Raw genomic sequence first — 55,802 nt, 5'->3', positions numbered from 1 at the left:
GGGACATCAGACATGCGCAATTCCATTCAGGCCGACAAGATCAGAACCGGACAGGGTTTCATCGCGGCGCTCGACCAGTCGGGCGGCTCCACCCCCAAGGCGTTGCGGCTCTACGGCATCACCGAGGATCAATACACCTCCGAGGCCGAGATGTTCGACCTGATCCACGCCATGCGCGCCCGCATCGCGCAGGCCCCGGCCTTTACCGGCGACAAGGTGCTGGGCGCGATCCTCTTCGAGATGACCATGGACCGCGAGATCGGCGGCAAGCCCTCGGCGCAGTTCCTCTGGCAGGAACGCGGCGTCGTTCCGTTCCTCAAGGTCGACAAGGGCCTCGCAGAGCCCGGCAGTGGCGTCCGGCTGATGAAGCCGATCACGGGTCTCGACGCCCTGCTCGACCGCGCCGGGGCGGCAGGCATCTTCGGCACCAAGATGCGCTCGGTCATCGACGCTGCCGATCCGGCGGGAATCGACGCCGTGGTCGCCCAGCAATTCGACGTGGGCCGCCAGATCCTCGGCCACGGCCTCGTGCCGATCATCGAACCAGAGGTGACGATCTCCATTCCCGACAAGGCCGCCGCCGAGGAACTGCTGCGCGGCGCCATCCTCGCGCATCTCGACGCGCTGCCCGCGGATCAGGAGGTCATGCTCAAGCTCACCCTGCCCGAGGCCCCGAACCTCTATGAGGCATTGGTCAACCACCCCCGCGTCCTGCGTGTCGTGGCGCTCTCGGGCGGCTACACCCGGCAAGAGGCCAACGCCCGGCTTGCGCAGAACCGCGGTGTCATCGCCAGCTTCAGCCGGGCGCTGACCGAGGGGCTCTCGGCACAGCAATCGGATGCGGAATTCGACACTGCCCTCGCCGCCGCCATCCACGACATTCAAAGGGCCTCCGTCGCCGGCTGAGGCCCTTCCCGCTCGTTTTCAGCCCGGTTTGCCATGCCCCGCTACGCCCTCAAAGTCGAATATCACGGCGCGCCCTTCGCGGGCTGGCAGCGGCAGGCCGACCAGACATCGGTGCAGGGCGCCATCGAGGCGGCGCTTGGCAACCTCGAACCCGGCCCCCATACCATCGCCGCCGCGGGCCGCACCGATGCGGGCGTGCATGCGCTGGCGCAGGTGGCGCATTGCGATCTGGCGCGCATCTGGGATCCCTTTCGCCTCTCCGAGGCGCTGAATTACCATCTCAAGCCGCTGCCCGTCGCGGTCACCGCCTGCGCACCCGTCGCCGATGACTGGCACGCGCGCTTTTCCGCGACCGGGCGGCGCTATCTCTTTCGCCTGCTGATGCGCCGCGCGCCCGCCACGCTTGATGCAGGACTGGTCTGGCAGGTGCCGCACCGGCTCGATGCGGCGGCGATGCGCGCCGGGGCGGTGCATCTGATCGGGCGGCATGATTTCACCACCTTCCGCTCGTCGATCTGTCAGGCCGCAAGCCCGGTCAAGACGCTGGATGCGCTCGACATCGAGGAACTCGATGCCCCGACCGGCCCGGAAATCCGCTTTCACCTGCGCGCGCGCTCGTTCCTGCACAACCAGGTGCGCAGCCTTGTCGGCACGCTCGAACGGGTCGGCGCGGGCGCATGGCCCCCCGATCAGGTGCGCGCGGCACTGGACGCGCGCGACCGCGCCGCCTGCGGCCCGGTCTGCCCGCCACAGGGCCTCTATCTTGCCGGTGTCGGCTATGACAACGATCCCTTCGGCCCGCGCGATTAGCCTTTGATCTCACGCCCCGCCCGCGTTATGAGCCTGACCAGCGGTCCCGTAGCTCAACTGGATAGAGCACCTGACTTCTAATCAGGATGTTGGGGGTTCGAGTCCTCCCGGGATCGCCAGACGCTCAAAACGTGATTCCCCACCCGCCCGAAAGGTTTGATTTTCCCGCGCGCCCTTGCCACTACTGGGCAACCGACGAAGGGGAGAACCGACGATCATGCGCCACACCCTGCTGGCCGCCCTGTGCATGCTGGCCCCGGCGCTGGCGCTTGCCGCGCCCTCGGGCACCTTTCGCCACGCCCATAACGTCGGCTTCGGCGCGCAGTCCAGCCTCGATCCCGCCTCCAAGGGGCGCGTCCTGCAGATCATCGAGAAAATCCAGAGCCGCCTCGTGCGCCCCGGCCCCGGCGGTAAGCCCGCGCCGGATCTCGCGACCGCATGGGAACCCAATGCCGATGGCACGGTCTGGACCTTTCATATCCGCGAAGGCGTGCGGTTTCACGATGGCAGCACGCTGGATGCACATGATGTGGTCTATTCGATCAAGCGCGTGATCGACCCCGACTATGGCAGCCCGGCGCGCGCCGCCGTCCGCATGATCGAGAGCATCGAGGCGACGGGGCCGTTCACCGTGCGCATGACGCTGGCCTCGACCTTTGCCGACCTGCCGCTGCAACTGATGGATCCCCGCCTGCGCATCATCCCCGAGGGGTCGGGCGACACGATCGACCAGACCGGCATCGGCACCGGCCCTTTCAGGGTCCAGAAATTCGACCCCGACGGAATCACTGTTCTGATCGCCAACGAGGACTATTGGGAAGGCCCCCCCGGCCTCGCCCGGATCGAGGTGATCGGCGTGCCCGATGCGCAGGCCCGCCTGCAGGCGTTCCTGAGCGGCCAGCTGGACATGGAGCGCGGTATCGTGCCGCTCCTGCGGCGCGCCCTCGACAAATCCCTGCGCTATCAGCTTCTGGAGATCCCCACCGGCAACTGGATGGGCCTCGCCTTTCGCACCGATGTGCCGCCCTATGACGATCCCCGCGTGCGCCGGGCGCTGCGCCTCGTGGTGGACCGGGACGAGATGCTGCAACTGGCGCTCGATGGCGGCGGGGTGGTCTCCTGCGACACGCCGGTCGCGCCCAACGACCAGTACCGCGCCGAAATGGACTGCCCCCCCGACCCCGACCGCGCCCGCGAGCTTCTTGCCGAGGCGGGCTATCCCGACGGCATCGACATCGACCTGCATGTCTCGGTGCTCGATCAGAGCTGGCCGGTCATCGGCGTCGCCTTTCAGGAACAGGCCGCGCGTGCGGGCATCCGCGTCAACCTGATCAACGCCGCCGCCGATGGTTACTGGTCGAATGTCTGGATGAAAAAGGACGCCTTCACCACCAGCTGGGGCGACCGTCCCGCCGATCAGGCGCTGAACGAGGCGTTTCATTCCACCGCCAAATGGAATGAAACCTATTACGCAAACTCCGATTTCGACCGCCTGCTCGAGGCCGCGCGCGCCGAGCTGGATTTCAACAAGCGCCGCGCCCTCTATATCGAGGCACAGAAATACCTGGCCAAGAACTCCGGCACACTGATCCCGTTCCACGTCACCCAGCTTGTCGTGCTCTCCAACCGCGTGACGCATTTCGACCCGGTACCGAATGACGCCCTGCGCTGGCATCTGGTCACGGTGGTGGATTGAGGGGGAAAGGGTTTGGCCTAGATCAGACATTCGCCCCAATCACCCATGCGCGGAATCAAGGCGCCGCAGGCGCCGCCGCGCAGCGCCCGTCCGCCCCCTCGGGCGGGCGCTTTTGCAACGTCGCAACGCGTCGAGAGCGCGGAAGTATCTGGCAGGCATAAACTGCCAGCCACCTCCGTTGCAGCGCCCACCCGGCGGACGGGCACCGCGCGGCTCATTGCTCGGGCTCAACGTCCCCTTCAGACCAACACCCCCACCCGCCTCAATACGTCCCCGCGACGTATTTCGCGATGGCACCGCCGCGTGAATTGACCTCCAGCTTCTGATAGATCGCCTTGAGGTAATATTTCACCGTGTTCTCCGACAGGCCCAGCCGCGCCGAGATCTGGAAATTCGTCAAACCGTCGACCAGCAGCCCCAGGATCTCGTGCTCGCGCCGGGTCAGCGCATCGTTCTGCTCGCCGGTCAGCCGCTTGAGCACCTCGATGGGCAGGATGCTGTGCCCCTCGACCAGATGTCCCAGAATGCGCGGCAGACATGTCAGCACCTGCCCCATCATGCAGACCGAATGCACCCCCGCCTTGATCGCCGTGCGGATAAAGGCAAACTCGGCCTCCTCGGCCACCACCACCACCATGACGCGCGGATAATCGCGGCGCAGCATCTCCAGCACCCGCGCCAGATCGGCATCCGCCAGCCGCACCCCCAGAACCACGATCGCCGGTCCCTGCCGCGCGTTCAGCGCCTTGCGCAGGCTCGCCTTGTCGGTGGCAAACGGACCCAGCCGCACCGCATCCATCTGCGCCACCAGCGATCCCAGCCCCTGGCAGACAATCGCCTGCCGGTCCGCCACGATCACCTCGGGCACAGCCTGATCTGCCTCTTGCAAGATCGCCTGAACCATGTCGCGCATCATCTCCTCCTCAGGATCATATCAGATAAGCCAAAGGAAATCTCTGAAATCAAACGATTTTTTTGCATGCAACCGCATGCAGACAGCGGCAGCGCGGGTAGTGCCCCCCTACCCGCCGGAGGGCAAAGCCGCCCGGCGGGTCGCGCTTTCCATGCGCGCGGGCGTTACGCTACGGCCCCGGACCGGCGCATGATGAGGCGCCAACAGGAGGACAGACATGAACGGCATCAGACATCTATTCATCCCCGGACCGACCAATGTGCCCGAGGAAATCCGCCGCGCGATGAACATTCCCATGGAGGACATGCGCGCCCCCGACTTTGCCGATTTCGTCCTCCCGATCCTGGCGGATCTCAAGGAGGTGTTGCGCCTGACCCATGGCCGCGTCTTCGTCTATCCGACCTCCGGCACCGGTGCCTGGGAGGCGGCCATCACCAATACCCTCAACACCGGCGACCGGGTGCTGATGTCCCGTTTCGGCCAGTTTTCAACGCTTTGGGTCGATATGGCCACGCGGCTTGGCCTCGATGTCGAAGTGGTCGACGTGGACTGGGGCCAGGGCGTGCCGGTCGCGGACTACGCCGCCCGCCTTGAGGCGGACAAGAAACACCGTATCAAGGCGGTCTTTGCCACCCATAACGAAACGGCAACCGGCGTGACCTCGAACATCGCCGCCCTTCGCGCGGCGCTCGACGCCGCCAATCACCCGGCGCTGCTCTTCGTCGATGGCGTCAGTTCGATCGGCGCAATCGAATTCGAGATGCAGGACTGGGGCGTCGATCTTGCCGTCGCCGGTTCGCAAAAGGGTTTCATGCTGCCCGCCGGCCTCGGCATTCTGGGCGTCAGCGACAAGGCGCTGGCCGCCCACGAACGCGCCACAATGCCGCGCTGCTATTTCAGCTTTGACGACATGATCCGCTTCAACGACACCGGCTATTTCCCCTACACCCCCGCAACGCAACTTCTGCGCGGGCTGCGCTGTTCGCTCGACATGCTGCTTGACGCAGGCATGGAGCGCGTCTGGGACCGCCACCACCGCCTCGCCTCGGGCGTGCGCGCGGCCATAGCCGAATGGCGGGGATGTTCTCTGGTCGCACAGGGACCGCAATGGCATTCCGATACCGTCTCGGCGATCCGCACGCCCGCTGACATCGACGCTCGCGAGGTGATCGCGACCGCCTACAGCAAATACCAGACCTCGCTCGGCTCGGGCCTTGCGCAACTGGCGGGGCGCGCATTCCGCATCGGACATCTGGGCTCGCTCAATCCGGTGATGCTCTGCGGCGCGCTGTCGGCTGCCGAAATGGCGCTGCGCGACGCAGGCGCCGCGATCGTCCCCGGCGCAGGTGTCGCCGCCGCCCAGGAACATTTCCGCGCCACCACCGCCCCGGTGCAATCCCGTCCCGCAGCGGCCCGCGCCGCCTGACCCATAGGACCAACAGACATGAGCTACACCCTTCACCCGCTGAAAAAACAGCGCCTGCAACGCTCGGAACTCGCCGTGCCAGGCTCGAACCCCGCGATGATCGACAAGGCCGCCGACTCGGATGTCGATTACATCTTCCTCGATCTGGAGGATGCCGTCGCCCCCCCCGACAAGGTGCAGGCCCGCGCCAATATCATCCAGGCCCTGAACGACATCGACTGGAAGGCCAAGGGCAAGACCATGTCGATCCGCATCAACGGTCTCGACACCCATTACATGTATCGCGACGTGGTCGAGATCGTCGAACAGGCGGGCCAGCATCTCGATACGATCCTTGTCCCCAAGGTTGGCGTGCCCGCCGACCTCTACACCGTCGAAACCATGATCAGCCAGATCGAGACGGCGATGGGATTCACTCACCGGATCGGCCTTGAGGCGCTGATTGAGACCGCCCTTGGCATGGCCAATGTCGAGGCGATTGCCGCCGCCCCCGGCCGCCTTGAGGCGCTGCATTTCGGGGTCGCGGATTACGCCGCCTCGAACCGGGCGCGCACCGTGGTCATCGGCGGGCTCAACCCCGATTATCCCGGCGATCAGTGGCATTTCGCCCTCTCGCGCATGACCGTGGCCTGCCGCGCCTATGGCCTGCGCGCCATCGACGGGCCCTTCGGCGACTTCTCGGACCCCGACGGCTATGTCCTCTCGGCCAAACGCGCCGCCACCCTCGGGATCGAGGGCAAATGGGCCATCCATCCCAGCCAGATCGCGCTCGCCAACGATGTCTTTTCGCCCCCCGAGGCCGAAGTGACCCGCGCCCGCCGCATCATCGAGGAGCTGCGCAAGGCCGAGGCCCAGGGCAAGGGCGCCGCCAGCCTCGACGGCAAGATGATCGACGCCGCGAGTGAACGCATGGCCAACAACGTGCTGACCGTCACCGACGCCATCGCCGCCAAAGGATAACGGAGGGAGATCACATGGACATCCACGAATACCAGGCCAAGGAACTCCTGAAACGCTTTGGCGTGCAGGTGCCGCGCGGCGGCATCGCCTACAGCCCCGAACAAGCGGTCTATCGCGCCAGCGAACTCTCCGGTGACAAATGGGTGGTCAAGGCCCAGATCCATTCCGGCGCGCGCGGCAAGGCGGGCGGCGTGCGGATCTGCGCCAATGAGAAAGAGATCGCCGAGGCCGCGCAATGGATGCTGGGGCGCGTGCTGGTCACCCATCAGACCGGCCCGCAGGGCAAACTCGTCAGCCGTCTCTATGTCGAGGAGGCGACAAAAATCGCGCAGGAAATCTATCTCGCCTTCGTCATGGACCGCAAGGAAGAGCGCGTCGTCGTCGTGGCCTCCGGCCAGGGCGGCATGGAGATCGAGGAAATCTCGGCCAATGAGCCCGAATCGATCATCCGCTCGGTGGTCGATCCGGCGGTCGGCATGCAGGCGTTTCAGGCGCGCGAAATCGCCTTTTCGCTCGGGCTCGACGCGGCCCTGATCCCGCAGGCGGTCAAGACCATCACCGGCTGTTACCGGATGATGGAGGACACCGATGCCAACATGGTCGAGATCAATCCGCTTGTCGTCACCCAGTCGGGCGAGATCATGGCGCTCGACGCCAAGGTCAGCTTTGACGACAACGCCCTCTTTCGCCGCCCCGAGATCATGGAAATGCGCGACAAGAGCCAGGAGGACACGCGCGAGACCTTCGCCTCGGATCGCGGCCTCAACTATATCGGTCTCGACGGGCAGATCGGCTGTATCGTCAACGGCGCGGGCCTCGCCATGGCCACGCTTGACATGATCAAGATGGCCGGCGGCGAGCCCGCCAACTTTCTCGATGTCGGCGGCGGGGCCAGCCCCGAACGGGTGCTGATGTCGTTCCAGGCGGTGCTCAACGATCCCGATGTCGAGGCGATCCTCGTCAACATCTTCGCGGGCATCAACCGCTGCGACTGGATCGCCGAGGGCGTGATCCGCGCGGTGCGCGAACTCGACCTCAAACTGCCCATCGTGGTGCGCCTGTCGGGCACCAATGTCGAGGAGGGCCGCAAGCTCATCGCCGAGAGCGGCCTGCCCATCCTGACCGCCGAAACCCTTGCCGAGGCCGCCGAGAAAGCGGTCGTCGCCTGGAAGGCCGCAACCCTCAAGGAGGCCGTGTAATGGCCATTCTCATCAACCGGAATTCCCGCGTTCTGGTGACCGGCCTCACCGGCCGCATCGGCAGCTTTCACGCGCAGGACATGATCAACCACGGCACCAATGTCGTGGGCGGTGTGACACCCGGCAAGGGCGGCACCAAGCATAACGGCCTGCCCGTGTTCAATACCGTCAAGGGGGCCGTGGCCGAAACCGGCGCCGATCTGGCGATCTGCTTCGTGCCCCCACCCTTTGCCGCCGATGCGATCATGGAGGCCGCGGATGCCGGCATCCAGACCTGCGTCTGCATTGCGGACGGCATCCCGGCGCAGGACATGATCAAGGTCAAACGCTACATGCGCCGCTACAAGGCGGAAAAACGGATGCGCCTCATCGGCCCGAACTGTGCGGGCATCATCACCCCCGGCCAGGCCTTTGCCGGACTGATGCCGCCGCATATCTACCTGCCCGGTCGGGTCGGGATCATCGGCCGTTCCGGCACGCTCGGCTACGAGGCCGCCAGCCAGATGAAGGAACGCGGCATCGGCGTCTCGACCTCGGTCGGCATCGGCGGCGATCCGATCAACGGCTCCTCCTTCCGCGACATTCTCGAACTCTTCGAGAACGACCCCGACACCGACGCCGTGGTCATGGTGGGCGAGATCGGCGGCCCGCAAGAGGCCGAGGCCGCCGCCTATATCCGCGACCACATGACCAAGCCCGTCGCCGCCTATATCGCCGGTCTCTCGGCCCCCAAGGGGCGGCGCATGGGTCATGCCGGGGCCATCGTTTCGGCCTTTGGCGAATCGGCCCAGGAAAAGGTCGAGATCCTGTCCGAGGCGGGCGTCACCATCGTGCCCACCCCCTCTTCCTTTGGCGAGGTGGTTCAGCGCATGGTCGCCTGACCGCATGACATCCGGGGTCGTCCGCGCCGTCGGTCGGCCCCCTTTGGCTCTGCGTACGAAACCCGCGTGCGCGATGTATACCGTGTACCCGCTTGCCTCGCCCGACACCCGGTCCTAGGCTGTACAGAACTCCAGCCAAAGGTGTCCCATGCGTGCAGCCCTCCTGTCCCGTTACAACACCCCCACCGAGATCACCGAAGTGCCCGACCCCGCCTGCCCCCGCGACGGCGCGGTGATCGCGGTGCGCGCCTGCGGTGTCTGCCGGTCTGACCATCATGCGTGGAAAGGGGCCGATCCCGATGTCATCCTGCCGCATGTCATGGGCCATGAATTTGCAGGCGAAGTTATTGAAATCGGGGCGGAATGTCGCGCCTTCGCCGTAGGCGACCGGGTCACAGCACCGTTCATTCTGGGCTGCGGCGCCTGTCCCGATTGCCGGGGCGGAGAGCCGACGATCTGCAACCATCAGCAGGTGATCGGCTTTACCGGCTGGGGTGCATTCGCCGAACGCCTCGCCATCCCGCGCGCCGATTTCAACCTCGTGCGCCTGCCCGATACGATGGATTACGCCGCCGCCGCCGGCATGGGCTGCCGCGTCACCACCTCGTTTCGGGCTGTTGTGGATCGGGCTAAAATTCAACCTGGTGAATGGCTTAGCGTGCATGGCTGCGGCGGCGTCGGGCTCTCGGCCATCATGATCGGAGCGGCCCTTGGTGCCCGTGTGCTGGCAGTGGACGTCAACCCCGAGGCGCTGAAAATCGCGCAATCGCTCGGTGCGAACGCCACCCTTGATGCCAGCCAGATCGAAAATGTGGGCGAGGCCGTGCGTGATCTCACCAATGGCGGTGCGCATGTCTCGCTCGACGCCCTCGGGATCACCGATACCTTCCACAACTCACTGAAAAGCCTTCGCAAAATGGGACGCCATGTGCAGATTGGCATGCCGCTTGGCCGCCACGCCACGCCCGAATTGCCACTTCTGGAACTGGTCTATTCCCGGCAGATCACCCTGCATGGTACCCGCGGGATCGGCGCGGACCGCTTTGCCGCGCTTTTCGCGATGATCAGCGCCGGCCGCCTCGCCCCGGAACGTCTGGTGACGAAACGCATCGGCCTGTCCGGGCTGAATGCCGCGCTGAGCGCGATGGACGGCTACACCGGCGCAGGCGTCACGGTTGTGGACAACATGGCAGCATGACATGAAAAAGGCCGCAATTCCAATAGAATGCGACCCATTCCTGAAGTTATGAAAGTGGCTTATCCGACCAGCTCAAGCCCCGAGAAGAAATAGGCGATCTCGACTGCCGCCGTCTCGGGCGCATCCGAGCCATGAACCGAGTTTTCGCCAACCGATTCCGCGAATTCGGCGCGGATCGTGCCCGGTGCCGCGTCCTTGGGATTGGTCGCGCCCATCACTTCGCGGTTCCTGGCAACAGCGCCTTCGCCTTCGAGAACCTGCACCACAACCGGGCCGGACGCCATGAATTCGCAAAGCTCACCATAAAAAGGGCGCTCTTTGTGCACGGCGTAGAAAACACCTGCCTGTTCCGGCGTCAGTTGAATGCGCTTTTGCGCGACGATGCGCAGACCGGCATCCTCGAACTTGGCATTGATCCTGCCGGTCAGGTTGCGTTTCGTTGCGTCGGGTTTGATGATGCTCAGCGTGCGTTCAACAGCCATTTCAGCCTCTTTTCCATTGGTTTTGCCGATCAGGCCCCTTGCCCGACCGCGTTTGATCGCGGGTCCGATAGCATGCGCATCGCCCCTTGAAAAGCCGCGATTGACGGCGGCGCGCACATGCGGCATGCGGTGCGCATGTTGCACATTGACGATATCACCTATTCGGTCGCTGGCCGCACGCTGATCGAACATGCCTCCGCCTCCATCCCCGATGGCCACAAGGTCGGGATCGTGGGCCGCAACGGCACGGGCAAGACAACCCTCTTTCGCCTGATCCGGGGCGAACTGGCACTGGAGAGTGGCAGTATCAGCTTGCCACCGCGCGCGCGCATCGGCGGCGTGGCGCAGGAGGTGCCGGGAAATGACGTGTCCTTGCTCCAGACCGTGTTGAACTATGATACGGAACGCGCTGAATTATTGAAAGAATCCGAACACTCTACCGATGGCGCGCGGATCGCCGAGATCCAGACCCGGCTGGCCGATATCGACGCCTGGTCCGCCGAGGCGCGCGCCGCGAGCATCCTTAAGGGGTTGGGCTTTACCGACGCGGAACAACTCATGCCCTGCTCCGCCTTTTCCGGCGGCTGGCGGATGCGGGTGGCGTTGGCCGGAGTTCTCTTCTCGCAGCCCGATCTTCTGCTGCTGGACGAACCGACCAACTATCTCGACCTTGAGGGCGCGTTGTGGCTGGAAACCTACCTGGCACGCTACCCGCATACGGTGCTCATAATCAGTCACGACCGCGGGCTTCTCAACCGCGCCGTCGGTTCGATCCTGCATCTTGAGGACAAGAAACTCACGCTATACCAAGGCGGCTACGAGACATTCGCGGAAACCCGCGCCGCTCGTCTCGCTGCCGCCGCATCCGAGGCCAGGAAACAGGATGCGCGGCGCGCGCATCTGCAAAGCTTTGTGGACCGGTTCCGCGCCAAGGCGAGCAAGGCCGTGCAGGCGCAATCGCGTCTCAAGATGATAGCCAGGCTCAAACCGATCACGACGCCGCAAGAGGCGGCGCTCAAACGCTTCACATTTCCCGCGCCCGAGGAATTGTCACCGCCCATCCTGCGGATCGAGAGCGGCAGCGTAGGCTATGACGGCGTGCCGGTCTTGCGGCGGCTCAACCTGCGGATTGATCAGGACGACCGGATCGCGCTTCTGGGTCGGAATGGTGAGGGAAAATCTACTCTTTCCAAGCTATTGTCAAGCAAACTTCAAGTATTTGAGGGACAAATTCACAAGGCTTCCAAGCTGCGCGTGGGCTATTTCGCACAGCATCAGGTCGACGAACTGCATCTGGACGAGACGCCCATCGACCACATCCGCCGGATGCGCCCGACCGAAACCCCGACCAAGCTGAGGGCACGGCTGGGGGGCTTTGGAATAGGCGCGGAACAGGCGGAAACGCTGGTGGGTAAGCTGTCTGGCGGGCAGAAGGCGCGGTTGTCATTGATGCTGGCGACGCTGGATGCGCCGCATATGCTGATCCTTGACGAGCCGACGAACCATCTGGACATCGAGAGCCGCGAGGCGCTGGTCGAGGCACTGACCGCCTATACCGGCGCGATCATCCTGGTCAGCCATGACATGCATCTGCTCGGTCTCGTGGCGGATCGGCTGTGGTTGGTGAAGGACGGATCGGTGGCCCTCTACGAGGGCGACCTGGAGAGCTATCGCGCGATGCTGCTCAATGGTTCCGACATCAACAAGCCTTCTGAAAAACCAAAGGAAATCAAGGCAAAACGCCCATCTCGCGATGCCATCCTCAAGCTGCGACAGGACGTGCGCCGTTGCGAGGAGCGCATTGAAAAGCTGCATGACATGGAGAACAAGGTGGCCGCGAAACTGGCCGATCCGGCGATCTATGACGACACCCATGGCCTGACCCAATGGCAGAAGAAATATGCCGAGATCGAGGACGGTCTGGCGCTGGCGGAGACCCTGTGGATCGAGGCGCTGGAGCGGCTGGAAGCGGCGGAGGACTGAGACAATCCGTACGGTTCAAGGCGCGGACCGTACGGATCGGGCATCAGCTATGCGGTGCCTCCGACCTCGGTAAGCCACGCCATTGCAACACCCCCATCGCCCCGACCCCGGCAGCCACCAAAAGGGCCGCGATCCGGCCCTCGGGCGTGACAATCCAGAACCCCGAGGCGATCAGCACGACGGTCATCGCCACCCACCCGAAATCGCCAATGCTGAAGAACAGCACCTCGTGCCGCCGGGGGGCGCGGCCACGGTGCTGACTGAGCCAGAGCAGGATGCCGTTGCCGATCAGCCCCGCCCCGAGCGCCACCAGCAACCAGACGGGCGGCGTGCCGAGAAAGCCTGCCGTCACGCCGGGCGCGAACAGAAAGAGCAAGCCAAAGCCCAGGCAGGAGACCGCGTTGAGCCGCAAGACGGTTGCAAGAGACATGATTCACCTCCAATATTGTCAACATTATTGACAAGATATCGGGGCAAGCCAAAATGTCAACAAAGTTGACAACTGAAATGCCGGACAGCCTCACGCTCGACCTCTATCATGCCGCGCGCGGGTTCCAGGAACGGCTGACGCGGCATCTGGCGGCGGCATTGCGCGACCGGCACGGGATACCGCTCAGCCCCGCGCAACTGAGCTTTCTCGCCGCGTTGCTGTGCGGCGAGAATACCGCGTCAGAGGTGGCGCGAAGGATTGGTGTCAGCCGTCAGGCGACGCAGCGGCAGGCGGCGGCGCTGGCAGAGATGGGCTATCTGCGGCTGTGCCCGGATCCCGAGCGTCGCAATCAAAGCCTGATCACCTTTACCGACGCGGGCACGCGGCTGATGGCGCTCTGTCGGGCGATCCTCGCGGCGTGGGAGGACGATCTGGCACAGGAGTCCGAAACCCTGCGTCGGGCGGCAGAGATCATGGCGCGCGCCCTGCCCGAATAAGATTGCCCTTGGCATTCGCGCCGCGACATGGTGCAAGGCGGAGATAACCGCGATAGGCTGCCCTGCATGGATACCGCATTCCTGATCACCGCCTTTGTCACGCTGTTCGTGATCATCGACCCTATCGGGATGACGCCGCTGTTCGTGGCGCTGACGCAGGGCATGAGCACGGCACGGCGGCGGGCGATTGCCATTCGCGCCTGCGTCACCTCTGCGCTGTTGCTGATCGTTTTTGCCGCCTTTGGCGAGGCAGTGCTGGGTTTCATCGGTATCTCGATGCCCGCCTTTCGCATCGCGGGGGGCATGCTGCTGTTTCTGACAGCACTCGACATGCTGTTCGAGCGGCGCGGGCAGCGGCGCAAGGGACAGGCAGATACCGCCGACGAGGACGAGGGCGACGACCCGTCAGTCTTTCCCATCGCCATTCCGCTGATCGCCGGACCCGGCTCGATCGCCACGGTGATCCTGCTGGCGGGACAGAAGCCGGGCGCCGAGGGGCTGGCCTGGGTGATCGGGGTGATGCTGCTGGTGATCGTGCTGGTGTTCGTCATGTTCCTGATGGCCGGAATGCTGGAGCGCGCCCTTGGCAGGGTGGGGATCAACGTGGTCACACGCCTTCTGGGGATGCTGCTGGCCGCTCTGGCGGTACAATTCGTGCTGGACGGGTTACGCGGCTTTGGTCTGGTGGGCTGAGGGCCTATATCGGGATCATGGAACAGTTCGATTTCGCGCGCCTGACCTATCTGATCATTCTGGGATCGGCGATCCTGCTGTGGTTTGTGGCCCAGAACCGTGCGTCGCTAGGCAAGCTGATGCAGCAGGCGCTGATCTGGGGGCTGATCTTTCTGGGCGCGATCGCGGTCGTGGGGCTATGGGACGATATTCGCCAGAGCGTACGACCGATGCAGAACGTGGTGTCAGGTGACCGGATCGAACTGCCACGCGCGCCGGACGGGCATTATTACCTAATGGCCGAGGTCAACGGCGCCACGCTGCGGTTCGTGGTCGATACCGGGGCAAGCCAGATCGTCCTGAGCCGGAGAGACGCGGAGCGCGCCGGAATCGATACCGCAAGCCTGGTCTACCTGGGCCGCGCGCGGACCGCCAACGGGATGGTGCGCACGGCGCCGGTACGTCTGGACAGCATCGCCGTGGGGCCGGTGCGGCACGAGGGCGTGCGCGCGGTGGTCAACGAGGGCGAGTTGGAGCAATCGCTGCTGGGGATGGATTACCTGCAACGGTTCTCCAGCATCGAGATCACCGGCGGCAGGCTGGTCCTGACGCGGTAGGCGCGGGACCGGATTGATGTTGCCGCTCGCGCCGCCCCGCCCCTACCCCTCCGCCCCGCCCGGCATGCGCCGGGCCAGCGCGCAGAACTGTTCGAGGCTGACGGTCTCGGCGCGCTCGGTGGGCAGGATGCCAGCGGCAAGCAGCCGGTCCTCGATATCCGGGGCTGCCCCCCTGAGCGCCGCGCGCAGCATCTTGCGGCGCTGGTTGAAGGCGCGGGCGATCACGCTTTCGAGGATACCCGGATCGGCGGGAAAGCGCGGCGCGGGCAGTGCGGTCAGGTGGACCACCGCGCTCGATACCTTGGGCGGCGGGGTGAATGCGCCCGGCGGCAGGTGCATCACGATGCGCGGCGTGGCGCGCCATTGCGCCAGCAGCGCAAGCCGCCCGTATGCCTTGCCCCCCGGCTGTGCCACGATCCGTTCGGCCACCTCGCGCTGGAACATCAGCGTGAGCGATTGCCAGAACGGCGGCCATTCGGGGGGCGTGAGCCAGCGGATCAGCAGTTCGGTGCCCACATTGTAGGGCAGGTTCGACACCACCCGGATGGGTGACGAAAGATGCGCCAGCGGGTCGAGGTCCAGCGCGTCGGCGTTGATGATGTTGAGGCGGCCTGGCGCAGCCTCGGCAATCTCCTGCAACGCGGGCAGGCAGCGCGCATCCTTTTCGACGGCGAGCACATGGCGCGCCCCCTCGACCAGCAGGCCACGGGTAAGGCCGCCCGGACCGGGACCGATCTCCAGCACATCGCAGGCGCTGAGGTCGCCCGCCTGCCGGGCGATCTTGGCGGTGAGGTTGAGATCGAGCAGGAAATTCTGCCCCAGCGACTTGCGCGCCGAGAGGCCATGCGTGGCGATCACCCGGCTGAGCGGCGGGAGAGTGTCGAGCCTGTTCATGCGCGGCGCGCAAGCCCCATGCGCTGCGCCAGTTTCAGCGCCTCGATGAGCGAGGTGGGGTTGGCCACGCCCTGCCCCGCGATGTCGAGCGCGGTGCCGTGATCGGGCGAGGTGCGGACGAAGGGCAGGCCCAGGGTGACATTGACGCCACGGTCGAAATCGAGCGTCTTGATCGGGATGAGCGCCTGATCGTGATACATGGCGATGGCCGCGTCATACCGCGCGCGGGCGGCGGCGTGGAACATCGTGTCGGCGGAAAGCGGTCCGCGCAGGTCGAAGCCGCGGGCGCGCAGGCGGTCGAGCACGGGGGCGATGATCTCGGTCTCTTCGCGACCCATCCGGCCGCCCTCGCCCGCATGCGGATTGAGACCGGCGATGGCGAGACGCGGGGCGCTGATGCCGAAATCGCGGATCAGCGCGGCGTGGGTGATGCGGATCGTTTCCTCAAGAAGCTCAGGGCTGAGCGCCCGCGGCACATCGCTCAGCGGGATATGGATTGTGGCGGGCACGACGCGCAACTGCGCGCTGGCCAGCATCATCACCACGCGCGGCACGCCTGCGAGATGGGCAAGGTATTCGGTATGCCCAGGAAAGGCGAAACCGGCCCCCTCCTGCAGCGCCTGCTTTTGGATGGGGCCGGTGCAAAGCGCAAGCGCCTGACCCGTTTGCACCAGCGAGACGCCGCGCGCGATGACCTCAATCACGGCCACGGCATGGGCGGGGTTGGGGATGCCGGGGGTCAGGGTGCCGGGAAAGGTGTGACGCAGCACGGGCAAACCCGTCGCGGCAGCAGCCTCGGCGGGGTCGTCGATTTCGGTCACGGGCGTGCCTGCGGGCAGATGCGCGGGATCGCCGATCAGAAAGAACGGCAGGCTGCCTCGCAGCGCGGCCCAGGCGGCGGCGGCGATTTCTGGCCCGATGCCCGCCGGTTCACCGCAGCTGAGCGCAACCGGAAGCGTCACTTCTCGACGATCCGCGCCTCGGCGCGCAGCTGTTCAAGATAGCTGTTTGCAAAGGATTCGATCCGCTGATTACGAATGAAATTCGACAGATCCTCGACCGTGGGCTGTTCGCCGTCCAGCTTGGGCGAGCGCCCGCAGAGCATCAGAAACACCAGTGTCTGCCCGTTGGCCCGGGTGATGTTAGCAGAGCTTTCGCCCGGATCGAGCCGCGCCAGTTCGGCGGCGATGTCGGCGGGAATCTCCTCAGGCGCCTTCGAACCGCGTTCCAGCACCTCGGGGGGCTGGCCAAGAGCCACACCGTAGAGATCGTCGCAGACATCGACCTGCGCCCGCACCTGCGCGGCGCGTTGCAGCGCCTGCGCGCTGCGCCCGCCAGGGATGTAGTATGCGGCATATTCTATGGCGGAATATTCCGGCGTGGCGACCGAGGTTTCCTCGATGTCGCGCAAGTAGAACAGTGCCAGCGCACCGTCGATCGGCAGGGGGTCGGACACCTCACCCGGTCCGAGCGTCAGAATGACCTGGCGCAGACCGGGGGGCAGATCGCTGAGCTGCACCCAGTTCATCCGCCCGCCCTGCGCCGCCGACGGGGCGGCGGAATGACGCCGCGCGGCGGCGGCGAATTCGCTTTCGCTGGTCGACTCGGCGATGCCCGCGGCAAGCGCCTGTTTCTCCTCGGCATCCTCCAGGCTGTTGACCGGCAGGATTATTTCGGACAGCAGCACCCGCACCGAAGAGCCGCCCGTCAGCGCCAGCGTCGCGCGCTCCAGATCGCTGTCGCTTACCGAAACCCGGCTGGCGAACCGAGCGCGGGTCACCTCGCGCCAGGTGATCCCGGCGCGCACGAATTCGCGGAATGTCGATTCCGAAACCCCTTCGCCGGCGAGGGCCTGCACGAATTGCTCGCCGCTCATATTGGCGCGACCGGCGAATTCCTCCATGCCCGCGCGCACGGCGTCGTCATCCAGAACGATGCCACTGATCCGCGCGGCGTCGAGCTTGATCCGTTCCTCGATCAGCTGCTCACGCGCGAGTCGGTTGGGATCGCCTGGCGCCCGGAACAGCGTCAGCATGCGCGCCCGCTGTTGGAGTTCGTAGCGGGTGACGGCCTGCTCGTTGACAAGAATCACTGGCTCAAAGAGATTCTGCGCTGCGACAGGGATGGCAGTCAGGGCTGCAAGGACGGTAACGGCCAAGGCGCAGAGTGTCCGGCAAAGCATCGGGGTCATCCTCATCAGTTCTTGCATTTGCGTGTAAAGCTCGTGTCGCGCGTGCCGGCGGAAAAGCCCCGCACCCCGATCGTAAAGCCTATGTTCGTTTCCGGTTCAAGGATAGTCGAAGTGGTAAAGCGGCGCGAGATCGAAAGCGTGACATCCACGCATTCGTTGGTATAAGTCAGCCCCGCACCCGCGCGCACGCTTCGGTCGCTGGCCGCGTCATAGCGCCATTCTGCGCTGCCGGTCCAGTGACGGGCAAACCGGTAGCTGCCGTCGATCGACCATTCCGACACGGTCGAGAAGCGGTTTTCCGCCGGATCATCGCTGAGCCAGACATAGGTGGCGCCAATATCGGTGCGGTCATTCTGCCAGCTGGCGCGGGCCTCGGCCTTGGTGGTGTCGAAAACGTCATCAAAAAGACTGCGCGCGGTAACGGTCAGCCCGGTGCCATTGCGGAACTGTCCGGCGATCAGCAGATCCGAGCGGCGGTCGCGCAGGCCCGAGGATTTGGTGAAAGACGGCGTGGCGCCGCCCGGTTCGGTCAGCTGTTCGTCGCGCACCACCTGCCCGAGCGCCAGCGAGCCTTGCCAGCCGGAAGGGTCGAGGCGGGTCCAGCTCAGCCCATAGGCCGCCTGATAGCCACGCTCGCGCCGGTCGGGCGCGGTAAACCGCGACGGGTTGAAGAGATTGCCCTCGTCAAATTCGATCAGGATGCTTTCATCATTCGGGATATCGGGGTTCGAGCCGCCGATCCATGCCAACTGGACCACCGGCTCGATCACATGAGTGACGTTTCGGGGCGTGGATTTGATCCAGGGCCAGCGCAGTTCCAGCGCCGCCGTCGGGGTCAGTTCGGTGGCCTGCGAGAGGCTGGTCAGCCCCGCCTGACCGATCTCGAAGTGATCGAGCGCGAGACCGGTCTGAAGGCGGCCCAGAATGCCCGCAGGCAAGGTCCAGGTCTTGTGCCAGTCGAGGCTGGTGGTCAGCCGTGTGACGTCGCGGCCATCGGCAAAGCGGTCGGGATCGGGGCCGTCCGTGGTCAGATCGGAACTGCGATAATGGCTGTGCGCCACCGCCGCAAAGCGCAACTCGCCGCCGAGACGCCTTGGAAAGAAGCGCCGCTCGTATTCGCCGTTGCCTATGATCGAGGGAAGGGTCGCGTTGCTTTCGCCGTCACGCAGCGACTGGACATGGGTGAGTGCGCCCCGGATATATTCGTCGCGCCGGGCGCGTTCGAGCGACAGTCCGCTCTGCAGGCGATCCTTTTCGGAAAAACCGTGATCGAGCAGAAAGGTATCGTCGCTGGCCAGTTCCAGGTTGAATCCCAGCTTGAAATCGCGCGGCAGATCAAAGCGGCCTTCGGCGAAGAGATATCCGCGCGAGGAACGCGGGTTGAAATCGTCATCCGAGATTGCAGCGTTGAATTCGATATCGCCGGTGCGGAAAGCCTGCCGATAGCGCAGTTCCAGCCGCCGCGAGTCGGTGGCCCAGAAAGGTGCGAGCGTCAGGTCGCGGTGATCGCCCAGCCGGATGAAATAGGGCACGCGAACGCCGGTCCCGAGCAGGCTTGAACTGACCAGCGAAGGGGTGAGAAAGCCTGTCGCACGGTCCAGCGTCGGATCGGGCAGCCGCAGGCGCGGCAGGTAAAGCACCGGGACGTCGAGAATGCGGAACTGGGCGTTCTGAAAATAGAGCTGACGGCCTTGCTGGTCATGTATCATCCGCTCTGCGCGGATCTGCCAGAGTGGCGGACGCCCCGTCTCGCAGACATGACAGGAGGTGACCGCGGCCATGTAGAGCTGATTGTAGCGGCCATTGACGCGGTTCATCTCGTTCGCGGCCAGTTGCAGCTGATCCGCCATGACGATCCGTGCACCGCGCAGCAGACCGTTCGTAAGGTCCCGGTCGAGATCGGCGCTGTCGGCCAGGACCACGGTGTTTTCGGTTGTATCCGTCAGGGTGAGCGGCCCGGTGATCGAGATCTGATCGGTGCGGCGGTCATAGGTGATCGCGCTGGCCGTGAGCCGGCGTCCCTGATACATCGCCTCGACATTGCCGGTGGCGATCAGCTTGTCATCCGCCGTCAGCCGCACGTCATCCGCCACCAGCAGCGCCGGGGCAGGCGGTGCGTCCTGCGCAACGGCGGCCGTTGCCCAGAACAGCAGGCAGAGAACGAGGCGCGCCGTCCGGGTCATCCGTCCTCCAGATGCAGCAGGATGCCGAGACCCAGAAATACCGCCGCCAGCGGCGGGGCCCAGGCGGCCAGCAGGATCGGGATTTGACCGTTCTCGCCAAGGATATGGGCGAAATTGCGGATGTAGTGCAGGCCAAAGCCGATGAGCACCGCCGTCATCACCATCAGCCCCACATTGGCCCCGCGCGTATGCCGCATGGTGAAGGCTGCCGAAATGAGCATCAGTGCCACCAGAAAGACCGGACGCGCCAGTTCGGTATGGTACCAGATCGCGTAGCGGCGGGCCGAGAAGCCGGCATTCTCCAGTTGACCGATGAAGCGCGGCAATTCCCAGATCGGGATGAATTCGGGCTGGCCGAAACTGTCGAGGATGCGGTCCTGGGTCAAATCCGAGGGCACGGCCAGGTCGGGCAGTTGCAGGGCCGTGGCCTCGGAATTCACGCCCTGGCTGAGATCCCATGCCTTGGCGTCGGCAAGCTGCCATTCACCCGCCACCAGTCGCGCCGTCTGCGCATTGATCCGGCGCAGCGGCTGACCTTCTGGGCCAAAGTCGAGAAAACTGGGTTCGTAGAGCGTCGAGAGGTCGGAACTGGCACGCGCGGCAAAGATGACGGTCTGGCCTTCCTCACTGCGCTGGCGCAGCCACAGCCCCTCGGATGCGATCGCCAGCGCCGAGGAACTGCCGCCCTTGTAGCCGATCTTGACATCATGATGGCGTTTCGAGGTGGCGGCAACGATCGGATTGCCTATGGCGATGCTCAAAAGCCCGATCAGCAGTGCTACCAGAACCGGCCCAAACATTCCGCGCAGGGCCGAACGGCCAGAAGCGCGCAGCACCACCAGTTCGGAGGAGCGCGCCAGCCGCAGGAACAATGCGACCGAAGCGAGGATCATCACCAGCGGCATGATCTCGTAATTCGCCTCGGGCATTTTCAGCAGCACGATGCCGAGAACGTCACGAAACTGCAGATCGGGAAAGTTACCCAGTTCATCCACGAGTTCGATCAACCCGATCAGCACCGCGATGGTGACTGTCACGCCAAGGAAAGTCACGAAAAACCGGCGTGCGAAATAGAGCTGCAGGGTCATGCGCCGGTCTCCGTCGCCGGGACGCGCGCGCGGCGCAATGCCTGTCGCAGCATGCCGGGATAGGATGCCAGCGCCAGAAGCGCGAGCGACAGGGCCACGCCCAGAAAGACCGGCAGGTAAAGCAGCGGCCAGAGCGCGCCAGTGATCAGCACTGGCGCCACCACCGCGCTCTCGATCATCTTGAGGCCCACCAGCAGTGTGAAGGCCAGCACGATCTGACGCCAGACACCGAACCGGCTGTAGGTGCCGACCAGTAACGTGCAAAAACCCACCAGCGCCGCGACGATGCACAGGAGTGCACTGGTGAACCGGCCATGCACCTGCGACATGACGATGCCATAGCTGGTGCCGGTGCGCGCCGCCACCTCCTGCGGGTTACCCAGCATGTCGAGGGTCGAGGCAAAGGCGACCTTGTTGAGGTCGATGGCGTCCCTGCTGACAAGGCTGCTGATATCATAAGAGAAATCGTCGAAATGCGTGGTAAAGAGCCGATTGCTCGCGCCGCGCAGGTTCTGCGCCAGCCCCGCCACCATGACCAGCCGCGTGCCGCCGCGCTCCTGCACCAGATAGGCGCGCGACGAGGTATAGGTCACGGCAGTCTCGGGGTTACGGCGGTCCGAGAGGAACACGTCCCTGAGTTCGCCCTCGGGCGTGATCTCGCGGATGTAGAAGGTAATCCCTGGCGCGGGATGCAGGAACTCGCCCTCGCTGAGCAGTTTGGCAGTGATGTTGCGCGACACTTCGTCCTGACGCAGGCGCAGTTGACTGAGGCTGTTGGGGATCAGCAGATGCGCCAGAAGCGACATCATCAATGCGATGATCGCGCCAAAGACCACCACCGGACGGATCAGGCGCAGTGGCGAATAGCCGGTGGCCTGCATCACCGTCAGCTCGCTTTCGGTGCTGAGCCGGTTGACCACGTAGACGGAGGCCGCAAAGGCGGCAATCGGCAGAACAACGCCGATCACCCCCGGCAGGGTCAGTGCCGTGAACTCGAGAAACACCCATGCGGGCTGGCCATCGCCGATCAGCCGGTCAAACATGCGCACTGCCTTGTTGATCCAGAAGATCGACACCAGAACCAGCGCAAAAAAACCGAACATCACCATGAATTGCGACAGCATGTATCTGTCGAATCTGGTCATGCGTTTTCCCCCAAGACAGCCGTATTGCCGGGCAACCTAGCGGATTTGCCAGCGGGGGAAAACTGCTAACTGGTCATTGCGGCAAAGCCGCGCTAGGTCTGGGCAAACCACATCCGAGGAGGCGTTCGATGACCAACCCCGTTTCTGTCAGCTTTGCCGAAACCGATCCCGACGCGATTGCGAGGGCGACCGGTCGCGTGGCGGTTTTTATCGGCCCTGACGGCAGAATGGATGCGGCGGCGCGGCGGGTGAACCGGCTGACCAGGGGGGTCCTGGCGCGGATGGTGGAGAGCGGCGCGCTGAAGGACAGGAAAACGGGCGATCTGATCACCCTCGCCTGGCCCGCGGGGCTGGCGGCAGAGGCGCTCGATGTGGTGATCCTGTCGCGCACCGCCAGCGTCGAGGAAAACCGCCGCGCCGGCGTGGCGCTGGGGCGCGCCAAGGCTGACAAGCCGCTACTGCTGCTGGCGGCGTCGCTGCGCCGCCCCGTCGAGGTGGTTCTGGGCCTGGTGCTGCGCGCCTATGATTTCGCCGCGCACAGGACCGCCGCCGCCAAGGAGGCGGGCGCGCTGACAGTGATGGTTGCCAACCCGACCGAGCTCGAGACAGCGGCCGCTCCAGCACTGGCCGTGGCCGAGGGCGTGTTTTTCACTCGCGATCTGGTGAGCGAGCCTGCGAACCATCTCACCACCATCGAATTTGCCACCCGCATCGCCGCGTTGGCCGATCTGGGGCTGAAGATCACCATTCTGGAAGAAAAGGACATGGAAAAGCTGGGCATGGGCGCGCTGCTGAGCGTCGGGCAGGGCAGCGCCAGCCCGTCGAAACTGGCGGTCATGGAATGGCAGGGCGGCAGGAAAGGCGAGGCGCCGCTGGCGCTGGTCGGCAAGGGCGTGGTGTTCGATACCGGCGGGATCAGCATGAAACCGGCGGCAGGCATGGAAGACATGACAATGGACATGGGCGGCGCGGGCGTCGTCGCGGGTGTGATGCGCACACTGGCGCGGCGCAAGGCGCGGGCCAATGTGGTGGGTCTCGTCGGGCTGGTGGAAAACATGGTCTCGGACCGCGCCACGCGCCCCGGCGATGTGGTCAGATCCATGAAGGGCGACACCATCGAGGTGATCAACACCGATGCCGAGGGGCGGCTCGTGCTGGCCGATGTGCTCTGGTATGCGCAGGAGAAATACAAGCCGCGCGGCATGATTGATCTGGCCACCCTCACGGGGGCGATCATCATCGGTCTTGGGAACGAAAACGCCGGCGTGTTTTCCAACGATGACCCCCTGTGCAAGGCGTTTCTCAAGGCCGCCGAGGCCGAGGGCGAAGGCGCCTGGCGGATGCCGCTGGGTCAGGCCTATGACGACAAGCTGAAAAGCACGATCGCGGACATGAAGAACGTGGGCGGGCGCGAGGCCGGGTCGATCACGGCGGCGCAGTTCCTCAAGCGGTTCGTGCGCGCTGACATGCCCTGGGTGCATCTCGATATCGCGGGCGTGGCCAGCGTCAAGGCCGAGACCCCCTATGCGCCCAAGGGCGCCTCTGGCTGGGGGGTGATGGCGCTCAACCGGCTGATCGCGGACGTGTTCGAGCAGGGCTGATGGGAGCGGTCTATTTCTATCATCTGACGCGGAAACCGCTGGAGGAAACCCTGCCGGCGCTTCTGCACAAGGCGCTTCGCGCGGGCTGGCGCGTGGCGGTGCGCGGCCGTGAGGCGGCGCGGCTCGAATGGCTGGACGAAAAGCTGTGGCTGGACCCGGAGGATGGGTTCCTGCCGCACGGCATTGCGGGCGGGCCGCACGACGCCGATCAGCCGGTCTTGCTGACGCTGGGCGCAGAGTGCCCGAACGGCGCTGTCTGCGTGATGGCGGTGGACGGAGCCGAGGTGAGCGCGCAGGAGGTGCAGGCGCTGGAGCGGGTCTGCATCCTGTTTGACGGCAACGATGACGCGGCGATCCGGGCGGCGCGCGGCCAGTGGAAGGCGCTGACCGGTGCAGGCTGCGCCGCGCAATACTGGTCCGAAGAGACGGGTCGATGGGAAAAGAAGGCCGAGGCGTGATGGCAAGGCAGGCCCGCCGCCAACCGCGACTTGCCACGCATGCGACCGCTTGTGAAAGGGCAGGACGTAGGCCGGGCTTCAGCCCGGCGTGCGGTGGCGGGGTGAACCCGCCCCACGGGTGCCGTCATCAGGCCGTCGGTCGACCCGGCGACCGCGCGGCTCTCAATCGTTCGCCTCGCCCAGCCGGGTCAGGATCGACGCGGGGTCGGACAGTGCGACGGCCCCTGTCAGACGCCCGCGCGGATCGCTCAGGCGGGTTGCGACATAGGCGGAGGAGACCGCGTCCGGCGCGTTGCGGATCAGTACCGATGCGGTAAGCAGCGTCGCCAGGCTCTCGGCATACCAGCGCGCCTGCGCCTCGTCGGGCAGTCTGGGAAAGGTCTGCATATGCGCCTTGAGCGCGGCATCGAAACGGCGGTCCTGCCCCGCTGCGCTGGCCAGTTCCGCGGTCAGCACCTCGCCCGCCAGCGGCTCGCGCCGGAGCGTGCGCAGGATGTCGAGGCAGATGACATTGCCCGCCCCCTCCCAGATCGAATTGAGCGGCGCCTCGCGATAGAGCATCGGCAGGGGCGTATCCTCGACATACCCCATGCCGCCGAGGCACTCCATCGCCTCGTAGACCAGGTTGGGGCAGAGCTTGTTGCCAAGGAACTTGGCCAGCGCCACGCCAAGCCGTGCAAAGGCGCGGTCACTCGCCGTGCGCCCGTCGAAGGCGCGCGCCACATGCAGACCGAGCGCCAACGTTCCCTCCCAGTCGAGCGCCAGATCCGCCAGAACGCTGCGCATCAGCGGCTGGTCGATCAACTGTTTCTGAAACGCGCTGCGATGCCGCGCCCAATGCGCGGCATGATCGAGCGCCGCGCGCATCAGCCCCGCCGGGGCCATGGCGGTATCGAGGCGGGTGTGATGCACCATCTCGATGATGGTGCTCACGCCCTCGCCCTCGTCGCCCAGCCGATATGCCAGGGCGCCGTGATATTCGATCTCAGCCGAGGCATTGGCGCGGTTGCCCAGCTTGTCCTTGAGGCGCTGGATATGAATGGCGTTACGTCCGTTCTCGAACCAGCGGGGCACCAGAAAACAGGTGAGGCCACCGGGGGCCTGCGCCAGCGTGAGAAACCCGTCGGACATCGGCGCGGAGCAGAACCACTTGTGCCCCGTAAGCCGGTAGTGATCGCCCTCCGGCGTGGCGGTGGTGGCATTGGCGCGGATATCCGAGCCGCCCTGCTTTTCGGTCATCGCCATGCCCAGCGTCGCGCCGGGCTTGCGCGCAAGCGGCCTGGGCGCGGGGTCATAGGCGCGCGCGGTCAGCTTTGGCACCCATTCGGCAAAGAGCGCCTTGTCGGCCCTGAGCGCGGGCACGGCGGCATAGGTCATGGTCATCGGACAGCAAACGCCCGGCTCGACCTGAGAAGTCAGGTAAACCATCGCGGCATGGCTGGCATGGCCACCCGGCGCGCTCTCCCACGGCAGGGCGGCGTAGCCCGCGCCGATGCCCGTGCGCATCAGGTCATGATAGGCCGGATGAAAGCGTATCTCGTCCAACCTGCGCCCGCCCGCGTCGAACAGGATCAGTTCCGGGGTGTGGCGATTGGCCTCGCGTCCGGCAAGGCGCATCGCCTGCGTGCCGATCCTCGCGCCATAGGCCGCCAGAAGCTCGCCATCCGCCCCGGACGACACCGCGTGGCACTGCAACGCCGGATCGCCGCGCCAGAGGTCGGTATCTCTGCGTGACACGGGCTGGTTGGTCACCTCATGAGTGGTCAGGGCGGCATTCGCGGGACTGTCCTGCATCGGGGTCTCCTTCGCGCGGTATCGTAAAACGCAAGACACGGGGGCGAAAGGGGATTCACAATGCGAATCGCCTGTGGCATGGTGCCCCAAACCGTCCCGAGAGGCGGAGGACAGAGGCAGAGCAGAGCATGACACCCCGCAGCCGCCCCTGGGGCACGCTGATCCTCTTCATCATCGCGTTCTTTCTGAGCGCCTATTTCACCTTTGCCGCCGTGCAGGGCGATTACGGCCTGTTCCGCCGCGCCGAGATCGTGGCGCAGAGCGCGACGCTCGAGGCGCAGCGCGACGACCTCAGATCGCGTGTGGCGCGGATGGAGAACCTGACACAGCGACTGTCGGACACCTATCTCGATCTTGATCTGCTCGATCAGCAGGCGCGAGAGGTGCTGGGACTGTTACGCAGCGACGAGATCGTCATTCGCTGAGCGGTGCGCGATCGGTCCGCCGCGCCGCCGCTGTTCCAGAGTCCTATCCCCGCCGCCACGGCCACATTGGATGCGGCACCGGATCCTTGGCGCGCCAGAAATGCGCGCGGAAAATCTCGGCATAGGAGCGGTAGACATAGCCATCGTTGCGCGCAAGGTATTGATCGCGGTTGCGCGCATAAAGCGCGGGCAGACGATACCACGGCACATCGGGATGCGTGTGATGCACCACATGCAGGTTGTTGTTCAGAAAGATCAGCGCCAGCGGGCCGCGATCCTCGATGATTACCGTGCGCCCGCTGCTGCGTTCATGCGCGCGGTGCTCCAGAAAGGTGCGTATCTTGAGAATTGCAAGTCCGATCCAGATCGAGATCAGGTAGGCCCAGACCGGTATCGGCGCGTGAATCACCCAGATCAGCACCAGCGCCGCCGCCGGAACGTGCATCGCCCAGGCGTTGCGCACCGCACGGTCGCCCGCCCGGATCGCCCTCCAGTCGGCGCGCAGGAACACCACCTGCGCCACCAGCGGACCCAGCAGCATCCGCCCGGCCAGCGTATTGTTGACCTGCAACACCCACCGGAACGCGCGCGGCAGGCATACCCAGACCTTCGGATCGAGGTAATTCGATTCCGGGTCGTCATAGGGATCGGTCAGCACCGCATCGCGGTGATGCGCCAGATGGCTGTCGCGGAACCGGCCATAGGGGATGAAGAGGCAGAGGCAGGGAAACACCAGCGCCTCGTTCCACATCCGCGACCGGAACGGGTGGCCATGCAACGCCTCGTGGCAGAGCGAGGAATGCAGCGCGATGGCCAGTCCCGTCACCACGATGCCCAGCGGCAGCCAGAGCGCCGCCACCCATGTCGTGCCAAGCGCCCAGACCGCATAGCAGATCACAAGCAGCGCCAGCGTCGGCCATTCCACGGCCTCGTTACGCGCCCTATCCATGACAGCGCCCCCAGCGGATGCCGGCCCAGACACGTTCGTAAAGGAAATAGGTGGTCAGCCCGATCATCGTATTGATCACCGCCATGATGCCACCCGCCGTCAGCGATCCGGTGACTGCTACCCCGACCAGAGCCATGACCGTCAGCCCGATCAAGTTCCAGATCACCGCCTTTACGATGCTGCGCAAGCGCGTTTCCATGATACCCCTTCTGTCTTGAAAAGATGCGCACAGAGTGCTTGCGAATTCGTTGATCCGCCATTTCGTGAATAGTTAACATTTTTCCGCATTTATGATTTAATTCACCAAATGAGCCAAAGAATCGACAAACGTGTCCGCGCCACCCTGTTTCGTGCCCGCCTCACGGAGGCGATGCGCCTGCGCGACAGCAATCAGAGCGTGCTGGCCCGCGCCATCGGCGTTGACCGCTCAACCATTTCACAGCTGCTCAAAGGCCCCTCTGCCCGTCTGCCCAATGCGCAGGTGGTGGGGGCCTGCGCCGCCACGCTGGGGGTTTCTGCCGACTGGCTGCTGGGTCTCACCGACCGGCCGGAAACCACCGCCGACATGCTTGCCAACACACTGTCACTGACCGAGGCGCCGCGCGCGCTGGTCGACGAGCAGATATTCCAGTGGCACAAGGAGGCGGCGGGCTACAAGATCCGCCATGTGCCCGCCGCCCTGCCCGACATGCTCAAGACCCGCGCCATGCTGGAATGGGAATATGCACCCCATCTGGGCCGTTCGACCGATCAGGCGATCGGCGCATCCGAGGATCGGATGGCCTGGATGCGCGCCGCGCGCTCGGATTACGAGATCGCCCTGCCGATCTATGAACTGGACAGCTTTGCCCGCGGCGAAGGCTATTACACCGGCCTGCCGCTTGACATTCGTCGGGCGCAGCTTGACCATCTGATCAGCGTCACGACGCAACTCTATCCCAGTCTGCGCCTTTATCTTTTCGACGCCCGCCGGGTCTATTCCGCGCCGATCACCATCTTTGGTCCGCTGCTGGCGGTGCTTTACATCGGGCGCAATTATCTGGTGTTTCGCGACACCGAGCGGGTGCAGGCGCTGACCCTGCATTTCGACGGGTTAGTGCGCGAGGCCGATACCACGGCGCGCGCCCTGCCCGAGCATCTGCAAGCCCTGCGGGCGGCGATGGGGAACATGCCGGACGGCTGAAATCTGCGTGATTCCCCTGGATTTGGCCTCCGACCGCCACAAGCTGGCCATTTTCCTGCACTATGGTTCCGACTCAAGGTGCCCCAAAACAAGCCGCCCGGAGAGTAATGATGATTGACATTTACCTTATTTCTGCCCTCGCGCTCATCGTCTTCAGCAGACCGATCGTGCGTGTTCTGCATGCAAGCCGGATGCGGGTGTGGCACTCGGTTGCGGGCGACCGCAGTTTCTCGAATACAAAGAGAACAACCGATCCGGGCCGTCCTGCAACACCGGACGCCTGAGATCTGACCGCCAGATACCGCTTGCAAAACACCGATCTTACTGCGACACTTGATCAACCGGAAGAAGAAAACAACAAGACCGGACAGGCAATAAAGACAGAAGACAAAGCTGGATACCGACCCGTGGAATCTTGTGAATTCCCTGGCTACACTCCACGAACACCAACACGCCCGATCATGAACCCGATGCATTTCAACCCATTAACGATCGTATAGAGTATTGGTAAGCAACCACCCAGGAGGGTAAATTGCTTTTTCTCTACGTCGCCAACTTTCTTTGCGTGACGGCCGGACTGATACTTTTCGGCCTTGGCGTTTATGGTCTTATTGATGAAGAAAGCCTCCAGCCGCATGTGCTGACCGAACTGCTCAGGCCAACGGGGTTCGGGACGATATTCGACAAGATCCACCTTGGAATGCTGGCGGTGCTGGGGTTCTGGCTGACGCTGGGCATCTACGTGCGCCTGCCGGCAGCGATTGCATTGACGCTGGTGCTGGGAAAACTGCTGCTGGTCGGCAATTCGCTCAGCGTTGACAGGCTGTTGATCCTGTCGCTGGCAATGGTCTGTTTTGCCGCAATCCTGCGGATGATCACCTATCCCCGCGAAGAGGGCAGAAAGACCCGCTATGAGCAGAGTTTCTGGATGTGGTGATCTGAACGGCCCCTGGCAGACTGTTAGCCCCTCTGCAATCGCACGGGAATTTCGCGCGCCAGCCGGATCAGATGCGCCATGTAGGGCTTGTCGGCGTCATCGTCGCGGATCGCGGCATAGAGCCGCTTGGTGACGCCCTGCGCCGTCAGCGGGCGCGTCACGTAGTCAGAGCTGGTCCTGACCTCGCGCACCACCCAGTCGGGCAGCACCGAGACCCCACGATTGGACGCCACCAGCAGCAGGATCACTGCCGTCAGTTCGACCTGCCGGATGCTCCTTGGCTCGATCTTGGCCGGGGTCAGCAATTCCGTGAACACGTCCAGTCGCGAACGGTCCACCGGATAGGTGATCAACACCTCATCCCGGAAATCGGTCGCCTCGACATGCGGTTTCTGCGCCAGCGGGTGCTGGCTTGAGGCCACGAAAACCGGCTCGTAATCGAAGAGCGGCTTGAAACTGACCCCCGGCAAGTTCTCGGGATCCGAGGATACCACCAGATCGACCTCTTCCTTCTGCAGCGCGGGCAGCGCATCGAACGCGAGGCCGGGGCGGATATCCACATCCACCTCGCCCCAGGTCTTGCGGAACCGCTCCAGCACCGGAAAGAGCCACTCGAAACAGGCATGGCATTCGATGGCGATGTGCAGACGGCCCGCGCTGCCATCGCGCAGGCCGGCGAATTCGACCTCCAGCGCCTCGATCTCGGGCAAAATCCGCTCGGCCAGCCGCAGCAGGCGCTGCCCCGCCGCCGACAGGCGCAGGGGCTTGGACCGCCTCACGAACAGTTCGACCCCCGCCTGGTCCTCCAGCCCCTTGATCTGATGGCTGAGCGCCGACTGGGTGATGTGGAGCATGTCCGCCGCCCGCGCCAGACCGCCCGCCTGATGAATGGCACGGATGGTTTTCAAATGCCGGAACTCGATATGCATATATTAGCGAGCCTCATTCAAACCATGAAATTTATGAAGTTGTCTCACAGTGCCGTGCCTGCAACAAGGGGGCAACAGATATCCCTCCTGCACAGGATGACCACTCATGGGAACGCCGCGCATCTCGTTCGAATTCTTCCCGCCCAAGACGCTGGAGGCGTCGTTCCGTCTCTGGGACACGATCCATACCCTTGCGCCGCTCGACCCGCGCTTTGTCTCGGTGACCTACGGCGCGGGTGGCACCACGCGCGAGCTGACGCGCGAGGCGGTGGGCACGCTGCACAAGGCAACCGGCCTCAATGTGGCGGCGCATCTGACCTGCGTCGATGCCAGCCGCGCGGAAACGCTGGCCATCGCCGAACAGTTCGCCGCCGCCGGCGTGACCGAGATCGTCGCCCTGCGCGGCGACCCGCCCAAGGGCACCGGCGGTTTCACCCCGCATCCCGAGGGCTTTGCCGACAGCTGCGAATTGATCGCCGCGCTGGCGGAGACCGGCAAGTTCACCATCCGCGTCGGCGCCTACCCCGAGAAACATCCCGAGGCGGCGGACAGCCGCGCCGATATCGACTGGCTCAAGCGCAAGATCGACGCCGGGGCCTCCGAGGCGATCACGCAGTTCTTCTTCGAGGCGGAAACCTTCTTTCGCTTCCGCGACGCCTGTGCGGCGGCGGGCATTAGCGCGCCGATCATCCCCGGCGTGCTGCCGATCGAGAACTGGACCGGTGCGCGCAAGTTCGCGCTGGCCTGCGGGGCGCAGGTGCCCGCATGGCTGGATGATGCGTTCGACAAGGCAATGCGTGACAACCGCCACGATCTGCTGGCAACCGCACTGGCCACGGAACTGTGCAGCGAGTTGATCGAGGGCGGCGCCGAGGATCTGCATTTTTACACGCTCAACCGTCCCGACCTCACACGTGATGTGTGCCATGCGCTTGGCGTCATGCCCAGGGTGACGTTGCGCGACGTGGCCTGAGGCGGCTTGTCTCTCGTCCCGGCCCCGCCTAACCTGCGCCCGCGCAGCAACGAAAAGGGGCCGGGGATGCCACCACGAAACGCCAGGTCGCTGGAGGAAATGCCTGACCGGCAGGCGCTCCTGGCGCGGTCGGGGCTGGAATTCATGCAGGAGATGATTGCCGGGCATTTGCCGGCCCCGCCAATCGGCGCGACGCTCGGATTCTGGCCGGTCAGCGCCGAACCGGGCTGCGTGGTGTTCGAGGGCAAACCCGCCTTCGACGTGACCAACCCGATGCGCGGCGTGCATGGCGGCTGGTATGCCGCGATCCTTGACAGCTGCATGGGCTGCGCGGTGATGACCGAACTCGCGCGGGGCGAGGTCTACACGACGCTGGAATTCAAGGTGAACATCACCCGCGCCCTGCCGCTGGATTGTCCCGTGCGCGCCATCGGCACGGTGCAGCACAAGGGGCGCTCGACCGCCGTGGCCATGGGCGAATTGCGCGGCCTCGACGACGACCGGCTTTATGCCACCGGCTCCACCACCTGCATCATCCTGCAGCCTGAGGCGGGCTAGACCCCGCCCTGCTCTTTCAGCATGCCGGTCAGGCGCGGACCGCGCCAGCCGGTCCCGATTCTGCCGCCCACGCTCTCGTGCAGCCGCTCGGAGGGGTCGCGGCCAACCACGCGCGGCGCACGCATCAGCAAGACCTTGCTCCAGCCCTGCCAGGTACCGACCGAGGGCGCGTGGACATCCTGCGCAAAGCGCGCGCGCCAGCCCGGCGGCAGGGGCAGCGCGCAACCTTCGGCGCGTTCCAGCATCCAGACCAGCGGAATATTCGACAGCGGGCGCGCCGCGTTGAACCCGCAGAGCTGGCCGCCGACATCGCCGTGGCTGCCACGGAACCAGACCTGTTCCACATCGCCTTCAAATCCCGGCGGGCATTCCCAGAGCACTGGCGTATAGGCATTGCGCGTCTCGTCCAGCGCCAGCGCGTGAAACCCGTGCCGGATGCTGCGCCCAAGCTGGTGGCTGTGAAACCCGTGCGCATCAACGCGGAACCGCCAGAGGATCGGAATGCGCATCCCCAGCGCCTTGACCGTATCCCAGACGCCGACCATTTCGATGTGCGTGTCGGCATGGCAATAGGCGCGGGCAAAATCCGCCGAGGCCGTACTGTTCGGAGTGCATCGGTAATGCCGGAACGCCGTATGCACATTACGCTCGGTCGCCTCTTCGGCACGCAGGAGACCGATCCGGTCGATCACCCCGGCCAGTGACCGCACCGCATAGGCCCCGCGCGAATAGCCAAACATGAAAATGCGGTCACCGGGGCGGTAGCGACTGGCCAGATAACCATACGCGCGGCGGATCTGCCGGTTGATGCCGCGCCCCATGATGATGTCGCCGGTCGCGCGCCAGTCGCGCCACTGGATCCCCGCCTCGTAATAGAGCGACAAATCCGGCCCCGCCACCTCGCGCAAGAGCTTGTAGGTGAGGCCGGCGTTCGTCTCGCAACCCTCGGCCAGTGTGGACATGGTGCCGTCGAGGATCAGGACATGGCTGACCGGGCCGCGCCGGTGCGCAAAGGCCGGCTGACCGGCGCGCGGGCCCGGCCGCAGCCATTCGTAAACCGATTTTGTCCAGTTACGCCAGGACATGACACCCCTGCTCTTGCAAGCCGGACCCGGGCGGGCCCCTCCTGCCGTTCAATATAAGCACAGGTTGCGCTGAAACTCCTGACAATTCATGAAAATAACCGTGAGCAGGCTGAAACAGCAACTCAGAGATGCGCCACGGTCACCACATCATGCAGCCCGTAGCCGTTGAAATCCGTGCTGAGCGCGCGCGTATAGGCCCCCATGCCAGCGATCAGCAGGTAATCGCCCTCGGCCAGATCCCCCGGCAGGGGCAGCGAATCGGGCAGCCGGTCGATGCTGTCGCAGGTCGGGCCAAAGACCACGCGGCGGCGCATCCCGCCCCGGCGCTCGGTGCCGTCGGGGGCCAGAACCACGATCCGGTCCGGCGCGCCGATATCGCGGATCTCGGTCAGCCCGCCATAGACCCCGTCATTGACAAAGATCGCGCCGTTCTCGCGCAGCGCCTTGATGCGCACCGCCATGCTGAACGCCTCGGCCACCATCGCGCGGCCCGGTTCGCAAACCAGCACCGGGGCGTCGTCGCCAAAGACCCATGCCACCTCGGCCCCTATATGGGTCAGGATCGCCTCGAGATCGGGGGCAGCGCCGGTGCGGTGCGCCGCGAAACCGCCCCCTACGTTGAGACGGTGCAGCCGCACGCCTGCCGCACGCGCCACATCGGCCACAACGCCGATATAGGCACCCCATGCGGCGGGATCGGCGCATTGCGTGCCGGGATGAAAGGTCATCGAGGGGGCAAAACCGCGCGCAACCACCGCCCGCAGCAGATCCGCTGCCTGCTCGGGTCCGGCTCCGAATTTCTCGCCGAAATCATAGACGGCCCCGCGCACCGGCAGGGCCAGCCGCACGCTCATCTCCGAACCCTCGGGTGCCTGCCCGGTCAGCTTGTCCAACTCGCTCAGGCAGTCCACCGAATAGGAGCGCACACCCATTTCCGCCGCCAGCCGCACCTCGGCGGACGAGCGCACGGGGTTGTTGTAATGCAGCACCGCCGCCGGGCAGACCGCGCGCACCGCGCGCATCTCGGCGGGGCTGGCCACGTCAAAGGCGGCGATTCCCGCCGCCACCAGATTGGCCAGCACCTCTTCGCCCGGATTGGCCTTGACCGCATAGGTCACAAGCCCCGGAAAATGCGCCTGAAACCGCCGCGCCGTTGCCTGAAGCTGATCGGGGCTGAAATAGAGCACCGGCGCATCGGGAGATTGCCGCATGAGATGGGCACGCGGATCGGGCCAGGCGGGGGCATTTCTCATGTCGAACGACCTTTGCTGCTCTTTTCTTTCAGCATGCCGCAAAAGACCGTCGATTCAGCGTGGCATTTCGTATAATTTGCATGAAAGATTCGTCATAAAGTATATGTCATCATGCAAATCGACGACACCGACCGCACCCTGATCGCCCTGCTGACCGAGAACGCCCGCCTGCCGGTGGCCACGCTGGCACGCAGGCTAGGCCTGGCGCGTACCACCGTGCAGGCGCGGATCGACCGGCTGGAGGCGTCGAACGTGATCGCAGGCTATACCCTGCGGCTGAGCAATGAGGCCCGCCCGGCGCTGCGCGCCACCGCGCTGGTCAGCATCGAGCCGCGCTCGGGGCCTGCCGTTCTGGCCCGGCTCAGATCGCTGCAGGGGGTGCGGCGGGTGCATACCACCTCTGGCCGGTTCGACCTGATCGTGACGCTGGAGGCAGACACCACCGAGGCGCTTGACGAAACGCTCGACCGCATCGGCGAGGCCAGGGGCGTGCGCGGCTCCGAGAGCCTCATTCACCTGTCGACCAAGATCGACCGGGGTGGCTGAATGCCCGCCCCGCCAGCTAGTGCCGCCCCAGCAGGCCCGTGCGCCAGAACAGCGTCACCAGCCCCAGACCCAGCACCACCAGCGCGCCGGTGACGATCCAGAACGCGCGCGGGTCCTCGGCCCCCGGCATGCCGCCCACGTTGATCCCCAACAGCCCTGTGATCAACCCCAGCGGCAGAAAGATCGCCGCCACCACGGACAAGAGCAGCATCTGCCGGTTCATCGCCTCGGCGCGCGCATCCATGATCTGATCGTGCACCACCTGCGCGCGGTCGCGGATCGCGTCCAGTTCCTCGGCAAGGCGGGTCATCCGCTCGGTCGCCTCGCGCAGGCGGCTGCGGTGATGACCGCGAATCCACGGCATATCCTCGATCTCGAAGGTGCTCAGCGCGTCGCGCTGCGGGGCCATGTGCCGCCGCAGCACGATCGCCACCCGCCGGATATCCGCCAGACCGCGCCGGTCCAGCGCGCTCAGTCCCTCGATCACCTGATCCTCGAGCGTATCGAGCTTTTCGTTCAGTCCGGCCACCACCGGCTCGGCCCGGTCGGCGAGGCGCAGCGCGAGGCGCGCCACCAGTTCCGCCGGGCCATCCGGCCCCTGCCCGCGCGTCACACCCTCCATGACATCGCTCACCGCCATCAGACGACGCAGTTGCACGCTGACCAGCAGCCCTTCGGTCACCCACATCCGCAGCGACACCATGTCCTCGACCTCGTCGCCGAGGTTGAGGTTGACGCCGCGCAGGTTGATCAGCACCCCCGCGCCATGAACGCTGCAGCGCGGCCGCGTCTCGGCGGCGAGCAATGCGCGCAGCACCAGCGGCTCCAGCCCCGCCGCCTCCAGCCAGTCGCGCGCGCCCGGTCGGGCGCAGTTGACATGTACCCAGTCGAGCGCCCCCGCCGTTCCCCATCCGTCCAGTATCTCGCCGGTCAGATCGACCTCTGCGCTGCTGCCGTCGCGATTCAGCCGCCATTGCCGGACCCCGTCCATCGCCCTGCCCCTTGCTGCCCTGTTACGGCGGGCAGTCTGCGCCACAATCGCCCCGCTTGTCACGCGCCGCGCCCAAGAAAGTGCGCGCTGTGCCTTTTCCTCTTGCCGCACATTCGATAGAGCAACGCCAAAGCGGAAATTTGCGGGAAACCGACATCATGGCGATGGACAAGACATTCAATGCGGCCGAGGCCGAGGCGCGGCTTTATGCAGCCTGGGAAAAGGCGGGCGCCTTTGCCGCCGGGGCCAATGCGCGCGACGGTGCCGAGAGTTTCAGCATCATGATCCCGCCGCCCAACGTGACGGGCAGCCTGCACATGGGCCATGCGTTCAACAACACGCTGCAGGATATCCTGATCCGCTGGCACCGGATGCGCGGGCATGACACGCTCTGGCAGCCCGGACAGGATCACGCAGGCATCGCCACGCAGATGGTGGTCGAGCGCAAGCTGGCCGCCGAGGGAAAGCGACGCACCGATTTCACGCGCGATGAGTTTCTGGCCAAGGTCTGGGAGTGGAAGACGCAATCCGGCGACACGATCATCAATCAGTTGAAACGCCTCGGCGCCTCCTGCGACTGGTCGCGCAACGCCTTTACCATGTCGGGCGCGCCCGGCGCGCCTGCGGGCGAAGAGGGCAATTTCCACGACGCGGTGATCAAGGTCTTTGTCGACATGTACAACAAGGGTCTGATCTACCGGGGCAAGCGGCTGGTCAACTGGGATCCGCATTTCGAGACCGCGATTTCCGATCTGGAGGTCGAGAACATCGAGGTGCCGGGTCATATGTGGCACTTCAAGTATCCGCTCGCGGGGGGCGAGACCTACGCTTACGTCGAGCGTGACGCGGACGGCAACATCGTGCTGGAGGAAGAGCGCGACTATATCTCAATCGCCACCACGCGGCCCGAGACAATGCTGGGCGACGGTGCCGTCGCAGTTCATCCATCAGATCAACGATATGCGCCAATCGTGGGAAAACTATGTGAAATCCCGGTTGGGCCGAAAGAGCATCGTCGCCTCATTCCGATCATCACCGACGAATACCCCGACCCGGATTTCGGCTCGGGCGCGGTCAAGATCACCGGCGCGCATGACTTCAACGACTACGGCGTGGCGCAGCGCGGCGACATCCCGATGTACCGTCTGATGGATACCCGCGCGCAGATGCGGGCCGATGGCGCACCCTATGCGGAATGCGCCGCGCGCGCGCAGCAGATCGCGCAAGGGGCGGAGTTCACGCCTGCGGAAATCGACACGCTCAACCTCGTCCCCGACCATCTGCGCGGGCTGGATCGGTTCGAGGCGCGCAAGCGGGTTGTCGAGGAGATTACCGCCGAAGGTCTGGCGGTGATGGTTGCAAATGATCAAGGCGACCCGGTGCCGCTTGTGGACAACAAGCCGATCATGCAGCCTTTTGGCGATCGTTCGAAAGTGGTGATCGAGCCGATGCTGACCGATCAGTGGTTCGTCGACACCGCCAGGATCGTGCAACCCGCCATCGACGCCGTGCGCTTGGGCGAGGTCACGATCCTGCCCGAGGCCGACCGCAAGGTCTATTTCCACTGGCTGGAGAATATCGAGCCATGGTGCATTTCCCGGCAACTGTGGTGGGGGCATCAGATTCCGGTGTGGTATGGGTTCGATCTCAGCGCCCCGGATTTCCACGATGACGAGGGCGATGGCACGCTCGATCTGGTGGAGATGCTGCGCCTCCTGAACGAAGGCCACACCGGGCACCTGATGGAGTGTGGCGCTGATTTCAATACGATTTCAGACACCTACCACGACAAACTCGCAGACCTGCCGGTGCCTCTCTCGGTCATGCAGGTTGTCGAGGTCGAAAGCCGCGACGCGGCACTGCACCGTCTGGCCTCGGCGCTCGCAGACTACACTGCCGCGCAGGATCCGACCCATCTGGTCTATCCGGTCTGGCGCGACCCCGACGTTCTCGACACATGGTTCTCCTCCGGCCTCTGGCCCATCGGCACGCTCGGCTGGCCCGAGGACACGCCGGAACTCCGCAAATACTTCCCCACCTCCGTCCTGATCACCGGCTTCGACATCATCTTTTTCTGGGTCGCCCGGATGATGATGATGCAATATGCGGTCGTCGGGCAAAAGCCCTTCTCCCACGTCTACGTCCATGCCCTCGTCCGCGACGAGAAGGGCAAGAAGATGTCCAAATCCCTGGGCAACGTGCTCGACCCGCTCGACCTGATTGATGAGTATGGCGCCGATGCGGTGCGGTTCACCCTGACGGCGATGGCCGCCATGGGCCGCGATCTCAAGCTCTCGAAGGAACGGATCGCAGGCTATCGCAACTTTACCACGAAGCTGTGGAACGCCGCCCGCTTTGCCGAGATGAACGGCGCGACAGGCTCGGATGGCGCGATCCCCACGCCCGCCGCCACGGTCAACAAGTGGATCATCGGCGAGACGGCCAAGGCGCGCGCCGCCGTCGATGAGGCGTTGGAAAACTTCCGCTTCAACGACGCCGCGAACGCGCTTTACGCCTTTGTCTGGGGCACGGTGTGCGACTGGTACGTGGAATTTTCCAAGCCGCTGCTGCTGGACGGCGACGCGACCACCAAGGCGGAAACACAGGCCACAATGGCATGGGTCATCGACCAGTGCCTCATCCTGCTGCACCCGATCATGCCCTTTGTCACCGAGGAGCTATGGGGCACGCTGGGCGCGCGCGCCAAGATGCTGGTGCATGCCGACTGGCCGACCTACGGCGCGGAACTGATCGACGCCGAGGCGGATCGTGAGATGAACTGGGTGATCGCGCTGATCGAGCAGATCCGTTCCGCCCGCGCGCAGATGCATGTGCCTGCCGGTCTTTATGTCCCGCTGCTGGTCACCGGGCTGAGCGCGTCAGGCCGCGCCGCATGGGCGCGCAACGAGGCGATGATCCGGCGGCTTGCCCGGATCGAGAGCCTGTCCGACACCGACGCCTTTCCCAAGGGCTGTGTCACGGTTGCCGTCGAGGGCGGCAGCTTTGGCCTGCCGCTCGCGGATATCATCGACGTGGGCGCGGAAAAGGAGCGACTGGAAAAGACTCTGGGCAGGCTGGAAAAGGAACTGGGCGGCCTGCGCGGGCGGCTGAAGAACCCGAGCTTCGTCGCCAGCGCACCCGAGGACGTGGTCGAGGAGACCCGCGAGAACCTCGCCCTGCGCGAGGAAGAAGAGGTCAGGCTGCGCGCCGCCCTCGACCGGCTCGCCGAGCTTGGCTGACGGGATGCCTTTGGCGGTGGGATTTCGGGAACGATGAAGGGCTGATCCTGTTTCATCGTTCCGAAATACTCATGACCCGCCGGTCAGGTCCGCTCAGAACGGCACGTCATCCGCGCCGGTGATGAACCGCGCAACAACCTTTTTCGTACCTGCCTTGTCGAACTCGATCTCGAGCTTGTCGCCCTCGATGCCGATGATGGCCCCATAGCCGAATTTCTGATGGAACACGCGCTCGCCCATCACATGGGCGCTGACCGCCTGCGCGTCGATCACCGGGCTGCGGGCTGCGTGCGGCTGGCTCAGGGGGCGCTCGGCGCTGCGCGCCTGCAGGCGTCGCCAACCGGGAGAGTTGTAGACATTGGCTTCGGCGGCGCGGGTCTCGATGCTCGTCGTGGCCGCCGCGCCATAGCCGCCGCCATAGAGGCCCGGCGGCGTCAGCACCTCGACGTGATCGGGCGGCAGTTCGTCGATGAAGCGCGAGGGCATTTGTGATTGCCACTGGCCGTAGACACGGCGGTTACCGGCAAAGGAGATGGTGCAGACCTCCTCGGCGCGGGTGATGCCGACATAGGCAAGGCGGCGTTCCTCCTCCAGCCCGCGCACGCCGATTTCATCCATCGAGCGTTGCGAGGGGAACAACCCATCCTCCCAGCCAGGCAGAAAGATGGCGGGAAACTCCAGTCCCTTGGCGGCGTGCAGGGTCATCAGCGTGACCTTTTCGCCCGCCTCATCGCTTTCGTTGTCCATGATCAGGCTGACATGTTCCAGAAACCCTTGCAGGTTCTCGAACTGCTCCAACGCCTTGAGCAGCTCCTTGAGGTTCTCCAGCCGCCCCGGCGCCTCGGGCGTCTTGTCGTTTTGCCACATGGCCGTGTAGCCGGATTCGTCGAGGATCATTTCGGCCAGTTCAATATGGCTGATCGCCGCGTCGCCCGCCATGCGGCCCCAGCGGGCCAGACCGTCGATCAGACGGCGCAACTCTCCCGCGCCCTTGCCGGCGGTCCCCTTGTCGTCCAGCAATATCCGCGCACCTTCGACCAGCGACACGCCGTTCTGCCGCGCGGTGATCTGGATTTTCTGCTGCGCCTTGTCGCCCAACCCCCGCTTGGGCGTGTTGACGATCCGCTCAAAGGCCAGATCGTCGGCGGGGCTGACCACCAGCCGGAAATAGGCCATGGCGTCGCGGATCTCCATCCGCTCATAGAAACGCGGGCCGCCAATGACGCGATAGGGCAGCCCGATGGTCAGAAACCGATCCTCGAAGGCGCGCATCTGGTGGGAGGCGCGCACGAGGATGGCCATGTCATCCAGCGAAAACGGGCGCATCCCGCGCGTGCCGCGCTGCATGCTCTCGATTTCCTCGCCGATCCAGCGGGCCTCTTCCTCGCCGTCCCAGTGACCGATCAGGCGCACCTTTTCGCCGCTCTCGGCCTCGGTCCACAACTCCTTGCCCAGCCGCCCCTGATTGGCCGAGATCACGCCCGAGGCGGCGGCGAGGATATGCGGGGTCGAGCGGTAATTCTGCTCCAGCCGGATCACCGCCGCACCGGGAAAATCCTTTTCGAACCGCAGGATATTGCCCACTTCGGCGCCGCGCCAGCCATAGATCGACTGGTCGTCGTCACCCACGCAGCAGATGTTGCGATGCCCGCCCGCCAGCAGCCGCAGCCAGAGATATTGCGCGACATTGGTGTCCTGATACTCGTCCACCAGAATGTAACGGAACCAGCGCTGATATTGCGCCAGAACGTCGTCATGTCTCTGAAAGATCGTGACCACATGCAGCAGCAGATCGCCGAAATCGACCGCGTTCAGTTCGCGCAGCCGGGTCTGATAGAGCCGGTAGAGCGCCGGTCCCTTGCCGTCATAGGCGCTGCCCTCGGAGGCGGGCAGATTGTCGGGCGTCCAGGCGCGGTTCTTCCACTGGTCGATGATCCCCGCGAGCAACCGGGCGGGCCAGCGCTTGTCGTCGATATTGGCGGCCTGCACCAGTTGTTTGAGCAGGCGCAATTGATCATCGGTGTCCAGAATCGTGAAATTCGACTTGAGTCCCGCCAGTTCCGCGTGCCGCCTGAGCAATTTCACGCAGATCGCATGGAAGGTGCCAAGCCACGGCATCCCCTCGGCGGGCTGTCCGAGAAGGCGCGCGACACGCTCTTTCATCTCGCGCGCGGCCTTGTTGGTGAAGGTCACGGCGAGCACCTCGTTGGGCCGCGCGCGGCCCGTGTTGAGCAGATGCACGATGCGGGTGGTCAGTGCCTTGGTCTTGCCGGTGCCCGCCCCGGCGAGCATCAGTACCGGGCCGTCCAGCGTTTCGACCGCCCGGCGCTGTTCGGGGTTGAGATCACCCAGATAGGGCATGGGCCGCGCTGCCATGGCGCGGGCGGCAAGGCTGGCACCATCAAAGGCGTCGGAGTCGTCAAAGCTGCTCATGAAGCGGACAATAGCGCGGGGTTCGCCAGAGATAAAGTTAATGTTCGGGGATTGTTCCATCAGCCTCTACCCTCTGGACAAGCACCTGAAAACCCGTGCAAATGCGGTCCATGGATCTGCATTCCCGATATCCCGCCCTCAGCGACCTGCGCGCGCGCGCCATGCGGCGGGTGCCGCGCTTCGTCTGGGAATACCTCGACAGCGGCACCGGGGTCGAGGCGACCAAGGCGCGCAACCGCGCGATGCTGGATCAGGTGCGGCTCAGCCCGTCGATCCTGCATGGCGAGTTTACCCCTGATCTGACCACCCCGCTTCTGGGCCAGACCCATGCGCTGCCGGTCGGCATTGCGCCGGTTGGCATGTCGGGGCTGATCTGGCCCGACGCAGAGCGGCATCTGGCCCGCGCCGCGACGGCGGCGGGCATTCCCTACACGCTCTCGACCGTGGCCAGCCAGAAGCCCGAGGATGTCGGACCCTGTCTGAACGGTCAGGGCTGGTTTCAGATGTATCCGCCGCGCGATCCGGAGATTCGTGCCGATATGCTCAGACGCGCGCGTGCCGCCGGATTCCGTGTGCTGGTGCTCACGGTCGATGTGCCGGTGGGGTCGCGCCGCGAGCGGCAGGTGCGTTCCGGTCTCACGCAACCGCCGAAACTGACACCGCGCCTGATGGCGCAGGTGGCGATCCGCCCGGTCTGGGCGCTGGGCATGGCGCAGCAGGGCATGCCGCGTATGCGACTGATCGACGAATATGCCGGCCAGACCAAGGGCCTGCCCTCGAACAAGCATGCAGGCTATCTGCTGCGCACCTCGCCCGACTGGGACTATCTGCGCTGGTTGCGCGAGGCCTGGGACGGGCCACTTGTGGTCAAGGGCGTGCTGCGCGGGGATGATGCAGAGGCTCTCGAAAAAGAGGGCGTCGATGCGCTCTGGATATCCAACCATGCGGGGCGCCAGTTCGACGCCGCCCCCGCCACCATCGAGGCGCTCCCCGAGGTGCGCGCCGCCACCGACCTGCCGATCATTCTGGATGGCGGGATCGAGGGCGGTCTGGATATCCTGCGCGCCGTGGCACTTGGTGCGGATTTCGTGATGATGGGGCGCGGCTGGCATTTCGCGCTGGCGGCTCTGGGCGCGCAAGGCCCCGCGCATCTGGCGGATATCCTCGCCGAGGACCTCAGGGCAAATATGGGCCAGCTTGGCACCGAGAGGCTCTGGGATGTGCGCAAACGCCTGATCCCGACCGGGTAAACCACCCTACCCTTGGGGACATGAAATTTCCCCACCCGGCAAATACGCCTGATGCCGGATTGCGCAAACCTTTCACAAATCCTACAAGGTCACTGCGCCGCAGCGCGGCATCACAGCCGCCGCAGGGACAGAACAACCGGGGGTAGAGGCCATGGCCGACTTCAAGAAAATCCTGATCGCCAACCGGGGCGAGATCGCCATCCGCATCATGCGCGCCGCCAATGAACTGGGCAAACGCACGGTGGCTGTCTTTGCCGAAGAGGACAAGCTGAGCCTGCATCGTTTCAAGGCAGACGAGGCCTATCGCATCGGCGAGGGGCTGGGGCCGGTCGCGGCCTATCTGTCGATTCAGGAAATCATCCGCGTGGCCAAACAGTCGGGCGCCGATGCCATCCATCCCGGTTATGGGCTCTTGTCGGAGAACCCCGATTTCGTCGAGGCCTGCGACGCGGCGGGCATCACCTTTATCGGCCCAAGGGCCGAGACGATGCGCGCGCTTGGCGACAAGGCCAGCGCGCGGCGCGTGGCGATAGAGGCGGGCGTACCGGTCATCCCCGCCACCGAAGTGCTGGGCGACGACATGGAGGCAATCCGCCGCGAGGCCGAGGCGGTCGGCTATCCGCTGATGCTCAAGGCCAGCTGGGGCGGTGGCGGGCGCGGGATGCGACCGATCAATGGCCCCGAGGAGCTGGCGGAAAAGGTGCTGGAGGGGCGGCGCGAAGCCGAGGCGGCCTTTGGCAATGGCGAGGGCTATCTGGAAAAGATGATCCTGCGCGCGCGCCATGTCGAGGTGCAGATCCTCGGCGACAAGCATGGCAACATGTATCACCTCTTTGAGCGTGACTGCTCGGTCCAGCGCCGCAACCAGAAGGTCGTGGAACGCGCCCCCGCCCCCTATCTGTCGGAGGCGCAGCGCGAGGAATTGTGTCAGCTTGGCTACAAGATCTGCAAACACGTCGATTACGAATGCGCGGGCACCGTCGAATTCCTGATGGATATGGATACCGGGCAGTTCTATTTCATCGAGGTCAACCCGCGCGTGCAGGTCGAGCATACGGTGACCGAAGAGGTCACCGGCATCGACATCGTGCAGGCCCAGATCAAGATCGCCGAGGGCAAGAGCCTGATCGAGGCCACCGGCAAGGCCAGCCAGTATGACATCACACTGAACGGCCACGCGCTGCAGACGCGGATCACCACCGAGGATCCGCTCAACAACTTCATCCCCGATTATGGCCGGATAACCGCCTATCGCTCGGCCACCGGCATGGGCATCCGCCTGGATGGCGGCACCGCCTATTCGGGGGGCGTCATCACCCGTTATTACGACAGCCTGCTGACCAAGGTCACCGCCTGGGCGCCCACGCCCGAGGCGGCGATCGCCCGGATGGACCGCGCGTTGCGCGAATTCCGCATTCGCGGGGTCAGCACCAATATCGCCTTTGTCGAGAACCTGCTGAAACACCCCACGTTCCTCAACAACCAGTACACGACCAAGTTCATCGACACCACGCCGGAGTTGTTCAAGTTCTCCAAGCGGCGCGACCGGGGCACCAAGGTGCTGACCTATATCGCCGATATCACGGTGAACGGACACCCCGAGACGGCAGGCCGGGCCAAGCCTGCCGATGTCAAACTGCCGCGCCCGCCTGCGCCGGCGGCCGATCCGGCGCCGGGCACCCGGACGCTGCTGCAGGAAAAGGGCGCCAAAGCCGTGGCCGACTGGATGCTGGCGCAAAAGCGGCTGTTGCTGACCGACACAACCATGCGTGACGGCCATCAGTCGCTGCTGGCCACGCGCATGCGCTCGATCGACATGCTGCGCGCGGCGCCGGCCTATGCGGCCAACCTGCCGGGGCTGTTCAGCGTCGAATGCTGGGGCGGAGCCACCTTTGACGTGGCCTATCGGTTCCTGCAGGAATGTCCGTGGCAACGGCTGCGCGACCTGCGCCGGGCGATGCCCAATCTGCTGACGCAGATGCTGCTGCGCGCCTCGAACGGCGTGGGCTATACCAATTACCCCGACAACGTGGTGCGCGAATTCGTGCGGCAGGCGGCGGCGACCGGCGTCGATGTGTTCCGCGTCTTCGACAGCCTCAACTGGATCGAGAACATGCGCGTCGCGATGGATGCGGTGATCGAGTCGGGCCGCATCTGCGAGGCTGCGATCTGTTATACCGGCGATATCCTCGATCCTGACCGGGCCAAGTATGATCTGAAATACTATGTCGGAATGGCGCGCGAGTTGCAGGACGCGGGCGCGCATATCCTCGGACTCAAGGATATGGCGGGCCTGCTCAAACCGGCCTCTGCCAGCATTCTGGTCAGGGCGCTCAAGGAAGAGCTGGACATCCCCGTTCATTTCCACACGCATGACACCTCGGGCATCGCGGGCGCCACCATCATGGCCGCCGCCGAGGCGGGGGTCGATGCGGTGGATGCGGCGATGGATGCGTTTTCCGGCGGCACCTCGCAACCCTGCCTTGGCAGTATCGTCGAAGCGCTGCGCCACACCGAGCGCGACACCGGCCTGAGTATAGAGCGTATCCGCGAGATGTCGGATTACTGGGAACAGGTGCGCGCGCAGTATGTGGCGTTCGAGGCCGGCCTTCAGGCCCCTGCCTCCGAGGTCTATCTGCACGAGATGCCCGGCGGACAGTTCACCAATCTCAAGGCGCAGGCGCGTTCGCTCGGCCTTGAGGAGCGCTGGCCCGAGGTGGCGCGCACCTATGCAGAGGTCAACCAGATGTTCGGCGACATCGTCAAGGTAACGCCAAGCTCCAAGGTCGTGGGGGACATGGCGCTGATGATGGTCAGCCAGGGCCTGACCCGCGCGCAAGTCGAGGATCCGGCGACCGATGTGGCCTTTCCCGACAGCGTGATCGACATGATGCGCGGCAATCTCGGTCAGCCGCCGGGAGGTTTCCCAAAGGCAATCGTCAAAAAGGTACTCAAGGGCGAGAAACCCAATACCGACCGACCGGGCAAGCATCTCAAGCCGATTGATCTAGAGGCCACCCGCAACAAGCTCTCGCAGGAACTCGACGGCAAATCCGTCGATGACGAGGATCTGAACGGATACCTGATGTATCCCAAGGTGTTTCTCGATTACATGGGCCGCCACCGGATCTATGGTCCGGTGCGCACCCTGCCCACGCGCACGTTTTTCTACGGCATGGAGCCGGGCGAGGAAATCAGCGTCGAGATAGACCCCGGCAAGATCCTGGAGATCCGCCTGCAGGCGGTGGGCGAGACCAACGAGGAAGGCGAGGTCAAGGTGTTCTTCGAACTCAACGGCCAGCCGCGCGTCATCCGCGTGCCGAACCGACTGGTCAAGTCGCAGACCGCCGCCCGGCCCAAGGCCGAACATGGCAATCCCAACCATATCGGCGCGCCGATGCCCGGCGTGGTGGCCAGCGTCGCGGCTCAGGCAGGCAAGAAGGTGACGGCGGGCGATCTGCTGCTGACCATCGAGGCGATGAAGATGGAAACCGGTATTCACGCCGAACGCGATGCGGTGGTTCGCGCGGTGCATGTCCAGCCCGGCGGCCAGATCGACGCCAAGGATCTGCTGGTGGAACTGGAGTAGCGGAGTCTCCATCCCTCTCCCGCCACCCTCGGGCGCACCCCGTCACCCTCGGGTTCAGCCCGAGGGTCTCCCCGCCGCTCAGTATCCTCCGATCGAGCCGGAGGATCATGACCCATGAGAGAGCATGCACGCCCTCTGCCGCCGTCCTGCAATTCCGCTTTCCCCGGCGCGCGAAATCTCCAATGATGCGCGGGATTCTCCTGCTCTGGACCAGGCATGCAAAAGATCCTCGTTTTCACTGACATCCACATCCTGCCCGAGGGCGGAACGATCATCGGCCTCGATCCTCATGCGCGTTTCAGCCAAGGGCTGGCGCATGCGCTGGACAGCCACCCCGACGCCGCGCATGTCGTGCTGTGCGGCGATCTGACCCATAACGCAGCCCCTGCCGAATATGCGCGGCTGCAAGAGGCGCTGGCGGCCTGCCCGCTGCCTGTCAGCCTGATGCTGGGCAATCACGACCGGCGCGCGCCGTTTCTGGCGGCCTTTCCCGACGCGGCGCGCATGCAGACGGGTCATGTCCAGCAGGTGCAGGACATCGGCGATTACCGCCTGATCTGTCTCGACACCCTGGATGAAGAGGCCGAGGACATCCATTCGGGATACCTCTGCGACACCCGTCTCGGCTGGCTCGACGCGGCGCTCGCGGGCGCGGCGCACCTCCGGGTGATCGTCTTTTGCCACCATCCCCCGGTTCTGACCGGGTTCGGCGGCATGGATCAAATCGGCCTGAGAAATCGCGCCGAACTGATCTCGCTCCTGACCGCGCATGGTAACGTGACCCAGATCGTTTCAGGCCATATCCACCGCACATTGCAGGGCAGCGCGGGCGGGATTCCCGTGGCGGTTTTCAAAAGCCCCTGCCACCAGATGCCCATGGCCCTGGGCGATCAGAACCCCAGCCTCTCGATCGACGAGCCCGGTGCTTACGGCCTGTTGCTGCTGACCGAGGAGGGCGTAATCGTGCATACCGAGGATTTCACCCTGCCACCGACCGAGGCGGCGATCTACGACTGACAAGGAAAGACACCACATGTCCATGACCATCACACCGCTTTACGCGGGTCTCATCGGCCTCCTTTTCGTCCTGCTCAGCGTCCGGGTCATCGCCGCGCGAGGCGCAACCCAAGTCTCGCTGGGCGATGGCGGCGAAAGAATGCTGGTCAAGCGCATCCGCGTGCAGGGCAACTGTGCGGAATATGCCCCCATCGGCCTCTTGCTGCTGGCGATGGCGGAATTGCAGGGCGCGCCGGGCTGGGTGGTGCATCTGCTTGGCCTCAGCCTGCTGGCCGGACGGGTTCTGCACGCTATTGGTCTCGGCCGCACGCCGCAGATCACCATATTCCGGCGCGCAGGCATGGTGCTGACCTTTGCGATGATCACGTTCGCCGCGCTGGCCAATATCGGACATGCCCTGATCTGACGGACCTGGACAGGCGCCCTGCGCGGCGATGGCGCAGCAGGCTTTCCCGGATGGAAAAAATCGGCCATCATCCTAAAACGTACTGAGATCCGCTGCGCGGGCGCCACTCGCGCGCCGGATGAGGGAGGACTGACTCATGTGCCGAATCTTTGCCGGGCAGGACCCGGACCGCTACACGCTGGAAACCCGCCGGATGCGCCTGAACGGGCAGAGCACCAGCATCCGGCTGGAAAAATCGTTCTGGGGTATCCTTGACGAGATCGCCGAGAGCGAGGCGCTTTCGACGCCCGCCTTCGTGTCGAAACTGCATGCCGAAGTGCTGGAACTGCACGGCGAGCCCAAGAATTTCACCGCACTCCTACGCTGCACCTGCCTTGTGCATCTGGAAAACCCGCTGGAAGCGGGGGCGCGGCAGATTGCGGCAGAGTGACATCTGACCGACACTGGCAGGGCTTGCGGGTGGCGTATCCGCGCGCGGGACGGGGCGACCGTCAGCACCTTTGACGGGCGGTCGGAATTTTAGCCTGTAGCGGCTATCTCGACGAATACCCCTCCGACCCGTCGCCCGCCCTTGACCGCTTGCAGACCTTCGCAGCATCCCGACCCGTCGCACCACAAACACCGCGACGGCGTTGTTTCGTGTAGTATCCCCTTACTACCCGCGCCACCCCTCGCCTTGGTAAACTTCCCGGACCAGATGAAACTATCCGGAGGAATTGATGGCCAAAGCCATTCACAGCATGATCCGCGTTCTGGACGAAACGCGGTCCATAGATTTCTACAACCGTGCCTTTGGCCTCAGGGTGGCCGACCGGCTGGATTTCGAGAAATTCACCCTGGTGTACATGTCGAACGACGAAAGCCCCTTCGAGGTCGAACTGACCATCAACAAGGGCCGCGCCGAACCCTATGATCGGGGCGACGGTTACGGCCACCTCGCCGTTCTGGTTGAGGATCTGGCGGCTGAACATGCGCGCTTTGAGGCCGAGGGCCTCGGCCCCCGCAAGATCGTGGAATTCGCGCCCGACGGCAAACTCGTCGGCAAGTTCTTTTTCGTGGCCGACCCGGATGGTTACGAAATCGAGGTGCTGGAGCGCGGCGGACGTTTCAAATGAGAGCACGGGCGCGCCCGGGGAGGGGCGCGCCCGTTTTGTTTTATGGGAGGAAAGCCAATGATTGAGACCAGACCCCGCAAGGGGCTTACCCGGCGCGCGCTGCTGTCGCGCTCCATGGCGGCGGGCGCGTCCCTTGTCGTGGGCGCGGGCTTTGTCGCGGGCTCGGATGCCGCCTGGGCGCTCGAGACCCAGGCGCTCAGGCCCGAGACCATGGCGACGCTCATCCAGATGGCGCGCGACATCTACCCGCATGATCACCTGGCCGACGAATACTATGCCATTGCCGTCAAGGGCTATGACACGGCCGAGGCCGCCGAAGGCATCGAGGCGGGCATTGCCGGGCTGAATGCGGCGGCGCAAGGCAAGGGGCACGCCGATTACCTCGGCATCAGCTGGGAGCGCGACCGCGTGGATATCCTGCGCTCGATGGAGGACAGCGCCTTTTTCCAGCAGATCCGCGGCGGGCTTGTGACCGGCCTCTATAACCAAAAGGCGGTATGGCCGCTGTTCGGTTATGAGGGCGAGTCGTTCAGCCAGGGCGGCTATATCGACCGCGGCTTTGACGACATCAACTGGCTTTAGGCCATGGCCAACTGAGGAGGAACCCGACTATGGCTGCACCTTTTGATCTGAGCGACGATACGGTGATCGTCGTCATCGGCACCGGCGCGGGCGGCGGCGTGCTGTCGAATGAACTGGCGCAACGCGGCGTATCCGTCGTGGCGCTGGAGGCGGGCGGACGCTATCTGCCCGAGGATTACGTCAACGACGAATGGGAAAGTTTCGGACAACTGGCCTGGCTCGACCCGCGCACCACATCCGGCGACTGGCGGGTGGCGAGGGATTTTTCCGGGCTGCCCGCCTGGATCGTCAAGGCCGTGGGCGGCACCACGACCCATTGGGCGGGCGCCTCGATCCGCTTTCAGGACCATGAATGGAAGGCCGCGACCACCTATGGCCCGGTTCAGGGCGCAAATCTGCTCGACTGGCCCATCGGCGCCGAGGAAATGGCCCCCTGGTATGATCTGGCCGAGAAAAAGCTGGGCGTGACACGCACCAACGACATCCCCGGCCTGCCCGGCTGCAACAACTACAAGGTGTTCGAGGCGGGCGCCAAGGCGCTCGGCTACAAGGAGGTTCACACCGGCCGCATGGCGATAAACAGCCAGGACTATGACGGTCGGCTGGCCTGCCAGCAGACCGGGTTCTGCTTTCAGGGCTGCAAATGGGGCGCGAAATGGTCCGCCGCCTACACCGACATCCCGCGCGGCGAGGCCACCGGCAATCTCGAGGTGCGTGAGCGCGCGCATGTGGCGCGCATCCTGCACGATGACGCGGGCAAGGTCACGGGGGTGGAATATTTCGACGCCGACGGCAACCTGCAGATGCAGAAGGCGCGCGCGGTCTGCGTGGCGGGCAACTCATTCGAATCCCCTCGTCTGCTGCTCAACTCCGCCTCGTCGATGTTCCCCGACGGGCTGGCCAATTCCTCGGGTCAGGTGGGCCGCAACTACATGCGCCACATGACCGGATCGGTCTACGGCGTGTTCGACAAGCCGGTGAAGATGTGGCGCGGCACCACGATGGCGGGCATCATCCAGGACGAGGCGCGGCACGATCCCTCGCGCGGGTTCGTCGGCGGCTACGAGTTGGAAACGCTGGCGCTTGGCCTGCCGTTCATGGCGGCGTTTCTCGATCCGGGGTCATGGGGACGCGAGTTCACCACCGCGCTCGATTCGTATGAGAACATGGCCGGCATGTGGATCGTCGGCGAGGACATGCCGCAGGAAACCAACCGCGTCACCCTCAACCACGAGGTTCAGGATCAATACGGCCTGCCCGTGGCCAATGTGCATTTCTCTGACCACCCCAATGACATCGCGATGCGCAACCACGCCTACAGGCAGGGCATCGCGGTTTACGAGGCCGTGGGCGCCACGCGTACCTTCCCCACCCCGCCCTACCCGTCCACGCATAACCTGGGCACCAACCGGATGTCGGAGAACCCGCGCGACGGGGTGGTGAACAAATGGGGCCAGACGCATGACATCGCCAATCTCTTCGTCTCGGACGGCTCGCAATTCACCACCGGGGCGGCGGAGAACCCGACGCTGACCATTGTCGCCCTCGCCATCCGGCAGGCCGATCACATCGCCGGCGAACTCTCACGCGGCAACCTCTGACCGGGTTGCCCGTCTCTCCCCCGGCGTTTCTCTCTCCCCAGGATGCCGGGGGACTTGGGGCCTGTGACCTGAGGCGGGGATCAACTGGCGGCAGCGCGCCTCAGTTCGACCAACTGGCGATGACATCGTAGCCTTCGGGCTTGGGTGGCGCTTCGAGATGACCGGCAAAATTGCTCCAGAGCCGGGCCACCGTTTCGGCATTCGCCTTCGATGTCGCCTCGCTTTCGACCACGGCCACCACATATCCGCTGCCGTCCGCGTTCATGACGTTCAGGAAATGCTGCATGCCGGGCATGCCCATGATCTGATCGCGCAGCGAATTCATCAATTCGGTTGCAGCATCGCGGCTGCCGGATTTCATCTTGTAATGCGTTACTCTGGCAAACATATTTCGTCCTCCCTGAAATGGCAGGGCGTCGTTCGACCATCTCGCACCGACGCCTGCGCTGGCCAGTATACCACAGGACCGCGGCACCTGCGTCAGACCTTTCGGGCGGGCGGGTTCCTCCTTGGCGGAAAAATTCCGCGCAGCCCGCGTTTTTCCTCTTGCAGCCGCGCGCCAGACTTTATATCTCACGCCTCACCCAAGGATGCGGGCGTAGCTCAGGGGTAGAGCATTACCTTGCCAAGGTAAGGGTCGTGAGTTCGAATCTCATCGCCCGCTCCAATTTTCAACCGTTTTCGGATGGCTGCCATGGGACGCATTTTGTGCGTCTCAGGTTGCCGACGTGGACTGGGGCCGGAAGGCTGCGCAGACATCGCCGGACGGTTCGGAATCCGAGGGGGAACAGGCGGGATTCAGGCATCCGGTTTCTGACGCGCACCTCCCCCAGCCGTAACAGACCGGAGGGGTTGTGATCTGCCCCGAATGACATGTCATGGCAGGCAGGTGAAAACACGCCGGTACCGGAAGGTCCGGGCAGCGCACGCTGAACGTTCCAGAGTCGGAGTGAGCGCTGACAGTACTCGAACGGCAGAATTCTGACTCGTCAAGCCCCAGCCATGAACAGCCGGGGGTTTGTCTGCAATCTGGAACGCGCTCGGCGCGTTCCCCTGCCGTCGTCGCGCGTTCAGCCCGGACGCGGCAGATCCACCTGGTCGAACACCGCCATGTCCCCCAGGCTACGCGCGAGGATCAGCGCGCCCTCGGAGGCCGCGAGCGTGCTCAGCGCCAGCCTGCGCCGCGCGGGCGCATCCACGCGCTGCCCCCACGCGGTGCGCGCCAATGCGGCCTCGGTCCATGCCACCGAGCGTTCGAAGAACCTGCGGGTCTCGGCGGCCACGGCGTCGGGCAGGTCGGCGACCTCGGCCCCCAGCATTCCACAGAGACACATCAGGTTTTTCTCGACCAGCGAGCGCCGGGCCTGCCCGTGCAGCCGCGTCTGCACCGCCTCGACCTCAAGAGGGGCCTCATCAACCGGGCCGAGCGCGGTCAGGAAATCCTCTGTGTAGCGCCGCGCAACTGCTGCCCCAAGCGCCTCCTTGGTGGGAAAATGATAATGCACGCTAGCGCTCTTGACGCCCACCGCATCGGCAATCTCGCGAAAACTGAACCCGTTATAACCCCGGCTGCGGATCATCGTTGCGGCGGTTCTCAGGATCGTCTCCTTCATGTCTTGCACGGTCATGGCGCCCCCTCTCCCTACCCATAGATAGACGCAGCGCGGCAGGCGATCAAGCTGCGGTTGGCGGCCTGGCCGGGGAGTCACGTTTTGCCATCACCCCCGCGCGGGCGCGGGGGTGACCCGGCGACCGGGGGTTTTCGGGCAACGCCCGGCCCCCTTCATGCGCGCCATGGCCTCTTGGGCCTTGGCGCGCGGTCCTGCGCCGATTATACACCGCCCGGAACCCCGAGCGGAGGCCCCATGCGCAGCGCCACAGTAACCCGGAAAACCGCCGAGACCGATATCAGCGTCAAAATCACGCTGGACGGCAGCGGCAGCTATGACAACCAGACCGGCGTGGGCTTCTTCGATCACATGCTGGATCAACTGGCGCGGCATTCCCTGATCGACATGACCATCCGCTGCGCGGGCGACCTGCATATCGACGATCACCACACGGTCGAGGATGTGGGCATAGCACTCGGTCAGGCGCTCACTCAGGCGCTCGGCGACAAGCGCGGCATCCGCCGCTACGGGGCGTGCCTGTTGCCCATGGACGACGCGCTGGTGCGTGCGGCCCTCGATCTGTCGGGGCGTCCCTATCTGGTGTGGAACATGGAGCTGCCGACACCCAGGATCGGCACATTCGACACCGAACTGGTGCGTGAGTTCTTTCAGGCGTTCAGCACGCATGGTGGCATCACCTTGCATGTCGATGCGCTGCACGGCATCAACAGTCACCACATGGCCGAGGCGGCGTTCAAGGCCGTGGCGCGCAGCCTGCGCGAGGCGGTGGAAAGCGATCCGCGCAAGGCGGACGCCATCCCCTCGACCAAGGGATCGCTCTGACCCATGACCACCATCGTCGTCGATTACGAGAGCGGCAACCTGCACTCGGCCGAAAAAGCGTTTCAACGCATGGCACGCGAGACGGGCACCGGCGACGTTATCGTCACCTCCGACCCCGACACGATCCGCCACGCGGACCGCATCGTGCTGCCCGGCGACGGCGCCTTTCCGGCCTGCCGCAAGGCGCTCTTTGATCATCGCGGCGTGTTCGAGGCGATAGAGGAGGCAGTGATCGGCGCAGGCCGCCCCTTCATGGGCATCTGCATCGGCATGCAGATGCTCGCCACGCGCGGTCTGGAATACGAGGAAACCGCCGGATTCGACTGGATCGGCGGCACGGTCGAGCCTGTCTCCCCTGCCGATCCCGCGCTCAAGGTGCCGCACATGGGCTGGAACGATCTGGTGATCGACCATCCGCACCCGGTTCTGGACGGAATCTCGGACGGCGATCACGCCTATTTCGTGCATTCCTATCATTTCCGCGTGGCCGATCCCGCGCACCTGCTGGCGCATGTCGATTACGCCGGAGCGATCACCGCCGTGGTGGGCCGCGACACCATCGTCGGCACCCAGTTTCACCCGGAAAAAAGCCAGAAAACCGGCCTGCGCCTCATCGCCAATTTCCTGCGCTGGACCCCCTGACCGGCTCAGTTCGGGCGGGCCCAGACCTGGCTCTGGCAGATCGGGCCGACGCAGCCGCTGACCTTCAGCCGGTTCCCCTCGAGCAGCATCGTCGCGGCATATTCGCGGTCATGCGCGGGGACCCAGGCGCGCCCGCTATAGCGGTCCGTTCCCGCCGGGGTCATGTCCCAAAAGACCCGCTTGCCGACATTGGGTGTGGTGATCTCGTGTCCTTCGGCGCTGTAGGCGCGAATGATGCGTCCACAGAGCGCCTCGGCACATCGGGTCACCTCGACATGCGCAATCTGACCCTTCCTGTCGGGTCCGGTCTGCCACACGCCCAGCGCCGGATCGGCGCTGGCGGCACTGCCCGCCCCCGACATCATCGCCGCAAGAATGATCCAACGCATGAGGCTCTCCTGCCTATGGATTGACGATCTCACCCGTAGACTGAAGATAGGCGTTACCCGCCGCCTTGCCACGGTCGGGCGGCGTATCCGCGCGGATTTCAGCGCATGGCGGGGCTTTGCTGCCGCTCATCCACGCGCCCAGAGACGCGGCTCCGCCATCTCGAGCGAATTCCCCGCCGGATCGCGGAAATAGATCGAGCGCGCGCCGTTCGGCCAGTGGAAATCGGCCTCGATCTCCACCCCTGCCGCCTCCAGCCGCGCACGCCAGTCGTCAAGCGCCACCCCCTCCACCGCAAAGCAGAAATGCCCCGGCCCCCCTGCGCCATGCGGCGGCACGGGTAGCTCCGGGTCGTTCGGCGGCTTACAGGTCTCGGACGGGTTGAAGATCAGTAGTACGCCTGCGCCGACCCGGTAGAACACGTGCCGTTCGCCCACCCGCGCGATCCGCTCCAGCCCCAGCAAATTCCCGTAAAACCGCTCTGCCGCATCGAGATCGGCGGCATAGAGCGCAGCCTCCAGGATGGCGTCAGGCGGGGCGGTGGCGGGCAGACTCTGCTTTGTCATGCGCGCAGCATATCCCAGATGCTGCCCTGACAAAACCGGGCGGGCCTGTCCCGCGATTACTCGACCTTCTGCCAGGAGCCGCCATCGCGGCAGATGCCCAGCACGCAGCCGCTGACCTTGAGCGTGTTGCCACTCAGTTGCAGGCGGGAATTGTAGGTCTTGTCGCGGTCGGGCGCATAAACCTTGCCCTTGTATTGCCCGTCGCCGGTGGGGGCGGTCTCGGAAATGATGTTGCGCCCGATATTCTTGCTCGCCATCTCGTTGCCCTCGGCATCGAAGGACTTGACCAGCTTGCCACAGAGTTTGGCCCCGCAGGGCGCCACCTCGACCAGCCCCGAATGGCCGTTGTCATCCTTGGCCGTCCGCCATGTCCCCAATAGCGGCTCGGCCATCGCCGTCCCCGCGCTCAAGCCCAGCACCGCCGTCATCATCATCAGTTTGCGCATGTCTCGATCCTCCCTGACATCTGGTGCAAAACCTGTGCCATGCCCGCGCCGCAAATCAAGTCTGACGTCGGGTCGCGTTGCATTTGCCCCGCGCCCGTGCAAAACCCCGCCGTGCCCCATCGCAGAAAGGTCAGCACCATGATCCTCTACCCCGCCATCGACCTAAAGGACGGCAAGGCCGTGCGCCTCTTGCGCGGCGATATGGACCGCGCCACGGTGTTCA

The 55,802-nt window shown here is 64.7% G+C and carries 54 protein-coding genes and 2 tRNA genes (1 of these 56 running past the window's edge); 34 read left to right on the top strand and 22 right to left on the bottom strand.

The genetic code is table 11. From position 1 onward, the window contains the following. Positions 1-12: 12 nt before the first annotated feature. From BSG08_RS01995 to BSG08_RS01980, 4 genes are all read left to right on the top strand, one after another. Complete coding sequence (locus BSG08_RS01995; RefSeq protein ID WP_093031189.1) at positions 13-906, top strand: fructose bisphosphate aldolase; 894 nt, start codon at positions 13-15, stop codon at positions 904-906. A gap of 33 nt (positions 907-939) precedes the next feature. After that, entirely contained in the window at positions 940-1,716 is a 777-nt protein-coding gene (truA, locus tag BSG08_RS01990; RefSeq protein WP_093031186.1) for a tRNA pseudouridine(38-40) synthase TruA, read from the top strand. A 42-nt stretch (positions 1,717-1,758) separates the two neighbouring features. After that, positions 1,759-1,835, top strand: a tRNA-Arg gene (locus BSG08_RS01985). A 98-nt stretch (positions 1,836-1,933) separates the two neighbouring features. Continuing rightward, complete coding sequence (locus BSG08_RS01980; RefSeq protein ID WP_093031183.1) at positions 1,934-3,412, top strand: ABC transporter substrate-binding protein; 1,479 nt, start codon at positions 1,934-1,936, stop codon at positions 3,410-3,412. A gap of 262 nt (positions 3,413-3,674) precedes the next feature. Here BSG08_RS01980 and BSG08_RS01975 read toward each other — a convergent pair whose 3' ends face one another. Next, entirely contained in the window at positions 3,675-4,325 is a 651-nt protein-coding gene (locus BSG08_RS01975) for a helix-turn-helix transcriptional regulator (protein WP_093031964.1), read from the bottom strand. Positions 4,326-4,542: 217 nt separating this feature from the next. Between BSG08_RS01975 and BSG08_RS01970 the strand changes: the two genes are divergently transcribed. From BSG08_RS01970 to BSG08_RS01950, 5 genes are all read left to right on the top strand, one after another. Then, positions 4,543-5,751 (top strand): pyridoxal-phosphate-dependent aminotransferase family protein, encoded by a 1,209-nt coding sequence (locus BSG08_RS01970; protein ID WP_093031180.1) that lies wholly within the window; start codon positions 4,543-4,545, stop codon positions 5,749-5,751. Between the two features lie 18 nt (positions 5,752-5,769). After that, on the top strand, positions 5,770-6,711 hold the full coding sequence (locus tag BSG08_RS01965) for an HpcH/HpaI aldolase/citrate lyase family protein (protein WP_093031177.1): 942 nt from the start codon (positions 5,770-5,772) through the stop codon (positions 6,709-6,711). A gap of 14 nt (positions 6,712-6,725) precedes the next feature. Next, positions 6,726-7,910: a malate--CoA ligase subunit beta gene (locus BSG08_RS01960; RefSeq protein ID WP_093031174.1), complete on the top strand. Its 1,185-nt coding sequence runs from the start codon at positions 6,726-6,728 to the stop codon at positions 7,908-7,910. After that, the gene (gene sucD / locus BSG08_RS01955; protein ID WP_093031170.1) at positions 7,910-8,791 is read left to right on the top strand and encodes a succinate--CoA ligase subunit alpha; all 882 of its coding nucleotides are present in this window, start codon (positions 7,910-7,912) and stop codon (positions 8,789-8,791) included. The genes BSG08_RS01960 and sucD overlap by 1 nt, the downstream gene beginning before the upstream one ends. Before the next feature lie 148 nt (positions 8,792-8,939). Beyond that, complete coding sequence (locus tag BSG08_RS01950) at positions 8,940-9,989, top strand: zinc-dependent alcohol dehydrogenase family protein (protein WP_093031167.1); 1,050 nt, start codon at positions 8,940-8,942, stop codon at positions 9,987-9,989. A 59-nt stretch (positions 9,990-10,048) separates the two neighbouring features. Here BSG08_RS01950 and ndk read toward each other — a convergent pair whose 3' ends face one another. Then, a complete protein-coding gene (gene ndk / locus BSG08_RS01945; protein ID WP_093031962.1) occupies positions 10,049-10,471 on the bottom strand; it encodes a nucleoside-diphosphate kinase in 423 nt (140 codons plus the stop codon). Positions 10,472-10,606: 135 nt separating this feature from the next. Here ndk and BSG08_RS01940 point away from each other — a divergent pair, with 135 nt between their 5' ends. Beyond that, complete coding sequence (locus BSG08_RS01940) at positions 10,607-12,454, top strand: ABC-F family ATP-binding cassette domain-containing protein (protein WP_093031960.1); 1,848 nt, start codon at positions 10,607-10,609, stop codon at positions 12,452-12,454. A 43-nt stretch (positions 12,455-12,497) separates the two neighbouring features. Here BSG08_RS01940 and BSG08_RS01935 read toward each other — a convergent pair whose 3' ends face one another. After that, complete coding sequence (locus tag BSG08_RS01935; RefSeq protein ID WP_093031164.1) at positions 12,498-12,884, bottom strand: hypothetical protein; 387 nt, start codon at positions 12,882-12,884, stop codon at positions 12,498-12,500. 77 nt (positions 12,885-12,961) lie between these two features. Here BSG08_RS01935 and BSG08_RS01930 point away from each other — a divergent pair, with 77 nt between their 5' ends. The 3 genes from BSG08_RS01930 to BSG08_RS01920 all read left to right on the top strand — a co-directional run bounded on the left by BSG08_RS01930 (position 12,962) and on the right by BSG08_RS01920 (position 14,670). After that, entirely contained in the window at positions 12,962-13,381 is a 420-nt protein-coding gene (locus BSG08_RS01930) for a MarR family winged helix-turn-helix transcriptional regulator (protein ID WP_175544660.1), read from the top strand. A gap of 66 nt (positions 13,382-13,447) precedes the next feature. Beyond that, complete coding sequence (locus tag BSG08_RS01925; RefSeq protein ID WP_093031158.1) at positions 13,448-14,074, top strand: MarC family protein; 627 nt, start codon at positions 13,448-13,450, stop codon at positions 14,072-14,074. Positions 14,075-14,091: 17 nt separating this feature from the next. Beyond that, complete coding sequence (locus BSG08_RS01920; RefSeq protein ID WP_093031155.1) at positions 14,092-14,670, top strand: retropepsin-like aspartic protease family protein; 579 nt, start codon at positions 14,092-14,094, stop codon at positions 14,668-14,670. 42 nt (positions 14,671-14,712) lie between these two features. Here the strand turns inward: BSG08_RS01920 and rsmA are convergent, their stop codons facing one another. The 6 genes from rsmA to lptF are packed head-to-tail and all read right to left on the bottom strand — an operon-like array spanning position 14,713 to position 22,171. Continuing rightward, entirely contained in the window at positions 14,713-15,564 is an 852-nt protein-coding gene (gene rsmA, locus BSG08_RS01915; protein ID WP_093031152.1) for a 16S rRNA (adenine(1518)-N(6)/adenine(1519)-N(6))-dimethyltransferase RsmA, read from the bottom strand. Then, complete coding sequence (gene pdxA, locus BSG08_RS01910) at positions 15,561-16,526, bottom strand: 4-hydroxythreonine-4-phosphate dehydrogenase PdxA (RefSeq protein WP_093031149.1); 966 nt, start codon at positions 16,524-16,526, stop codon at positions 15,561-15,563. The genes rsmA and pdxA overlap by 4 nt, the downstream gene beginning before the upstream one ends. Further along, entirely contained in the window at positions 16,523-17,755 is a 1,233-nt protein-coding gene (locus tag BSG08_RS01905; RefSeq protein WP_175544659.1) for a peptidylprolyl isomerase, read from the bottom strand. The genes pdxA and BSG08_RS01905 overlap by 4 nt, the downstream gene beginning before the upstream one ends. A gap of 5 nt (positions 17,756-17,760) precedes the next feature. Continuing rightward, complete coding sequence (locus BSG08_RS01900) at positions 17,761-19,938, bottom strand: LPS-assembly protein LptD (RefSeq protein WP_093031143.1); 2,178 nt, start codon at positions 19,936-19,938, stop codon at positions 17,761-17,763. Beyond that, a complete protein-coding gene (lptG, locus tag BSG08_RS01895) occupies positions 19,935-21,026 on the bottom strand; it encodes an LPS export ABC transporter permease LptG (protein ID WP_093031140.1) in 1,092 nt (363 codons plus the stop codon). Before lptG ends, BSG08_RS01900 begins: the two co-directional genes overlap by 4 nt. Continuing rightward, on the bottom strand, positions 21,023-22,171 hold the full coding sequence (gene lptF / locus BSG08_RS01890) for an LPS export ABC transporter permease LptF (RefSeq protein WP_245770572.1): 1,149 nt from the start codon (positions 22,169-22,171) through the stop codon (positions 21,023-21,025). The genes lptG and lptF overlap by 4 nt, the downstream gene beginning before the upstream one ends. 128 nt (positions 22,172-22,299) lie before the next feature. Between lptF and BSG08_RS01885 the strand changes: the two genes are divergently transcribed. Together BSG08_RS01885 and BSG08_RS01880 are read left to right on the top strand one after the other, a co-directional pair. Continuing rightward, the gene (locus BSG08_RS01885; protein ID WP_093031137.1) at positions 22,300-23,772 is read left to right on the top strand and encodes a leucyl aminopeptidase; all 1,473 of its coding nucleotides are present in this window, start codon (positions 22,300-22,302) and stop codon (positions 23,770-23,772) included. Further along, complete coding sequence (locus BSG08_RS01880) at positions 23,772-24,230, top strand: DNA polymerase III subunit chi (protein WP_093031134.1); 459 nt, start codon at positions 23,772-23,774, stop codon at positions 24,228-24,230. Before BSG08_RS01885 ends, BSG08_RS01880 begins: the two co-directional genes overlap by 1 nt. Before the next feature lie 162 nt (positions 24,231-24,392). Here BSG08_RS01880 and BSG08_RS01875 read toward each other — a convergent pair whose 3' ends face one another. Next, the gene (locus BSG08_RS01875; RefSeq protein ID WP_093031131.1) at positions 24,393-26,024 is read right to left on the bottom strand and encodes an acyl-CoA dehydrogenase family protein; all 1,632 of its coding nucleotides are present in this window, start codon (positions 26,022-26,024) and stop codon (positions 24,393-24,395) included. A gap of 128 nt (positions 26,025-26,152) precedes the next feature. Between BSG08_RS01875 and BSG08_RS01870 the strand changes: the two genes are divergently transcribed. Further along, a complete protein-coding gene (locus BSG08_RS01870; RefSeq protein ID WP_093031128.1) occupies positions 26,153-26,449 on the top strand; it encodes an FtsB family cell division protein in 297 nt (98 codons plus the stop codon). 43 nt (positions 26,450-26,492) lie between these two features. On the opposite strand, the gene BSG08_RS01865 is transcribed toward BSG08_RS01870, so the two are convergent. Both BSG08_RS01865 and BSG08_RS01860 read right to left on the bottom strand, forming a co-directional pair. Next, positions 26,493-27,398: a fatty acid desaturase gene (locus BSG08_RS01865; RefSeq protein WP_093031125.1), complete on the bottom strand. Its 906-nt coding sequence runs from the start codon at positions 27,396-27,398 to the stop codon at positions 26,493-26,495. After that, the gene (locus BSG08_RS01860; RefSeq protein WP_093031122.1) at positions 27,391-27,597 is read right to left on the bottom strand and encodes a DUF2061 domain-containing protein; all 207 of its coding nucleotides are present in this window, start codon (positions 27,595-27,597) and stop codon (positions 27,391-27,393) included. Before BSG08_RS01860 ends, BSG08_RS01865 begins: the two co-directional genes overlap by 8 nt. A gap of 108 nt (positions 27,598-27,705) precedes the next feature. Here BSG08_RS01860 and BSG08_RS01855 point away from each other — a divergent pair, with 108 nt between their 5' ends. Continuing rightward, a complete protein-coding gene (locus BSG08_RS01855; protein ID WP_093031119.1) occupies positions 27,706-28,581 on the top strand; it encodes a helix-turn-helix domain-containing protein in 876 nt (291 codons plus the stop codon). A gap of 532 nt (positions 28,582-29,113) precedes the next feature. Further along, a complete protein-coding gene (locus BSG08_RS01850) occupies positions 29,114-29,518 on the top strand; it encodes a hypothetical protein (protein ID WP_093031116.1) in 405 nt (134 codons plus the stop codon). A 23-nt stretch (positions 29,519-29,541) separates the two neighbouring features. Here BSG08_RS01850 and BSG08_RS01845 read toward each other — a convergent pair whose 3' ends face one another. Further along, a complete protein-coding gene (locus BSG08_RS01845; RefSeq protein ID WP_093031112.1) occupies positions 29,542-30,447 on the bottom strand; it encodes a LysR family transcriptional regulator in 906 nt (301 codons plus the stop codon). A gap of 106 nt (positions 30,448-30,553) precedes the next feature. Between BSG08_RS01845 and metF the strand changes: the two genes are divergently transcribed. Together metF and BSG08_RS01835 are read left to right on the top strand one after the other, a co-directional pair. Beyond that, complete coding sequence (metF, locus tag BSG08_RS01840; protein WP_093031109.1) at positions 30,554-31,420, top strand: methylenetetrahydrofolate reductase [NAD(P)H]; 867 nt, start codon at positions 30,554-30,556, stop codon at positions 31,418-31,420. A 66-nt stretch (positions 31,421-31,486) separates the two neighbouring features. Then, positions 31,487-31,978, top strand: a complete 492-nt coding sequence (locus BSG08_RS01835) for a PaaI family thioesterase (protein ID WP_093031107.1) — start codon at positions 31,487-31,489, stop codon at positions 31,976-31,978. On the opposite strand, the gene BSG08_RS01830 is transcribed toward BSG08_RS01835, so the two are convergent. Beyond that, the gene (locus tag BSG08_RS01830) at positions 31,975-33,063 is read right to left on the bottom strand and encodes a DUF2235 domain-containing protein (protein WP_093031103.1); all 1,089 of its coding nucleotides are present in this window, start codon (positions 33,061-33,063) and stop codon (positions 31,975-31,977) included. The two genes, BSG08_RS01835 and BSG08_RS01830, sit on opposite strands and share 4 nt — an antisense overlap. 122 nt (positions 33,064-33,185) lie before the next feature. Beyond that, entirely contained in the window at positions 33,186-34,316 is a 1,131-nt protein-coding gene (locus tag BSG08_RS01825) for a type III PLP-dependent enzyme (RefSeq protein WP_093031100.1), read from the bottom strand. Between the two features lie 111 nt (positions 34,317-34,427). On the opposite strand from BSG08_RS01825, the gene BSG08_RS01820 reads away from it, so the two are divergent. Beyond that, complete coding sequence (locus BSG08_RS01820) at positions 34,428-34,862, top strand: Lrp/AsnC family transcriptional regulator (RefSeq protein WP_093031097.1); 435 nt, start codon at positions 34,428-34,430, stop codon at positions 34,860-34,862. 16 nt (positions 34,863-34,878) lie between these two features. Here the strand turns inward: BSG08_RS01820 and BSG08_RS01815 are convergent, their stop codons facing one another. Continuing rightward, positions 34,879-35,853, bottom strand: a complete 975-nt coding sequence (locus tag BSG08_RS01815) for a zinc transporter ZntB (protein ID WP_093031094.1) — start codon at positions 35,851-35,853, stop codon at positions 34,879-34,881. Between the two features lie 158 nt (positions 35,854-36,011). On the opposite strand from BSG08_RS01815, the gene BSG08_RS01810 reads away from it, so the two are divergent. Beyond that, positions 36,012-39,092, top strand: coding sequence for a valine--tRNA ligase (locus BSG08_RS01810; protein ID WP_093031956.1), 3,081 nt, complete (start codon positions 36,012-36,014; stop codon positions 39,090-39,092). 93 nt (positions 39,093-39,185) lie between these two features. Here the strand turns inward: BSG08_RS01810 and BSG08_RS01805 are convergent, their stop codons facing one another. Further along, on the bottom strand, positions 39,186-41,525 hold the full coding sequence (locus BSG08_RS01805; RefSeq protein ID WP_093031091.1) for an ATP-dependent helicase: 2,340 nt from the start codon (positions 41,523-41,525) through the stop codon (positions 39,186-39,188). Positions 41,526-41,626: 101 nt separating this feature from the next. Between BSG08_RS01805 and BSG08_RS01800 the strand changes: the two genes are divergently transcribed. From BSG08_RS01800 to BSG08_RS01765, 8 genes are all read left to right on the top strand, one after another. After that, entirely contained in the window at positions 41,627-42,775 is a 1,149-nt protein-coding gene (locus BSG08_RS01800; protein ID WP_093031088.1) for an alpha-hydroxy acid oxidase, read from the top strand. A 151-nt stretch (positions 42,776-42,926) separates the two neighbouring features. After that, positions 42,927-46,364, top strand: coding sequence for a pyruvate carboxylase (locus tag BSG08_RS01795; protein ID WP_093031085.1), 3,438 nt, complete (start codon positions 42,927-42,929; stop codon positions 46,362-46,364). 216 nt (positions 46,365-46,580) lie between these two features. Next, on the top strand, positions 46,581-47,381 hold the full coding sequence (locus BSG08_RS01790; protein ID WP_093031082.1) for a phosphodiesterase: 801 nt from the start codon (positions 46,581-46,583) through the stop codon (positions 47,379-47,381). 16 nt (positions 47,382-47,397) lie between these two features. Next, complete coding sequence (locus BSG08_RS01785; RefSeq protein WP_093031079.1) at positions 47,398-47,787, top strand: MAPEG family protein; 390 nt, start codon at positions 47,398-47,400, stop codon at positions 47,785-47,787. Between the two features lie 136 nt (positions 47,788-47,923). Next, a complete protein-coding gene (locus BSG08_RS01780; RefSeq protein ID WP_093031076.1) occupies positions 47,924-48,217 on the top strand; it encodes a ribbon-helix-helix domain-containing protein in 294 nt (97 codons plus the stop codon). 289 nt (positions 48,218-48,506) lie between these two features. Then, positions 48,507-48,902, top strand: a complete 396-nt coding sequence (locus BSG08_RS01775; protein ID WP_093031073.1) for a VOC family protein — start codon at positions 48,507-48,509, stop codon at positions 48,900-48,902. 57 nt (positions 48,903-48,959) lie between these two features. Beyond that, positions 48,960-49,484, top strand: coding sequence for a Twin-arginine translocation pathway signal (locus BSG08_RS01770; RefSeq protein ID WP_093031070.1), 525 nt, complete (start codon positions 48,960-48,962; stop codon positions 49,482-49,484). 29 nt (positions 49,485-49,513) lie between these two features. Next, positions 49,514-51,085 carry a GMC family oxidoreductase gene (locus BSG08_RS01765; protein WP_093031066.1) on the top strand — a complete coding sequence of 524 codons (1,572 nt, stop codon included), beginning with the start codon at positions 49,514-49,516 and terminating at the stop codon, positions 51,083-51,085. Between the two features lie 100 nt (positions 51,086-51,185). Here BSG08_RS01765 and BSG08_RS01760 read toward each other — a convergent pair whose 3' ends face one another. After that, entirely contained in the window at positions 51,186-51,473 is a 288-nt protein-coding gene (locus BSG08_RS01760) for a hypothetical protein (protein WP_093031062.1), read from the bottom strand. 204 nt (positions 51,474-51,677) lie between these two features. On the opposite strand from BSG08_RS01760, the gene BSG08_RS01755 reads away from it, so the two are divergent. Next, positions 51,678-51,752 (top strand) — tRNA-Gly (locus BSG08_RS01755). Between the two features lie 403 nt (positions 51,753-52,155). Here BSG08_RS01755 and BSG08_RS01750 read toward each other — a convergent pair. After that, positions 52,156-52,713, bottom strand: coding sequence for a TetR/AcrR family transcriptional regulator (locus BSG08_RS01750; protein ID WP_093031059.1), 558 nt, complete (start codon positions 52,711-52,713; stop codon positions 52,156-52,158). Positions 52,714-52,950: 237 nt separating this feature from the next. On the opposite strand from BSG08_RS01750, the gene hisB reads away from it, so the two are divergent. Then, the gene (hisB, locus tag BSG08_RS01745) at positions 52,951-53,538 is read left to right on the top strand and encodes an imidazoleglycerol-phosphate dehydratase HisB (RefSeq protein WP_093031057.1); all 588 of its coding nucleotides are present in this window, start codon (positions 52,951-52,953) and stop codon (positions 53,536-53,538) included. Positions 53,539-53,541: 3 nt separating this feature from the next. Beyond that, the gene (gene hisH, locus BSG08_RS01740; RefSeq protein ID WP_093031054.1) at positions 53,542-54,180 is read left to right on the top strand and encodes an imidazole glycerol phosphate synthase subunit HisH; all 639 of its coding nucleotides are present in this window, start codon (positions 53,542-53,544) and stop codon (positions 54,178-54,180) included. A gap of 5 nt (positions 54,181-54,185) precedes the next feature. On the opposite strand, the gene BSG08_RS01735 is transcribed toward hisH, so the two are convergent. From BSG08_RS01735 to BSG08_RS01725, 3 genes are all read right to left on the bottom strand, one after another. Continuing rightward, the gene (locus tag BSG08_RS01735; RefSeq protein WP_093031051.1) at positions 54,186-54,569 is read right to left on the bottom strand and encodes a DUF2147 domain-containing protein; all 384 of its coding nucleotides are present in this window, start codon (positions 54,567-54,569) and stop codon (positions 54,186-54,188) included. A gap of 126 nt (positions 54,570-54,695) precedes the next feature. Then, on the bottom strand, positions 54,696-55,133 hold the full coding sequence (locus BSG08_RS01730; RefSeq protein WP_093031048.1) for a VOC family protein: 438 nt from the start codon (positions 55,131-55,133) through the stop codon (positions 54,696-54,698). Positions 55,134-55,189: 56 nt separating this feature from the next. Next, positions 55,190-55,579, bottom strand: coding sequence for a DUF2147 domain-containing protein (locus BSG08_RS01725; protein WP_093031045.1), 390 nt, complete (start codon positions 55,577-55,579; stop codon positions 55,190-55,192). A 138-nt stretch (positions 55,580-55,717) separates the two neighbouring features. Here BSG08_RS01725 and hisA point away from each other — a divergent pair, with 138 nt between their 5' ends. Continuing rightward, positions 55,718-55,802 carry the start of a 1-(5-phosphoribosyl)-5-[(5-phosphoribosylamino)methylideneamino]imidazole-4-carboxamide isomerase gene (gene hisA / locus BSG08_RS01720; protein WP_093031953.1) on the top strand. The gene runs 638 nt beyond the window's last position, so only the first 85 of its 723 coding nucleotides appear in the window; the start codon lies at positions 55,718-55,720; its stop codon lies beyond the right edge, outside the window.

The organism is Roseovarius azorensis (assembly GCF_900109455.1).
Taxonomy (GTDB): domain Bacteria; phylum Pseudomonadota; class Alphaproteobacteria; order Rhodobacterales; family Rhodobacteraceae; genus Roseovarius; species Roseovarius azorensis.
The sequence above is the reverse complement of the archived record's forward strand: the minus strand, read 5'-3'. Positions and strand labels throughout refer to the sequence as shown.

Bases quoted from the DNA above. Each gene is read 5' to 3' on its own strand.
- BSG08_RS01995 (WP_093031189.1), top strand. From the start codon at position 13: ATGCGCAATTCCATTCAGGCCGACAAGATCAGAACCGGACAGGGTTTC.
- truA (WP_093031186.1), top strand. From the start codon at position 940: ATGCCCCGCTACGCCCTCAAAGTCGAATATCACGGCGCGCCCTTCGCG.
- BSG08_RS01980 (WP_093031183.1), top strand. From the start codon at position 1,934: ATGCGCCACACCCTGCTGGCCGCCCTGTGCATGCTGGCCCCGGCGCTG.
- BSG08_RS01975 (WP_093031964.1), bottom strand. From the start codon at position 4,325: ATGCGCGACATGGTTCAGGCGATCTTGCAAGAGGCAGATCAGGCTGTG.
- BSG08_RS01970 (WP_093031180.1), top strand. From the start codon at position 4,543: ATGAACGGCATCAGACATCTATTCATCCCCGGACCGACCAATGTGCCC.
- BSG08_RS01965 (WP_093031177.1), top strand. From the start codon at position 5,770: ATGAGCTACACCCTTCACCCGCTGAAAAAACAGCGCCTGCAACGCTCG.
- BSG08_RS01960 (WP_093031174.1), top strand. From the start codon at position 6,726: ATGGACATCCACGAATACCAGGCCAAGGAACTCCTGAAACGCTTTGGC.
- sucD (WP_093031170.1), top strand. From the start codon at position 7,910: ATGGCCATTCTCATCAACCGGAATTCCCGCGTTCTGGTGACCGGCCTC.
- BSG08_RS01950 (WP_093031167.1), top strand. From the start codon at position 8,940: ATGCGTGCAGCCCTCCTGTCCCGTTACAACACCCCCACCGAGATCACC.
- ndk (WP_093031962.1), bottom strand. From the start codon at position 10,471: ATGGCTGTTGAACGCACGCTGAGCATCATCAAACCCGACGCAACGAAA.
- BSG08_RS01940 (WP_093031960.1), top strand. From the start codon at position 10,607: ATGTTGCACATTGACGATATCACCTATTCGGTCGCTGGCCGCACGCTG.
- BSG08_RS01935 (WP_093031164.1), bottom strand. From the start codon at position 12,884: ATGTCTCTTGCAACCGTCTTGCGGCTCAACGCGGTCTCCTGCCTGGGC.
- BSG08_RS01930 (WP_175544660.1), top strand. From the start codon at position 12,962: ATGCCGGACAGCCTCACGCTCGACCTCTATCATGCCGCGCGCGGGTTC.
- BSG08_RS01925 (WP_093031158.1), top strand. From the start codon at position 13,448: ATGGATACCGCATTCCTGATCACCGCCTTTGTCACGCTGTTCGTGATC.
- BSG08_RS01920 (WP_093031155.1), top strand. From the start codon at position 14,092: ATGGAACAGTTCGATTTCGCGCGCCTGACCTATCTGATCATTCTGGGA.
- rsmA (WP_093031152.1), bottom strand. From the start codon at position 15,564: ATGAACAGGCTCGACACTCTCCCGCCGCTCAGCCGGGTGATCGCCACG.
- BSG08_RS01905 (WP_175544659.1), bottom strand. From the start codon at position 17,755: ATGACCCCGATGCTTTGCCGGACACTCTGCGCCTTGGCCGTTACCGTC.
- BSG08_RS01900 (WP_093031143.1), bottom strand. From the start codon at position 19,938: ATGACCCGGACGGCGCGCCTCGTTCTCTGCCTGCTGTTCTGGGCAACG.
- lptG (WP_093031140.1), bottom strand. From the start codon at position 21,026: ATGACCCTGCAGCTCTATTTCGCACGCCGGTTTTTCGTGACTTTCCTT.
- lptF (WP_245770572.1), bottom strand. From the start codon at position 22,171: ATGACCAGATTCGACAGATACATGCTGTCGCAATTCATGGTGATGTTC.
- BSG08_RS01885 (WP_093031137.1), top strand. From the start codon at position 22,300: ATGACCAACCCCGTTTCTGTCAGCTTTGCCGAAACCGATCCCGACGCG.
- BSG08_RS01880 (WP_093031134.1), top strand. From the start codon at position 23,772: ATGGGAGCGGTCTATTTCTATCATCTGACGCGGAAACCGCTGGAGGAA.
- BSG08_RS01875 (WP_093031131.1), bottom strand. From the start codon at position 26,024: ATGCAGGACAGTCCCGCGAATGCCGCCCTGACCACTCATGAGGTGACC.
- BSG08_RS01870 (WP_093031128.1), top strand. From the start codon at position 26,153: ATGACACCCCGCAGCCGCCCCTGGGGCACGCTGATCCTCTTCATCATC.
- BSG08_RS01865 (WP_093031125.1), bottom strand. From the start codon at position 27,398: ATGGATAGGGCGCGTAACGAGGCCGTGGAATGGCCGACGCTGGCGCTG.
- BSG08_RS01860 (WP_093031122.1), bottom strand. From the start codon at position 27,597: ATGGAAACGCGCTTGCGCAGCATCGTAAAGGCGGTGATCTGGAACTTG.
- BSG08_RS01855 (WP_093031119.1), top strand. From the start codon at position 27,706: ATGAGCCAAAGAATCGACAAACGTGTCCGCGCCACCCTGTTTCGTGCC.
- BSG08_RS01845 (WP_093031112.1), bottom strand. From the start codon at position 30,447: ATGCATATCGAGTTCCGGCATTTGAAAACCATCCGTGCCATTCATCAG.
- metF (WP_093031109.1), top strand. From the start codon at position 30,554: ATGGGAACGCCGCGCATCTCGTTCGAATTCTTCCCGCCCAAGACGCTG.
- BSG08_RS01835 (WP_093031107.1), top strand. From the start codon at position 31,487: ATGCCACCACGAAACGCCAGGTCGCTGGAGGAAATGCCTGACCGGCAG.
- BSG08_RS01830 (WP_093031103.1), bottom strand. From the start codon at position 33,063: ATGTCCTGGCGTAACTGGACAAAATCGGTTTACGAATGGCTGCGGCCG.
- BSG08_RS01825 (WP_093031100.1), bottom strand. From the start codon at position 34,316: ATGAGAAATGCCCCCGCCTGGCCCGATCCGCGTGCCCATCTCATGCGG.
- BSG08_RS01820 (WP_093031097.1), top strand. From the start codon at position 34,428: ATGCAAATCGACGACACCGACCGCACCCTGATCGCCCTGCTGACCGAG.
- BSG08_RS01815 (WP_093031094.1), bottom strand. From the start codon at position 35,853: ATGGACGGGGTCCGGCAATGGCGGCTGAATCGCGACGGCAGCAGCGCA.
- BSG08_RS01810 (WP_093031956.1), top strand. From the start codon at position 36,012: ATGGCGATGGACAAGACATTCAATGCGGCCGAGGCCGAGGCGCGGCTT.
- BSG08_RS01805 (WP_093031091.1), bottom strand. From the start codon at position 41,525: ATGAGCAGCTTTGACGACTCCGACGCCTTTGATGGTGCCAGCCTTGCC.
- BSG08_RS01800 (WP_093031088.1), top strand. From the start codon at position 41,627: ATGCGGTCCATGGATCTGCATTCCCGATATCCCGCCCTCAGCGACCTG.
- BSG08_RS01795 (WP_093031085.1), top strand. From the start codon at position 42,927: ATGGCCGACTTCAAGAAAATCCTGATCGCCAACCGGGGCGAGATCGCC.
- BSG08_RS01790 (WP_093031082.1), top strand. From the start codon at position 46,581: ATGCAAAAGATCCTCGTTTTCACTGACATCCACATCCTGCCCGAGGGC.
- BSG08_RS01785 (WP_093031079.1), top strand. From the start codon at position 47,398: ATGTCCATGACCATCACACCGCTTTACGCGGGTCTCATCGGCCTCCTT.
- BSG08_RS01780 (WP_093031076.1), top strand. From the start codon at position 47,924: ATGTGCCGAATCTTTGCCGGGCAGGACCCGGACCGCTACACGCTGGAA.
- BSG08_RS01775 (WP_093031073.1), top strand. From the start codon at position 48,507: ATGGCCAAAGCCATTCACAGCATGATCCGCGTTCTGGACGAAACGCGG.
- BSG08_RS01770 (WP_093031070.1), top strand. From the start codon at position 48,960: ATGATTGAGACCAGACCCCGCAAGGGGCTTACCCGGCGCGCGCTGCTG.
- BSG08_RS01765 (WP_093031066.1), top strand. From the start codon at position 49,514: ATGGCTGCACCTTTTGATCTGAGCGACGATACGGTGATCGTCGTCATC.
- BSG08_RS01760 (WP_093031062.1), bottom strand. From the start codon at position 51,473: ATGTTTGCCAGAGTAACGCATTACAAGATGAAATCCGGCAGCCGCGAT.
- BSG08_RS01750 (WP_093031059.1), bottom strand. From the start codon at position 52,713: ATGACCGTGCAAGACATGAAGGAGACGATCCTGAGAACCGCCGCAACG.
- hisB (WP_093031057.1), top strand. From the start codon at position 52,951: ATGCGCAGCGCCACAGTAACCCGGAAAACCGCCGAGACCGATATCAGC.
- hisH (WP_093031054.1), top strand. From the start codon at position 53,542: ATGACCACCATCGTCGTCGATTACGAGAGCGGCAACCTGCACTCGGCC.
- BSG08_RS01735 (WP_093031051.1), bottom strand. From the start codon at position 54,569: ATGCGTTGGATCATTCTTGCGGCGATGATGTCGGGGGCGGGCAGTGCC.
- BSG08_RS01730 (WP_093031048.1), bottom strand. From the start codon at position 55,133: ATGACAAAGCAGAGTCTGCCCGCCACCGCCCCGCCTGACGCCATCCTG.
- BSG08_RS01725 (WP_093031045.1), bottom strand. From the start codon at position 55,579: ATGCGCAAACTGATGATGATGACGGCGGTGCTGGGCTTGAGCGCGGGG.